We start from the raw sequence: 56,748 nt of genomic DNA, 5'->3' as shown, positions 1-56,748 counted from the left end.
CAGGCTCTTGAAGGAACGACGAAAGATCGACGGCATTGACAGACTCCACAAGACCGGATCGACCGGCCACAACCACTGGAACAGACTACCCGCGGTCGACCCCCTGCGAAAGCTGATTCTGCGTCTGAGGAACGTGCGGCAAGCCCTTAATCCGAAACATGATTTCGTGGCAGAAAATGGGCGCATACCCTCTCAACACCAATTTATCCGCCATCAGGCATAAAATACCGTCAAAATGGCCGCTGTCCCTTCACGCAGTCTTTCGCCCCGTGCTGTCCTGTTCTACATCCGAACGTCTGTCCGCCGTGAAAACGCGGCATGTCCAGTCACGATGCGTTGGAGTTGACCGTGCGTCTGCGAGGTTCTGCCATTACCCTGGGTTCGGCACTTGCCGTATCCCTGCTTCTCTCCGGTTGTGCCCAGCAGCCGATCGTCCAGCGTTCCGTGGCTCCGAATCCCTTCGGCTACCAGCGGACCTCCGCTGTCTGTCACGTCTCCGCCGTCAAGAAGGCTGCGGACGGGACAATGAGTGTCGACATGACGGTCCGCAGTGATGACGGACTGTGCTCCATTGCCATCCAGAAGCCGATGGGTGGCAACTATGCCTCCTTCGGCGTCAGTCCGGCACCAACACACGGCAAGGCCTTCCTCTATAATTACGATGGCAAGACCTACGTGGATTACACGCCGGCTACGGCTTATGCCGGAACGGATTCGTTCACGGCCGAGCTGATCCCCGGTGGGGGTCAGAAGCGTGAACACCTGACGATCCACGCCACGGTGGATGCGACGGGCGTTGTTGTTCCGAAGCCGCCTGCCGTTGTCGCCCCGACACCGACCAAGACGACCGCCAAAAAGGCGACTGTTCGTCACACGGTGCGCCGCAAGAAATAAGCGTCCATCCCGCTGATGGATCCAAAAGGGCGGAGAGGTTTCTCTCCGCCCTTTTTTATTCCCGACAGACATAAAAAAACCGGCAGTCCCCTGTGAGACTGCCGGTTGGCCGGATCGCGAATAGACCGTCTTACTTGAAGTCGATTTCCACCCGGCGGTTCTGGGGCTCGCGGGTGTTGGGGCCGGTAACCACCAGCGGGTGGCTCTCGCCAAAGCCCTGCGTCGTGATCAGCCCTGCGGCTACGCCATCACGCACCAGCTCTTCTTTGACCGTGTTCGCACGGCGCTGCGAGAGCGCCATGTTGTAGGCCTCGCCACGATGTCCCGGATGGGCAGCCGACGTGTCGGTATAGCCGCTGACCTCGATATGCGTGACCTGCACGGACGTGGAATTGCGTGCCGCAGCAGCCACCACAGCCTTGGCGCGGGCGCTCAGCTCAGCCGAATCCCAGTCAAAGAACACCAGATAGGTGCGGGTGGGGGCCGGGGCAGGGATCGGCATGGGAGCTGCAACCGGCTTCGGCGGCGGGGGCGCCGGATTGAACTCGTAGCGCAGCCCCAGCATCAGGGAATGATTGAAGTCCGTGCGCGTATCGCGGTTACCACTGGAAACCCCGAATTCCTTGGTCTTGTCCCAGCCACCATAAATACCGGTCGCCGTAGCATGATGCCCGTTCGGACCCATGAGCGTATAGAAGCGGTATTCCGCCGTGGCCGACAGGCCCACGACCCAGGGAACAGGGAAGGACAGGCCAAAGATGCCCTGATAGGCGAAGTTCCCGGTCGTGCCGCCCACGTGTTGGTCAAAGGCGCCGTTCGGAGCATGAACATAGGTGTTCATCGCCTGCCAGCCATAGCCGATACCCGCACCAAAATACGGGAAGACCCAAGACTTGCCGATATCCATGTCGAACAGGGCATTGGCCATGACGCCATAACCCTGCTGACGGCCACCGACAGATGACGGGAAGGTGCTGGAGCGGAACTGCTGCAGGCGGTTATTGCGATAGTTGCCTTCGACTTCGACCCGGAAACCGTTTCCAAGCCCATAGCCGAGACTGCCAATACCGGTTACGCCGGCCTGGTAGTGGTCACGACCACTCGGAAAGACGGGGGACAGGCGTGCGGTCTGGTCCTGATTGAAGCTCGCACCGCCTTCGCCTGCAACATACAGGCCTTTGACGGGCTGTGCGGTTGCGGCACCCATGACGAGCATCGAAACGCCTGCAGTGAACCCGGCGCGGGTAAGCCAGGTCCTGACAACGGATCGTTGCGTCATGTCCATTTCTCTCCAACCAGCCAAATCTGCCAACCTTATCTGTGTGTGTTCTTGCCGAAAGCTCGGACGATGGCAACGCATCACACAGCACAATGCCGCATCATGCGGTTTTCTTTATGGCAGGTTCGCCATGTGCTGTGTCTTCCCTCCCACAGTTTATGCCTCTTCGTCCAGATCGAGGCGCCGTGATCCGAGCGTTCGCTCCACGGGCTGGGAGACATCCCGCATCTCCAGTTCGATGATCCACAGGTCCGGATCATATTTCTTCTGGCGCTCCAGATAGGCGTCCACGCTGGCCGGATCGTGGGCGTCCACGCGGGCCCAGTCGGAGCCGTCTTCCCGCAGGACACCGAGTCCTCCCGAACGGTCCGTCAGGACGATCAGAACCGCACCGGCGTCTTCGTCACCTTTCTTCAGGACCATGGCAGACGTGCCGTCCGAGGAAATACGGCGCAGGACAGCCCGTACCCACAGTCCCGTTTTCAATCGTGCGCCCATGACTGTTTTCCGTTCATCCTGCAAGGTTAGTGGAGGGGCGCGCTGTTCTCGTCAGGAACAAACTCCAGAGCCGCCCTGTAGGCGGCGGGGGAAGACAGCAGTGCCCTCGCTGCGTCCATGTCGGCGTCCGAACCGATGGCGGCCGGACAGTGCTTCCGGATCTCGAGGATTTTCGAAACCGGAACCGGATAGCGGGCCGCGCGCGCCATCTGCACGGCCTCGGCCTGCAGGGTGTTTCCCTGCTTGAGCGCAGAGATCTGGGCCTGCAGGGAGTCCGTGCCGAGCGATGTGCAGACCTGCGGCATGACGCCCAGTCCCTGGATCGGCCAGCCAAGTGGAGCCTGATTGCGACTCCACGTCACGAACAGTTCGCCCCCGTTCGGCATCTGTCCGATCACCTGCACGAGTCCCTTGCCCAGCGTCTCGCTGCCGATCACGACGGCGCGGCGATGATCGGCCAGGGCGGAGGCCAGGATTTCAGCCGCGCTCGCTGTCCGTCCATCCACGAGAATTGCCACGGGGGTCCCATTGGTCATGTCCCCACCCTGAACGGCCCAGATGTGGTTGGCCAGAGGGTTTCGGCCATGCGTGGTCACGGCAACCCCGTGATCCAGCAGCAGGGCTGCCGTGGTGACGGCCTGCTGGAGAACACCACCACGATCCCCGCGCAGATCGATGATGATCCCCGCAGCCTTTTTTCTGTCTGCGGGTTGTGAAGGCGCATCCGGCGTCGGCTCGTCCACGACCTGATCAATGTACTGGCTGATTTCCTCGGCCGTCTGGGTCGAAAAGGAGGTGACGCGCAGAACTGTGAAGGGTCCGTCCGTCGAGGCAAACACGGTTTCGGGTGGCACCTGCGCGCGCTCCAGCCGAACGGTCGTCGTCCGGTGTCCTTTCGCGGCGATTCCCAGTGTCACGGCCGTATGTTCTTCACCATCCAGCCATGCCTGAACCGTGGCGACATCCTGACCGCGCGTCGTCCGTCCGTTGACGGAGACCAGACGCTCCCCCATGTCCACGCCGGCTTCCCAGGCGGGGCCGTTGGCGTTAACGGCGGTGATCACGATCGTCCGCCCGCTCTGTCCCAGGCTCAGGCCGACCGTTCCCGTATTGCCGGTCCGGCGTGTGCGGTCCGACATGGCGGGCGAGGGGCCAAGATAGCGGGAATAGGGGTCGAGATGATTGAAAAGCTCGTCAAAGAAGCCCTGCAGAAGGGCATCTGATCCGGCGTCGCGCAGGGTGGAGGAATGCTGCCAGGCTGCCTGCATGGCAGCCGTCACCAGATCGGCCCAGGCGCCGTTGCTGTCCGCGGCAGGCATGGCCCGGCTGAATATGACTGTCTGTCCCTGAAGGACGTTCAGCACGGTCGGGGCATGTGCAGACGCGTCAGCAGTTTTTTCCGCTGCCATGGCAGCACCCGGAGTATGTGCCGTTGCTGGCTCCGAAGCTGCAGACTGCGTTTCGGTAACGGACAGCGTCGGGTCAATGGCTGTCAGACCATCCAGTCCCCAGACACAGAAATCCCGCGCGGAATGGGCTTCAAGCGTGCGCGGCTCCAGAAAGCCGAGAGCTGCAACCAGAACTTCCCGGGTGACGGAGACTGAAAATGCGAGTGGGACAGGTGTGGGCGTGGCGGCGAAGGCGGCCTGCCCGGAGGCGCCGCCGGCAGCGGGAGCCGGCTGTGATCTTGCGGATCCTGTCGGGGCCACCAGAAGAAACATGCAGACCACCAGACACAGGGCCGGGTGACATGCCGCCTCGCGGCTGCGCGGCATGAAAAAGGTCATAGGGCGGACGGCATGACGCAAGACGGGGTCCTTGGAGACGGGACGGCAAAAAACGGCTGCTCCCGTAACGTGACCACGCCACAAACTTCAGCCACGGTAAAGACTTGCCAGACCGAATGTGGGGTCGGGAGTGCCATCTGGCAACACTGCCGACCCGATCTGTTCTCAGTCTTCCGACGACGTGTCGGAGACAGTCTTACGCTTCCGCGGCGTTGTGGTTTTCGTCTTTGTGGCGGTTTTGGCCGGACTGCGCTTTGTTGCCTTCTTCGGAGCCGCCTCATCCTCTTCCACAGACGCAACGGCTTTCTTGGCCTTCGCGGCTTTTGGAGCGGCTTTTTTGGTCGAAGATTTTTTTGCGCCACCTTTCAGTGGCTTGCCCTTCTCCGCCAGAAGCGCCACGGCCTCATCCAGCGTGACCTCGTCCATATCCTGCCCCTTCGGCAGGTTGGCGATCAGCTGGCCATGCTGCGCGTACGGACCAAACCGTCCCTTGCGGATCATGACCGGTTCGCCGTCCTTTGGATGCGGCCCCAGATTGCGGATGGAGGCCAGCTTCTTGGCCAGCGCATCCACGGCACGGTTCAGCCCGACGGTCAGGACGTCATCGTCCTTGTCGAGCGTGCCATAGATGGCGCCCATCTTCACATAGGGTCCAAAGCGCCCCAGACCGGCCTCGATCTTCTCGCCCGTTTCGGGGTGAAGTCCGACCAGGCGCGGCAGGGACAGCAGGCCCAGCGCCTGTTCCAGCGTCATGGTGTTGCCGTCGAGACCCTTGGGAATGGTGGTCCGCTTGGGCTTGGCCTTCTTGTCCTCAGGGTTCGGCTCTCCGCGCTGGATATACAGACCGTAAGGACCGCGGCGGATCGTGACGTCCTCGCCGGTCTCCGGGTCCTGCCCCAGAACCTTCGGGCCATCATTCAGCCCTTCGGTATCGCCTTCCTCGGCCACCAGACGGCGGGTGAACTGGCAGGTCGGGTAGTTCGAACAGCCGATGAAGGCGCCGAACTTGCCCAGCCGCAGACCCAGTCGCCCGGTTCCGCATGACGTGCAGACGCGCGGATCGGCGCCATCGGGACGCGGCGGAAAGAAATGCGGCCCAAGATCCTCGTCCAGCGCGTCGATGACGTCCGAGATCTTCAGATCCTTGGTCTGTGCCACGGCCGCCGAGAAATCGTGCCAGAAGGCGGCCATGACATCGTGCCAGTCGGCCCGGCCACCCGAAATGTCATCGAGCTGCTCTTCAAGCGAGGCCGTAAAGCCCGTATCGACATAGCGCTCGAAGAACGATGTCAGGAACGCCGTCACCAGACGGCCGCGATCTTCAGGAACGAAGCGCCGTGCGTCCAGACGCACATAATTGCGGTCCCGCAGCACACCGAGAATGGAGGCATAGGTCGAGGGACGGCCAATGCCGATCTCTTCCATTTTCTTGACGAGCGAGGCTTCCGAATAGCGCGGCGGCGGCTGGGTGAAGTGCTGCTCGGCTTCCACAGCCCCTGTCGTCAGGCGGTCGCCCTCCTTCATGGGCGGCAGGAGCTTGCCATCCTCGTCCTCGGCCTTCGTGTCGTCACGGCCCTCGATATAGAGCTTGAGGAAGCCGTCGAACGCGATGGTCGAACCCGTGGCGCGCAGAAGCGTCTGGCCGCTCGCATCCGCCAGCGTCACTGCCACCTGATCCAGTTCGGCCGACTGCATCTGCGAGGCGACGGAGCGCTTCCAGATCAGTTCATAAAGCTTCTTCTGCTCCGGCGTCAGGGCATGGGCGACCTGCTGTGGTGTGAGGAACACGTCCGTCGGACGGATGGCCTCATGGGCCTCCTGCGCATTCTTGGCTTTGGTCGAATAGCTGCGCGGATAATCCGGAACGTATTCGTCCCCGAACGCCTTGCCGATATGTCCACGAATGGAGCCGATGGCTTCCTTGGCCATCGTCACGCCATCGGTTCGCATATAGGTGATCAAACCGGTGGTCTCGCCACGCAGATCCACACCTTCATAAAGCTGCTGGGCCGTCCGCATCGTGGTCTGCGCGCTCATGCCGAGCTTGCGCGATGCTTCCTGCTGCAGGGTGGACGTCGTGAATGGCGGCGGCGGGTTGCGCTTGGTGCGCTTGCGCTCGACGGAGCGGACCGTGAACTGTCCACCCAGGACGGTATCGCGTGCACCGAAAGCCAGCTGTTCATTGTTCAGGTCGAACTGGTCGAGCTTCTCGCCCTTCAGATGTGTCAGACGTGCCTGGAATGCCGCCTTGCCCGGTGTCGTGAAGCCGCCGGTGACGGTCCAGTATTCCTTGGGGCGGAAGACTTCGATCTCGGCTTCGCGCTCACAGATCAGACGCAGAGCAACGGACTGCACACGGCCCGCACTCCGGCTGCCAGGCAGCTTGCGCCACAGCACGGGGGAAAGCGTGAAGCCCACCAGATAATCCAGCGCGCGCCGGGCCAGATAGGCGTCGATCAGCGGACGGTCCAGCTCACGAGGCGCCGCCATCGCAGCCGTGACGGCCGATTTGGTGATTTCGTTGAAGGTGACGCGATGGACGTCGACGTTCTTCAGAAGCTTCTTTTCTTCCAGAACGCTGCGGACATGCCAGGAAATCGCTTCGCCTTCGCGATCCGGGTCAGTGGCGAGGTAAAGGTTCTTCGCCCCCTTCAGCGCCTTGGTGATGGCGGAAATCTGCTTGGCGCCGCGCTCGTCCGTCTGCCAGCTCATGGCAAAGTTCTCGTCCGGGCGCACGCTGCCGTCCTTGGGCGGCAGATCCCGCACATGGCCGAACGAAGCGAGCACGGTATATCCGCTTCCCAGATACTTGTTGATCGTCTTGGCCTTTGCCGGGCTCTCGACCACCACAACGTCCGTCATCGCCACTCCGGTATTCCGCGTCACTTCAGTTCGGCAGCAACGCCACGCGTCCGCCGGGCACAAACTCCACGACCCCGCCGAGCTCCAGCTCGGCCAGCGTCGCAAGCACTGCCGACACGGAGAACTGGCAGCGGCGCACCACCTCGTCAACTGCTACAGGCGTTACGGACAGAAGCGCACACACTGTTTTCTGGATCACATCCGGATTAATCCAGTCGTCTTCTGGCGCCGCGCCCCATGCGACCGAAGGCTCGGAAAACCCCGTCAGAAGCGGGTTGTGGCCTGGTGCGCGCTGCCAGGGCGCCGGCTCACGTGGGGGAAGTTCCAGCGGCAGGGCCTGAAGAATATCACTGATATTTTCTGTCAGTGTGGCTTGGCTTGTTTTCAGTAATTGGTTTCCACCCCGTGACCGCGGATCAAGCGGCGAACCGGGCACAACCAGAAGTTCACGGTTGTAGGACTGGGCCAGATCTGCGGTGATCAGCGTGCCGGATCCGAGCGTTGCCTCGATGATCAGACAAGCCTGCGACATTCCGGCAATCAGGCGGTTACGCCGCGGAAAATGGCGGGCCTGGGGCGCAGTGCCCAGCAGCGCTTCCGTCACCAGACAGCCCCGCTCGGCAATCTGCTGCTGCAGGGAGACGTTCTCGGGGGGATAGACATGATCCAGCCCGCCCGCGATGGCTGCGACTGTCAGTCCGGGATGAAGAGCCGCGGCATGGGCCGCCGAGTTCGATTCCCCGTGCCAGCCCGGAAATCACGCAAAGTCCGGCATGTGCCATTTCGGCTGAAAGGCTCTCCGCCATACGGATTCCCGCAGCCGAAGCATTGCGCGCGCCCACGACTCCTACGGAGCGGACCGATAGTTTGCGGACATCTCCAAGGGTGAAAAGGACGGGCGGAGCATCGGGGACATGGGACAATAGAAGCGGATAGGCCGGCTCGCCGCGGATCAGCATGTTTCCGCCCAGTTTTTCAAGGCGTTCCAGCTCCTCCGTCATGCGTGAAACGGATGGAATGACAGGCTCTTCCCGGCGCCCTGCCTTGCGCATCCGGGCTGGCAGGGCCGCAAGAGCTGCCCCCGCGCTGCCATACTGCGTCATCAGTCGCGCAAAGTTGATGGGGCCGACACCAGAGGTCCGCGCCAGACGGAGTGCGTCGATTCGGTCTGTTGCGGACATAACGGGGAAGGAAGCCAAGGACGCTGTCATAAGATCTTTTTCTTAAGACAGATTCCTTAACAGCTACTTAAAAATCTAACGCCGGGAAGCCTGATCCACGTTCACACGCGGCTCCCGCCCCGTCAGAAGCCGGGCAATATTGCCCGAATGCCGGGCCCAGATCAGCAGCGAGACAAGAAGCGTCGCCACGGGGATCGGTGAATGCAGCGGATGACCCGACAGCAGAACCATCAGCACGGGAGCCAGCAGGAACGCCGCCAGCGCTCCGGCCGAAGAAATCCGGCTCAGACGCGCGACCAGCAGCCAGACCGCGCAGCAGGCCAGCCCAACCGGCCAGGACAGAACCCAGATCGTGCCCAGTCCCGTGGCCACGCCCTTGCCGCCGCGAAATCCGAGCCAGACCGGAAAGCAGTGCCCGATGACGACGGCCACGGCCGCTACGGCCATGGTCGTCTCATTCGCTTCAGGAAAGAAAAACCGGGCGATCAGGACAGCCACGGCCCCCTTGAGGGCATCAAGAAGGAGCGTGGCCGCTGCCAGTCCACGACGCCCCGTGCGCAGGACATTGGTCGCGCCGATATTGCCCGATCCGATCTTGCGGATGTCGCCGCCTCCGGCCAGCGCCGTCAGAAGCAGACCGAACGGAATGCTGCCGATGACATAGGCCACGAGAGACAGCAGGATCAGTTGTGCCTGAAAGCCGCTCATGCGGCCGCATCCGGCTGGTCATCGGCCGTGAAGACCTCCACGCCGCGCTTGAACGTGCGCAGGACACGGCCTTTCAGATCCCGCCCATCAAAAGGCGTGTTCTGCGCCCGGCCCGGAAGTTCCCCGGCCATGACGGTCCATGATTTGTCCGGATCGAACAGGCAGAGATCGGCATCGCTCCCGACTGCCAGCGTTCCGGCCTCAAGGCCGAGCAGTCTCGCTGGAGCGGACGTCACTAGTCGCAGTGCATCAATCAGCGGCAGCCCGGTCCCAAGCGTGACGCCCAGTAGCGTGACTAGCCCCGTTCCACCGGCCCGCGCCTGTGCAAACGGCAGTCGCTTGTCATCCGCATCCGCCGGGGCATGATCTGACGCTACGGCATCAATCGTCCCATCCGCCAGCGCAGCACAGACGGCCTTGCGGTCCGCTTCGTTGCGCAGGGGAGGTGACAGTTTCGCATAGGTGCGGAAATCGCCGATATCGTCTTCCGTCATGGCGAAATAGGGTGGTGCCGTATCGCAGGTCACACGAATACCGCGGCTTTTGGCCTCGCGGATTAGATCCAGGCCTTCCGCCGTCGAGACATGGGCGAAATGCAGACGCGCCCCCGTCATGTCCGCCAGACGCAGGTCGCGTGCGATCATGATGGCCTCGGCTGCCGCCGGAACCTGAGGCAGCCCCATCCGCACGGCACGCGCGCCAGCCGTGGCACAGGCGCCCTTGGCCAGCGACGGCTCTTCCGGATGCTGAACCACGATGGCGTCCAGAAAACGCGAATAGGACAGCAGATTGCGCATCTGCTTGGCATCAGCAATGGCCCGCGTTCCGTCCGTGAACGCGACTGCTCCGGCGTCCCGCAGCAGCCCGAGCTCAGCCATCTCGCCGCCCTCACAGCCGCGCGTCAGCGCGCCATAGGGATGGATCGAGACCATACCTGTCTCTTCGCCACGGACCCGCAGGAGATGCACGAGGGCCGGGTTGTCGATCGGGGGCGAAGTATTGGGCAGGACCGCCATGGTCGTGATGCCGCCCGCGACAGCTGCCCGCGCGCCAGAGGAGACGCTCTCACGGTATTCCGATCCCGGCTCCCCGAGAGCCACGCGCATATCCACCAGTCCCGGACACAGGACTGCGCCCGCGCCATCGATGACCCGCGCTCCTTCAGGAACCGAACCATCCTCGCAGGTGACGATCCTGCCCTGACGCACCACAAGCCGCCCGGTCTCGTCGCGACCGGTGGCCGGGTCGATCAGGCGGACATTTTCAAAAACGATATCACTCATACCGGCATCCGTGCCCGGGACAGCCGGTCCAGAACCGCCATCCGCACGGCCACGCCCATTTCAACCTGTTCGGAAATCACACTCTGGTCCGAATCCGCCACGTCCGAGGCGATTTCCACCCCGCGGTTCATCGGCCCTGGATGCATGACGAGTGCGCCGGGTTTCGCCAGTGCCAGACGCCGGCGGTCCAGACCGAAGAAGCGGAAATACTCACGGGCACTGGGCACCAGACCGGCGCCCATGCGCTCTTTCTGAAGCCGCAGGGACATGACGACATCCGCGCCTTCGAGCGCCTGGTCCATGTCGGAATACAGTTCGACATTGCCAAGCTCAGCCATGACACCGGGCAGCAGCGTCGGCGGTCCAGCCAGACGCACCCTATTCCCGAATGCCGTCAGCAGATGGATGTTGGAGCGTGCCACGCGGCTGTGTCCGACATCGCCGCAGATCGCCACCGTCAGGCCTTCAAGACGGCCAAAATGACGGCGGATCGTCAGCGCATCAAGCAGCGCCTGTGTCGGATGTTCATGCGTGCCATCGCCCGCATTGACAACACTGGCCTCCACCTTCTGCGAAAGTAGGGCAGGGGCGCCGGATTGTGCATGCCGCACGACTAGCAGATCGCAACGCATGGCGTTCAGCGTTGCTGCCGTATCCAGCAGCGTCTCGCCCTTGTTCACCGAACTCGTGGCGACGGACATGTTAATGACGTCCGCGCCCAGCCGCTTGCCCGCGAGTTCGAAACTCGTGCGGGTGCGGGTGCTGTCTTCGTAGAACAGGTTGATGACCGTCCGTCCCCGCAGCGCATCACGCGGCGCGGAACGCGAACGGCTCAGAAGCGCGTAGCTTTCCGCCAGATCGAGGAACGGCACGAGCTGTTCAGCCGACAGCCCCTCGATTCCCAGCAGATGCCGGGGGACGGAAGGCCGCTCAGGCATCGACGGACCCGGAAGCGAGAACGGCTGGCAATACGGGCCAGAACCTCGTCCCGTCCCAGCGCCGACAGCGTCAGGTCAATACCCGGAGATGTCGTGGAGCCCGTCATGGCAGCACGCAGCGGCTGGGCCACGGAGCCGAGTTTGATTTCGTGCTTCTCGGCATAGGCGCGCAGCGTGGCGTCGATGGCTTCGGGCGTGAAGTCCGGCAGCGCAGCCAGTTCCTTGCCGACGCCTTCAAGAACCTTACGTCCGTCCTCTCCGAGCAGCTTCTCGGCCTTGGGCGTGAAGGTCAGCGGCAGGGCGAAGCCTGCAAAAGCCGCATTATCCGCCAGTTCGACCAGCGTCTTGGCGCGTTCCTTGAGGCCCGGCATCATCGCAAGAATGCGCGCGCGGGTTTTGTCATCCGTCACCACGCTCTCGCGGCCCTGAAGGCGCTCCATGACGTCATTGGTCAGGCGCGCGTCATCAGCCTGACGCATCCAGATTCCGTTCAGATGCGCCAGCTTGACGTAATCCATGCGCGACGGGGAGCGACCTACGCCGTCCAGATCGAACAGCTTGATCTGCTCTTCGCGGGAGAGGACTTCGGCATCGCCATGACCCCAGCCCAGACGCAGCAGGTAGTTGCACAGGGCTTCCGGAAGATAGCCTTCCTCGCGAAAATCCACGACCGACTGTGCGCCGTGACGCTTGGACAGCTTGGCGCCATCCGGTCCGTGGATCAGCGGCAGATGTGCGAAATGCGGCAGATCCCAGCCCATGGCGCGATAGATCATGGCCTGACGGAAGGTGTTCGTCAGATGATCGTCACCGCGCATGACATGGGTGATCTCCATGTCATGATCGTCAACAACCACGGCATGCAGATAGGTCGGCGTGCCATCGGAGCGCAGCAGGATCAGATCGTCCATTTCCGCATTCGCCACGCGGACTTCGCCCTGCACCAGATCCTTGATGACGGTCTCACCCTCACGCGGTGCCTTCAGACGCACCACATAAGGCGCGCCTTCAGGGGCCTCGGACGGATCGCGGTCACGCCAGGTGCCGTCGTAACGGGGCGGGCGCTTCTCGGCCATGGCTTTCTCGCGCATGGCGGTCAGCTCTTCCGGCGTGCAGAAGCACTTATAGGCCTGCCCCTTTGCCAGAAGCTCCAGCGCGACTTCCGTATGGCGATCCTGACGGGCGGACTGGAAAACCGGCTCCGCATCTGCCTCGATCCCCATCCAGGCCAGACCGTCAAAGATCACGTCCACGGCCTTCTGGGTGGAGCGTTCCTTGTCGGTGTCCTCGATCCTCAGAAGGAATTCGCCGCCGTGATGGCGTGCAAAGAGGAAATTGAACAGGGCGGCGCGGGCATTGCCGACATGCAGCAGACCCGTCGGGGAGGGGGCAAATCGCGTACGGATGGTCATGTCGCCGTCATATCACGCTCTGCCCCGCGCTTCCATCCGCCAGCGCAGGGTCCTGTTTGCGGCTCCCCGGTCTGGCGATCGCCGGATTGTTCGGGAAAACCGTCAAAACGCCGTGTCTTACAAAAAGCTAAGCCTCTTCAAGCGCGTGTGATTTCCTGTCCTTTCCCGAACCTGCCTATCCTGTACCTCAATAGTCCGGATGGTGCCTTTTCGATGAACCGACGCGATTTCAACGCCCTGCTGGCAGGGCTGGGACTGACCTTCGGAGAGGGCAGGATCCATCATGCGAGTGCCACGACATCGCACGTGGACGTCTTTACGCTGCGTGCCAATGACTGGGTGCCGAACAATCCGGATCTTCCCGTCATCGTCTATCGCAATGCGCTGGAAGCGGGGCCGGACCGTGAATCGGTCTATGAGGACCTGTTCGCCCATAACGGCTGGCCACCGCAGTGGCGGAACGGCGTCTATCCGTTTCACCACTATCACAGTCTCGGGCATGAAGTTCTGGGCTTTTCCAACGGGTCTGCCCGTCTCATGCTCGGGGGGCCGAAGGCCCGGACGGTCGAGGTGCGTGGTGGCGATATCGCCCTGCTTCCGGCGGGGACGGGGCATTGCAACCTTGGCTCGGACGAAGATTTTACCGTCATCGGCGCTTATCCGCCCAACCAGTCCTTCGACATTCTCCGTGCTGCGCCCACAGCAGAACAGAGCGCCCGCATCCATGACCTGCCGTTCCCGAAAACCGATCCGGTTCAGGGCGGAGCAGGCGTCCTTGCACGGGAATGGCACCCCTCATGACAGCCTTTCCGCTTAGACGACGTCCCTTCCTCGCAGCGCTCGCGGGTCTGGCCACGGTCAGCAGCGCCAGTGCGGTTGAGAGCACAGGCCAGAAAACCCGGATCGGCATCATCGGCACAGGCCATGTCGGTACGACCCTGGCGGAACTCTGGGTCCATGCGGGCTATCACGTCATGGTCTCGGCCCGTTCCCTGACCGAGGCGCAGTCGCTCGCCACATCGCTTGGTCCGCTCGCCACCGCCGGAACCCCGGCCCAGGCGGCGGCTTACGGAGATATCGTGGTCCTCGCCGTGCCCTATGGCGCCATTCCGCAGCTTGGCCCGCAGCTCAGCCGGACGCTGCTGGATAAGGTCGTGCTTGATCCGTCCAATCCCTATCCCTGGCGGGACGGGGCGATTGCGGATACGGCGCAGAAGGATGGGGCGGGTGTGACGACCCAGCGTTATTTTCCGTCCGCGCATGTGGTCCGGGCGTTCAATTCCATCGACATGACCATGCTCCGTTCTGAAGCGCATCGTGCGGCGCCCCTTCTGGCCGTGCCGGTTGCGGGAGATGATGCGCAGGCCGTGTCGCAGGTGGTGGCGCTGGTGAGGGCGGCCGGATTCGAGCCTGTCGTGACCGGAAATCTCGCGACCGCAAAGCTGTTCCAGCCGGGCAGCACCGGATTCGAGCTGGAACAGGATGCTGCTGGTCTGAAGCAGGCGCTTCACCTGCCGCAGTAAGGGAGGTCTGTTCGGGATGCGTCGGCCTCGAGTGAGGAGGCGCGTCCTGCGGAAAAATCCGTTACGGTCCTGTCCGTGAAGACAGAGCCCCTTTCCGTTCCGGACCTCGATACGGACGAACTTCTGGCCAGTGCAGAGTCCCCTGACGCTGCACTGACGCCACCGTCCGCCATCATCCAGGCCTTTCTGGATCAGGGGCGGCAGATGATCTGCTGGCTTCCGGTCGCGGTTGGGCTCGGGGCCATGCTGTATCTGGTTCTGCCGTTCGAGCCTTCTATCCTGTGTATTGTGTTTGTCACGGTTCTGCCGATCCTGATGGGGGTTGCCTGTTTCTGGTGGGGCTGGCAGCGGCTGTTTCCGCGTCTGCTGGGATTTGTGATGCTCTCTTCGGCGATCGGGTTTGGCGATCTGGCGTTTCAGGCCCGGATGCAGCCGCCGATGCCGGCCCTGCCGACCCATGCCACTGTTGTGACCGGGCGCGTCCAGTCGCTGGAAATCCTGCCGCCACGTAATGATGACGAGGATGACGGCCATCGCGTGACTTTGGCGGATGCCGTGTTCGAGACGCCTGTCGATGCCGGGATGGCGCCGTTACGCCGGACGCTGCATATCCGTCTGCGCGATGATGACGACCTGCTTCCCGAGTCCGGAAGCACAATCCGCCTGCGCACCATGCTGCGCGCACCGCCGCCGCCTTCCTGGCCCGGCGGGCGGGATCTTCAGCGGGAAGCCTGGTTCTCGGGGCTGGCCGGAAGCGGCTATGCGCTAGGGCTGGCCAGCCTTTCAGGCGCGCCCTCCCGCCAGTCCTGGATTGAATCCCTGCGCGAAACCGTGGCTCTGCGCGCCAATGCTGCGCTGTCTGACCAGACCGCTGCCATTGCCGCCACGCTTCTGGCGGGAGAGGCGGGGAGCATCGACCAGCATACGCGCGAGACGTTTTCCGCTTCGGGGCTGGCGCATCTTCTTGCTGTGGCCGGGCTGCATCTGGGGCTGGTGATGGCGGCTGTCATTGTGACGCTGCGTTGTGGTCTGGCCGGCATCGAATATATCGCCCTGCGCTGGCCATGCCGACAGATTGCCGCCGTTGCCGGCCTGCTGGCCGGGGCGGGTTATGTGATGCTGACAGGCGCGCATCTTCCCAGCCTTCGCGCGCTGGGCATGGCCAGTATCGTGACGCTGGCCATCGTGACCGGACGGCGCGTCCTCTCCATGCGCTCGCTGTCCATCGTGGCGCTCCTGATCCTGCTGGTTTCGCCGGTTTCGGTCGTCGATGTGTCCTTCCAGATGTCCTTTGCCGCCGTGATGGGGCTGATCGCGGGCTATGGTGCCTTGCGTGAGCCACTTATGCGCCTGCGGGGTGAGGGGGAGTGGTATCGCGTTGTCGCGTCCCATTGTGCTGCGCTTGTCCTGACCAGCCTTCTGGCAGGGCTGGCGACCCTGCCGGTCAGCATGGCGCATTTTGGCGCGCTTCAGCCCTGGTTTGTGCTGGCCAATCTTGTGGCTGTTCCGCTGGCGGCGGTCTGGATCATGCCAGTGGGGCTTCTGGCCCTCGTGGCGATGCCGTTCCATGCCGAAGCCCCGTTCCTGAAGCTCATGGGCGTAGGAATCCGGATCGTGCAGGCGTTGGCGGAGCGTGTGGCGGCGTTTCCGATGGCGCACCAGCCTGTTCCCGCCATGCCGGGCTGGGGCCTGCTTCTGGTGATGCTCGGACTGTGTTTCCTGTGCCTGTGGAAGGGCAGGGTGTGCCTTACTGGTCTGCTGCCAATCGCGGTCGGGCTGGCCTCGATCTGGCTGGCGCCGAAGCCGGATATTCTCGTTTCCCCGGATGCGGGACTGATGGCCGTGCGTCGTCAGGGTGTGCTTCTGGTCGGATCTCATTCCAGTCTTCAACGCCGCACACTGGAAGACTGGCAGCAGGCCCTTGCCCTTCCCACGGCGCCGCTGCCGCCAGACTGTCTGTCGGGACCGTGCCGGATGTCTTTTGGCGCGCAGACTATCCTGCTGCGTGTACGTGATGCTTCGGATGGCAATACGCTGCCGAGTGCGAAGCAGTGCGAGGGCGTGAGCCTGTTCATCAGTGCCTCACCTGCGCGGAAAGGCTGCCCGGATGTGCCGTCCATCGACCGTTTTTCGGTCTGGCGGGATGGGGCTTACAGCGTGTTTGCGGGGCGCGGTCTTACGGTCGTGTCGGATCGGAGCTGGCGGGGCAACCGGCTCTGGGTGCCGCCCGTGGGCTGGCATGGCATGCCCAACCTGCCTCTGGCCCAGTCTGAGTGAGCATCTCTCAACCTTTTGGAAAGCAATCGCCCTGTAGGATCGCCGTACAAGGAGGTCCGCTATCGTGGCTTACAAACCCGCAACGGGCGTTCTGCTCGCGCTTGCACTGACGGCTGCCGTCCCGGCACAGGCCGCTCCCGCCGTGATCTGGGAAGGGCTGGCTCTGGGCATGAGCGTTCCGGAAGCAAAGCTCAGCCATCCGGAAATGATGGCGCTTCCCACGCCGGTGCCGCGGGCGGGTTTCGCGCGCTATGTGATGCAGGGGCCCTCGATCGGGTCGTGCCTGTCGAATGTGGATGTGAATTTTCTAGGTGGGCGTCTGGCTTCGGTGGAGGTCCATGCCCTGATGGATACGGATTCTGGCGATGTTCGCATCTGCGCCGAGGAATGGGGGCGCGCCGTCCGGCAGAAATATGGTCAGCCGCTGTTCGACGTGCGGACGCCCATGACGGAAAAGATTACCTGGAACGCCAATGGCTTTTCGGTGACGACGCATATGCGCGTGGTCAACACGATTGTGGTCTATTCCGTGTCCTATCAGGCGTCTCGCCGGACAGCAGCCCAGATCCTTTAGGTCGCAGCGGCTTTTCGTGCTGGCGGGGCCTGCATCCGCTTGTTGGGATAGAGGCACCATTTCGTTGCCGGGCAACGCCAGCATTCCGGTGCGCGTGCCTTGCAGACATAGCGTCCGTGCAGGATCAGCCAGTGATGTGCCGGGCGCAGCATGTCTTTCGGAATCCGCGCGACCAGCCCGTCCTCAACCTGTCGTACGGTTTTGCCCGGTGCCAGGCCGGTCCGGTTGCCGATGCGGAAGATATGCGTGTCCACCGCCATCGTATCCGCCCCGAAGGCGACATTCATCACGACATTCGCCGTCTTGCGTCCCACACCGGCCAGCGCTTCGAGCGAGGCGCGGTCGGATGGAACCTGTCCTCCGTGCCGTTCCAGCAACTGTTCGCATAGCAGCGCCACGTTATGCGCTTTTGCGCGCCACAGCCCGATGGTGCGGATATGCCGGGCAATGCCGTCCTCGCCGAGGGCGGCCATGGACGCCGGATCGGGCGCTTCCTCGAACAGGCCCTTCGTCGTCTTGTTGACGGATTTATCCGTGGCCTGGGCCGAAAGCACGACGCTCACCAGAAGTTCGAACGGATTGCGGAACACCAGTTCGCTCTCCGCGTTGGGGTTGGCCTCGGCCAGTGCGGTGATGAAGGCTTTCGCGGCTGCCTTGCTCATGGCCCGGCTTGCTGTTGCGGGGACATCGGTCATGACAGGCACTCCACTGGGATGTGTTACCGGGGTGTATTGCGGGGCTGTTGCGTCCGGTTGGGACAGACAGCAAGATACGGCAAAGTTCTGAAAATTCCATGCCATCACACCGTGGCCTGCCCTGCATCACACCGCAGGCAGACAGACGGCGGAGCGTTTTGTGTCCGATACCACTCTTCCCATGACCACCCAGCAGCAGGAGGGCCGCAAGCAGGACGTCTCCTTTACCGAGGTCCTGTCTTTCGTCTCCAGCCGCTGGCGGGATCATCCCCTTCTGCTGTCAAAGACCCTGGGTGGCGTCGGTCTTGCCACGCTGGCCGATGTCTGCACGCCCATTCTCGCGGGCCGTCTGGTGGACGATATTTCCCGCCATGCTGCCGGTCCTGCCGTTGCGCAGACGGCCGAGCTTCTGCATCTGCGGGACGACGCATTCCTCATGGTTGGGGGGCTGATTGTTCTGGGGCTGGTCGGACTGTTCGGGCGGCGTTCGTCCTTCATCGGGATTTCGCATCTCACGCTCGCCATCATGCACCGGATTGCCAATCAGGCTTTTGATCGGGTGCAGCGTTTTTCGACGGACTGGCATGCCAACAACTTTGCCGGCTCCACCGTTCGCAAGCTGACACGTGGCATCTGGGCGATCGATACGCTCGACGACACGCTGCTGCTTCTGATCGCGCCGGAAGTGCTGGTTCTGGGCGGCACGACGGCCGTTCTGATGTTCCGCTCGCCACTTATGGGTTCGGTGCTGGCCGTCTCGGTCGTGCTGTTTGCCTGGCTTTCCATCACCCTGACCCTGCGTTACGTCGCGCCCACCGCCCGTGCCTCCAATGAGTGGGATACGAAAATGGGTGCTGCGATGGCGGATGCCGTAACCTGCAACCCCGTCGTCAAGGCGTTCGGTGCGGAAGACCGCGAAGACGAGCGGCTCGACAGCATCATCCATGGCTGGCGTCAGCGCACCCTGAAAACCTGGATCCGCGGCACCAACAGCGCCAATCTTCAGGCTCTATCGTCGCTCGCCATGCGGATGCTGCTGATCGGTCTCGCCGTCTGGCTGTGGTGGGACGGTAAGGCGGGACCAGGTGACGTGGCTTATGTGTTGACGATGATGTTCCTCGTGCAGGGCTATCTGCGCGATCTGGGCCAGCAGGTCAGCCAGGTGCAGCGTTCGGTCAACGAAATGGAAGAGCTGGTGGCGATTTTCCGCCGTGAGCCTGCCATCCGGGATGCTCCTGATGCCGCGGAGGCTCACTTCTCGCAGGGGGCCATCCACTTCGAGCATGTGGACTTCCAGTATCCCGGACAGGACAAGCCGCTTTACCACGATCTGACGATCGACATCGCGCCGGGCTCCCGCGTGGCGCTTGTCGGGCCGAGCGGATCGGGCAAGACGACCCTGACCAAGCTGCTTCAGCGCCTTTATGACGTGAATGGCGGGCGGATCGTGGTGGACGGGCAGGACATTGCCCATGTGACGCAGGACTCCCTGCGCTCGCACATCGCCATCGTTCCGCAGGAGCCGGTCCTGTTCCATCGGACGCTTGCGGAAAACATCGCCTATGCGCGCCCTGATGCCAGCCGTGCCGAGATCGAAGAAGCCGCCCGCTTTGCCAATGCGGCGCCGTTCATCGAGCGTCTGCCGGAAGGTTACGAAACCATGGTCGGTGAGCGGGGCGTGAAGCTCTCGGGTGGTGAGCGACAGCGTGTTGCCATCGCCCGCGCTTTTCTGGCCGATGCGCCGATCCTGATCTTCGACGAAGCGACGTCCAGCCTTGATTCCGAATTTGAAGCTCTCGTGCAGGACGCCATGCGCCGTCTCATGCAGGACCGGACCGTGATCGTCGTGGCCCATCGTCTTTCGACCGTCATGGAGTTGGACCGCATCCTTGTCTTCAACCGGGGCGAGCTGAAGGAAGACGGAACCCATGCCGAACTGATCGAGCGGGAGAGGGGCATTTATCGCCGGCTGTTCGAACTTCAGTCGCTGGACGTCTGAACGGGGAGGGAAAGGGTGCGTTTTTGCATCCTTTCAGGTCTGGCTGCGTTTCTCCGTTCATGGACCCTTCCGCCCGGACCACAGGATGCCCGACGGGAGCCACACAGGAGACCGCTGCATGACCATCCGTTCCGCCTTCGCCGCCCTGCTGCTTGCAACGCCTGCCGCCCTGTATGTCGGGAGTGCAATGGCTGAACCGGTGGCGTTCGAACATGCGCGGCTGATCGACGGGACGGGCGCCCTGGCCCAGCCGGATGCCACAGTGGTCGTTGATAACGGTACCATCATCTCCGTGGGGATCCCCGCACCGGCCGATGCCCGTCATGTGGACCTGACGGGCAAGACGCTCATGCCCGCCCTTATCAGCGATCACAGCCATGTCGGGCTTGTGAAGGGTACGGGAGCCAGCCGCGATAACTACACCCGCGCCAACATTCTTGCGGCCCTGAAGCAGTATTCCGATTACGGCGTTCTGACCGTCACGGCGCTGGGTCTGAACCGCTCCCCGCTTTTTGACACGCTGCGTCAGGAACAGCATGACGGTCGCAATCCGGGTGCGGATCTGTACGGTGTGGACCAGGGGATTGGCGCGCCTGACGGTGTGCCTCCGGCCGCCATGGTCAATGGCATTGGTCCCGATCAGGTCTTCCGTCCCACTTCGCCCGAAGAGGCCCGCAAGGACGTGGACCAGATGATCGCAGAGCATACGGATCTGGTGAAGCTCTGGGTGGATGATTTCCGCAACGACGTGCCCGACGGCAAGACCTATCCGATGCTACCACCGGCCATCTATCAGGCTGCCATCGACGAGGCGCACCAGCATGGCACGCGGGTTGCCGTGCATATTCATGATCTGGCCGTTGCCAAGGCCATCGTGGCCTCAAAGGCCGATATTCTCGCTCATGGCGTCCGGGACCAGCCGGTCGATCATGATCTGATCGCTGCGATGCTCCGTCAGGGCACATGGTACATTGCGACACTGGATCTGGACGAGGCGAACTATCTTTATGCCGAACAGCCCGAACTGCTTTCCAACCCATTCGTGCTGGCGGGGATGGATCCGGCCCTGCGCCGTCAGTTTACGGACCCGAAATGGCGCGCCGAGACGATGGCCAAGCCTCTGAGCAAGGCCTCGCATTACGCGCTGTCCGTTAATCAGAAGAACCTTGCTGTCCTGTATCGTGCCGGTGTGAAGGTCGGTTTTGGTACCGATTCCGGAGCTGCTCCGACACGCATCCCCGGCTTTGCCGAGCATCGTGAGCTTTACCTGACGGTGCAGGCGGGACTGTCGCCTGTGCAGGCGATCAGTCTGGCGACGGGCAATGCCGCGGCTCTGCTAGACCTGTCCGATCGTGGTGTGATCGCGCCGGGTCGCCGGGCTGATCTTCTGGTTGTGAACGGCAATGCCGATGAAAATATTGGTGCCGTGGATCAGATCGATCAGGTCTGGCAGCGGGGTGCGCTTGTCAGCCACGGCCCCGTGCGTTCGAAGAACTGAGGAAGGGTTATCCGGCGATCTGGGGACGGGAACGCCCTGACACCAGCCGGAACATCGGGCCTGTCAGGGTCGTGGAAATCACGGCCAGAACCATGAGGGATGCGAAGGCGAATTCCGAAATCATGCCATGGGCATGCAGGATGGTTGCTGCCACGATTTCCATTAGCCCCTTGCATTGCAACAGCGAGCCGATCCCCAGAGCCTGCCGGTGCGTCAGGCCCGGCGCAGGCGGGAAGATCCAGACGGCCAGGATCTTCGTGACAATGGCGATCACGACCAGCAGGAGCGAGGCGATGACCGACGGCCAGGTCAGCGCATCGCCGTCAATCCGAAGGCCGCTATGGCCGAAGAACATGGGGGCCAGCCAGATCAGCGAGAACGTACCCACGGTTTCGACCGGCAGGCGGCGCACCCAGCGTGGCGGCATGAGCGCGCCCGCGAAGTAGGCCCCAATTAGCTCATGCAGTCCCAGTTCATGGCTCGCCCAGGACCCGGCGGCGAGATAGGCCGGGACGGCCGCCCAGATCACCCAGATCGGCGGGTTTTTCAGGTTCCGCGTGGCCCAGCTGCTGAGAAAGGCCATACCGATCAGCAGCAGGACGGCCAGCCCCTCAAAGCCGGTCCAGCCATGCAGGGCGTCAGGTCCGCGTGCCGCAAACTGCAGGATGGCCAGCCCGATCCAGAGCGCGGCATCGTCCACAACCGCGAGCTTCAAGGCGAGCTGTCCGACGGGGCGATAGACAGGCTCCAGTTCGCGCACGATCCCGATCAGAACTGGCAGGGCACTGACGGAAATGCACAGCCCGATCGACATGGCGCCGATCCAGCCATTGCCATGGGGCGCCTGCCAGCCATGCAGCGGCAGGAAGAACAGCTTGACCAGAATGGTGCCGATGACGAATGGAATCCCCAGCGCCACCAGTACGCCGCATAGAAGGCGGCCCAGCGTCGGGGAGGGCAGGTTTGCGGCTTCGGGAGAATGGGTCGGGTTCTGCCACATTTCCAGTCCGGCGGTGAAGGCCAGCACCAGAACAGCCAGCCAACCGATATAATCGCCGTAAAGCGAGGGAATGCCGATGGTCGAGGCGGGAAAATGCAGGACCGCAAGAAGAATGCCGACCAGAATGGACAGGATGGCAATCGGAATGGAGCGTCTGAGCAGCTGCCACAGTCCCCATGGGATAAGGACAAATATAAATGCATCCGCCAACAGTGCTGTCACATTCCCCATGATGATCCCTTTTTTGTTTCTGGTCCGATCAGGGTAACATGAATCACAGAATTTGCGGTGATTTTTTGTTACTACGTATTTTATAAATCTATGTTTGTGATTTTTTGATCCAGAAATTCCAGAAAAAATAAACCCGGATTTTCCTCTTTGAAAAACCGGGTCTGTTCCATTCAGGCTTCAATAAAGTCCTTCAGAAACTGCTCCAGCGCCCGTCCGCGATGACTGACGGCATTTTTCTCCGCTTCCGATATTTCCGCGAACGTCCGGCTTTCGCCTTCGGGCACAAACATCGGGTCATAACCATGTCCATGATCGCCCCGTGGCGGCCAGACGACCGTGCCGTGACATTCGCCCTGAACGGTCTGGGTCTCGCCATCCGGCCAGGCCAGACACAGCGCTGCGACGAAGAACGCCCGGTGATCCGGGTTATCGCCCATCTCCCGGTGCACGCGCTCCATTGCAACCTGCATGTCTTTTGTCGGCCCACCCCAGCGCGCGGAATAAACGCCCGGACGGTTGTCCAGCGCTGAAACGCAGAACCCGGAATCATCGGACAGCGCGGGCAGTCCGGAGGCCCGGGCTGCGGCCAGAGCCTTGATGGCGGCATTGCCGGTAAAGGTCTCTTCCGTTTCTTCCGGCTCGGCCAGATCCAGTTCTGCGGCCGAGAGCACGATGATGCCGCTCCTGGCCAGCAGGGTGGAGAATTCGCGAAGCTTGCCGGCATTGTGGCTGGCAAGCACGATCTTTGAACCGGGGAAAGTTTACGCATCATGCAGTCTCCAGCGCCTTGTTCTGGGCTTCGAACAGCCGTGCCGTGCCGAGCTTCGCCAGCCGCAGGAGTTCGAAGAATTCGCTTTCCTGAAACGGCTTGTCCTCGGCCGTCCCTTGGATTTCGATGATGCCACCATCTGCCGTCAGAACGAAATTCGTATCGGCCTGTGCGCTGCTGTCCTCGATGTAATCCAGATCCAGCACGGCACCGGCATCCGTCAGCCCGCAGGAGACAGCCGCGACCTGCGCTGTCAGAGCCTGCGACCGCTTGGCTTTTTTGAGCGCCAGAGAGAGCGCGACCCAAGCGCCTGTAATAGAGGCGCAGCGCGTGCCGCCATCCGCATTCAGCACGTCGCAATTGAGCGTGATGGTCCGCTCACCGATTTTTTTCAGATCCACGCAGGCCCGCAGCGAACGCGCGATCAGGCGCTGGATTTCCTGTGTGCGACCGGACTGTTTGCCCTTGGCGGCCTCGCGCTGGCCCCGGCTGTGCGTGGCGCGCGGGAGCATCCCGTATTCCGCCGTGATCCAGCCCTGTCCCTTGTTGCGCAGGAAGGGCGGCACGCGGTCTTCGATCGTGGCCGTGCACAGGACTTCCGTCCCGCCGACGCGGATGAGGGCCGAACCTTCGGCATGGCGGGCAAAACCCGTCTCGATGGAAACAATGCGGTTTTCGTCCGGCGTACGTCCTGAAGGACGCTTGCCTGCGGTGTCAGTCATGTAAAAAAGATCCTGTGGTCGAATATGTCCCGCCTCTACCGCGTTTGACGCGAAGGCATCCAGCCCCGACAGTTGGTTTACCATGATGCGACCACAGCCTCCCCTGTTCCGCCCCTCCATCCCGATGCCCCACGGTCTGGGAGATCGTGAAGCTGCGATCCTGCGGGAAATCGTCGAGGAATATGTTGAAACCGGCGAACCCATCGGCAGCCAGACCCTGGCCCAGCGCCTGCAGCCCAGCCTGTCCCCGGCCACCATCCGCAATGTCATGGCGGAACTGGCCCGCGCCGGACTGCTGTTCAGTCCGCATGTTTCGGCCGGACGGCTGCCAACTGAAAAGGGCGTGCGCCTGTTTGTGGACGGGTTGCTCCAGTTCAGTTCCCTGACCGAGGAGGATCGTGCCAGCATCGACAGCCGTCTCGATATCCATGGACGGTCCTATCAGGACATTCTTTCCGAAGCGTCCTCCCTGCTGTCGGGGCTGTCTTCGGCCGCCGGATTGGTGCTCGCGCCGAAATCGGATGCGACCCTCAAGCATATCGAGTTCGTGGCGCTGGGTCCGGGGCGGGTGCTGGTTATTCTCGTGGGTTCGGACGGGCAGGTGGAGAACCGCATCATCGAAACGCCGCCCGGTGTTCCGCCCTCGGCGCTGGTCGAAGCCGGGAACTACCTCAATTCCCGTCTCGGGGAGCTGACGCTGGGCAATCTGCGCGAACGGGTGCGGACGGAGATGGATGCCAGCCGTCATGAGCTGGACGCCCTGACTGCCAGCGTCATTGAAAGCGGCCTTGCGACATGGGATGCGGATGGGGGGACGCTGTTCGTGAAAGGGCAGGGGAAGCTGCTGGCCGACATTACCGAGATCGAACGCCTGACCACCATCCGGATGCTGTTCGACCATCTGGAGACGCAGGAGACCATGCTCCAGCTTCTGCAACTGGCCGATGCGTCCGAGGGTGTGCGGATCTATATCGGGCGCGAAAGCGGCATGTTCGGCATGTCGGGCGTGTCCATGATCGTGGCCCCGGCCCGCAACGAGGCCCAGAAGATCGTAGGCGCCATCGGCGTGATCGGCCCGACCCGCCTGAATTACGGGCGGATCGTGCCGGTTGTGGACTACACCGCGCGGATGGTCGGGCGCCTGCTGGGCTGAAGTTTTCGGCAACCCTGACCCGCCCGGACTGTTGAACAGGGACCACGGAACATAGGAACCTGCTCATGTCTGGACCCGACGCCCGCAAATCCGGCACTTTTCTGATCGGTGGAGACCTCAAGGTCCACCGCCTCGGTTTTGGAGCCATGCGCATCACCGGCAAAGGGATCTGGGGTGAGCCGCCCGATCATGAGCAGGCTGTCCGAACGCTGGAAAGTCTGGAAAAATTCGGTATCGACTTTGTTGATACGGCGGATTCCTACGGGCCGTTCGTCTCGGAAAACCTGATCCGCGAAGTGCTGTACCCCTATAAGGGCATGGTTATCGCTACCAAGGGCGGGCTGACGCGCCATGGTCCCGATATCTGGAAGCCGGTCGGCAATCCCGACTATCTGCGCCAGTGCGTCCTGATGTCCATGCGGCGTCTGGGTGTGGACCGGATTGATCTGTGGCAGCTTCACCGCATCGGCCCTGACTGTCCGGCCGAAAAGCAGTTCGAAGCCATCGCGAAGTTCCGCGAGGAGGGCCTGATCCGGCATGTCGGCCTGTCGCAAGTGACCGTAGCCGAGATCGAAAAGGCCAGAAAGTATTTCCCGGTCTCGACCGTGCAGAACCGGTTCAACCTCGTGGACCGCTCCTCCGAGGACGTGCTGGATTACTGCACGAAGGAAAATATCGGCTTCATGCCCTGGGCGCCTCTTGCCGCCGGGGATCTTGCCAAACCCGGCACCTCGATGGACCGGATCGCCCATCACCACCATGCCGATGCCGGACAGATTGCACTGGCCTGGCTGTTGAAACGTTCGCCGGTCATGCTCCCCATTCCGGGCACCGGAAGCCCCGAACATCTGGCCTCCAACGTGCGTGCAGCGTCCCTGCATCTCAACGATGAAGAATTTGCCGAACTTGACCGTCAGGGCCATGATACATGGAAAGCGTCGCAGCGCTGAATATGAGGTTTCAAGGTGGCGTCTTTGCCACGAAATGACCCTTTCAGACGGGGGCGACGGCGGATACGGAACAATGCTATGCAGGCCGCATGACGCGACGTTCCTTCCGTTCCCGTAATCCTCAGGGCTCTGGCAATCCACAGGGCCCGGGCGCCACGCCTCCACGTCCTCCGCGCTTCCGCCGCTATCGGCAGTCGCTGGCGATCATTGCCGGCGTGGGGCTGGTGGGGGTCGCCGGGGCTGGCATTCTGAGCTGGACGACCTATACCAAGCTCGTGGCGGATCTGCCGAGCGTGGACAGTCTGCGCGCCTATAAGCCGCCGACCGTCAGCCGCATCTATGCTTCCGACGACCGGCTGATGGCCGAACTGGCAAACGAGCGCCGGATTTTCGTGCCGATCAATGCGATCCCCGAGCGAGTGAAGAACGCCTTCATTGCCACGGAAGACCATAATTTCTACACGCATGGCGGTGTGGATTTCATGGCGATTGGCCGTGCGGGGCTGACGGATATCTTTGCGCGTCATGGTCGTCGTCCGCTGGGAGCCTCGACCATTACCCAGCAGGTCGCGAAGGTCATGCTGCTCAACAGCAATGTCCTGAGCTTCGACCGCAAGATCAAGGAAGCCCTGCTCGCCCTGAAAATGGAGCAGGTGCTGTCCAAGGACAAGATTCTCGAAATCTACCTGAATGGCATCTATCTCGGGAACGGCGCCTATGGTGTCGCCGCGGCCGCCCAGAGCTATTTCAACAAGCCGCTCGATCAGCTTGATGATGCCGAGGCTGCCTCACTGGCTGCGCTTCCCAAGTCGCCCACGAACTACAATCCGTTCCTGCATCCGCAGGCCGCGATGGCGCGCCGTAACCTTGTGCTTGATCTGATGGTCGAGACCGGCGTGCTGACACGCGAGCAGGCCGATCAGGAAAAGCAGGAGCCATTGGTCCCGCAGCAGAAGCAGCGTTTCGGGCCTCTGCCGGATTCCGAGTGGTTCGGCGAGGAAGTCCGCCGCCAGCTCATCGCACAGTACGGGCAGGAGCGGGCGGCGCAGGGCGGACTGGAAGTCCATACCAGTCTCGACCAGAGTCTTCAGGTCACCGAGACGCGCCTTCTGCATGAAGGTCTGATGAATTACGACCGGGTCCATAGCGGCTGGCGGGGGCCATTGCGCAACCTGCCGGATATTCAGGATGACGGCTGGGAAAGCGCTCTCGATCATATCACGCCGCCCGGCGGTATGCTGCGTGAGTGGCGTCTGGCGGTCGTGCTGCCTGGCGGTACGTATGTGGGCTGGATCGAGGAAGGGACGGCCCGAAAGGGTACGCTTCTTGCGACGGATATTGCCTGGGCGCGTCGGATGCATCCGCTCCGGGCCGGTGACGTCATCATGATCGAACCGCAGGAAAGCGGCTCCGCAGCCCTGCGCCAGATCCCGCAGGTTGAAGGCGCTGCTGTCACGCTGGACGTCCATACGGGCCGTGTTCTGGCGATGGTGGGCGGCTGGTCGTTCCATGAAAGCCAGTTCAACCGTGTGACGCAGGCGCTGCGTCAGCCGGGGTCGTCCTTCAAGCCGTTCGTCTATCTGGCCGCGATGGAACAGGGCATTTCCCCCTCCGAACGGTTCGATGATTCGCCCGTCTCCTATGGCGATTGGCACCCCCAAAACTACGAGCACGACAACTGGGGCCCCACGACGCTGCACGATGCGCTGCGTGAAAGCCGCAACCTTGTGACGATCCGCGTCGCCGCCCATCTCGGCATGAAAGCCGTGGCCGATACAGCGATCCGTGCCGGACTGGTCGCCCAGATGCCGCATGTGTTGCCTGCGGCCCTTGGTGCGGTCGAGACGACTGTCATGCGCGAGGCTGCGGCCTATGCCACGATCGCCAATGGCGGGCATATCGTCACACCGACCCTTGTGGATGACATTCAGGACCGCTCCGGCAGTGTTCTGTGGCAGGCAGGCGGACTGAAACTTGGCACCATCATGCAAGCACCACCCAGCGAACAGCCTGCTGTGGATGATGGCACGACTCCTCCGGCTCCTGAAGCACCGCCGCCTGCCGCACCTGCTGCTCCAGCCACTCCCGTGCCCGGCAGCGTGTCCGTCCCGGCTCTGACAGACATACGTCCGACCCTTGCAAGCGAGCAGAGCACGTTCCAGATCGTCAAGATGATGCAGGACGTGATTGCCCGCGGTACCGGTCGTATGGCCGGGGTGGGGATTGACCGTCCTGTCGCGGGCAAGACCGGTACCAGCCAGGATTTCCATGACGCGTGGTTTGCCGGCTTCTCGCCTGATATCGTCACGGTCGTCTGGGTCGGTTTCGACACGCCTCAGACACTGGGTCGCAATTCGGATGGTGGCCGCGTTGCCGGACCGATCTGGAACAAGATCATGAAGGTCGCGCTCGCCAGCCGTCCGAAGCTGGATTTCCGGGTTCCGGACGGCATCACGCTGGCCAGCTACAACACAGGTCGCATTTCCGCGGTCGATGGGTTCAAGACCGATCAGGTCCCGGGTGCCTCCGTGGCGCTGCATGGCTTCGGTGCAGGTACGGAAGCCCTGACCGCTGCCGATACCGGAGCCGATGCCGTAATTTCGGACTCCGAAAGCGACATGGCCCAGACACCTGGCCAGTCCGGAAGCGCTTCGGGCAACAGCGGTCCTGCAACGCCGGGACAGGCCCAGAAACCTGCTCCGTCCGATGGTGACATCGGCGTGGGCGGCCTATACTAAGACGCACCAGAACAGACCGAATGGGGCGGTGTGAAACCGCCCTTTCAGTGGAGGACATTATGTCGGCCGAAACCGAGGCCCTTTCAGAACAGATCAAGCAGTCGGTGGCACTGCTGAGGAGGCATCTTTGACTGGGATGTCGCAACAACACGCCTCGCGGAACTGAACCACCGCGTTGAAGATCCCGATCTGTGGAATGATGCGGATGCCGCCCAGAAGCTGATGCGCGAGCGGACAACGCTGGCCAACCAGATCGAAGGCGTCCAGCAGATCGAAGCCGAGGTCGAAAGCACGCTCGAACTCGTCGAACTGGCGGAAATGGAAGGAGACGACAGTCTCGTCCAGGATGCCGTCCAAACCCTGCGGGGGATCGCCGAAGACGTCCACAAGCGTGAAATCGAAAGCCTGCTCTCGGGCGAAGCGGACAGCAATGACTGTTACGTCGAGGTGAATGCGGGTGCGGGTGGTACGGAAGCCCAGGACTGGGCCGAGATGCTCCTGCGCATGTACACGCGCTGGGCCGAGCAGCATGGCTACAAGGTCACCTTCATCGAAGGCAGCGAAGGCGAACAGGCCGGCATCAAATCCGCCACCATCCAGGTGAGCGGCCCCAATGCCTATGGCTGGCTCAAGACCGAGGCCGGCGTTCATCGTCTCGTCCGGATCTCGCCGTTTGATGCGGCAGCCCGTCGCCAGACATCGTTCGCGTCTGTGTGGGTCTATCCGGTCGTGGATGATTCGATCGAGATCGACATCAACGATTCGGATCTGCGTGTGGATACGTTCCGGGCGTCCGGTGCAGGTGGTCAGCACGTCAACAAGACGGATTCGGCCATTCGTATCACCCATGTTCCCACAGGGATCGTGGTGGCCTGTCAGACGGATCGTTCGCAGCACCGCAACCGTGCCAAAGCCATGGAAATGCTGCGTGCGCGGATGTACGAGGCCGAGCTCCAGAAGCGCGAGGCCGCGGCGGCACAGACCGAGGCCTCCAAGACCGATATCGGCTGGGGACACCAGATCCGCTCCTACGTCCTGGCGCCGTATCAGCTGGTCAAGGATCTGCGGACCGGTGTGGAAAAGGGGAACCCGGGGACCGTGCTCGATGGCGCTCTGGACGACTTCATGTCGGCTTCTCTGGCGCAAAGCGTGGGTGCCACCCGTTCGGAGGCCAGCGCTACGGCCCAGTAAGGACAGTCATCGCACTGCTCCCGATGATGTGCGGGAGCAGGTTGCATCCTGACCGAAACGGATTCGCTAGGGCGCCGGAACAGTTCTCTGTTCCGGCGCCTTTTTCTTAAATCTGTCACGGTACCATATCGTGAAATTGCGCTATGGTGATTTCCAGCGACATTTTCGTTTGGATGAAGTCATCCAGAACCAAAGATTATGTCGTCAATATGAAAAAATCGTTTCGATAAAGGCAATAACCGGCTTGACAGCATGGCGGTTAGACTGCCCAATCAGCATATCGGGTATGTCCTTACGGCATATGAAGGATTTCATGTGTTCGCAGTGAGGGGCCCCGATGGAAACACAGAAATCGGGGGCACCGCACCCGGCAGATGTGGATCAACGCCGGTGTCAGTGAGGGGTAAGAAGGTTTCGACATGAAGAGCTACGCCGCACAGCAGCGCAAGCCGACAGACTACATTGTCGCGATCGTCGTGGCCGTGCTGGCTATGGGCGCCGTGATCTATGCGCTCATGAGCGGTGCTGTGAGCAAGCTGGTCCAGGAAAAGCCGCCTATCAAGACGGAAGTCATCAAGGAACAGCCCAAGCCACCGCCGCCACCACCGCCGCCGCCGCCGCCGCAGATGGAACAGCCGCCACCGCCGTACATTCCGCCGCCGAAGATCAGCGTTCCGCCGCCGCCGAAAGCGGTCCAGCGGGTTACGCACACCAAGCCGCCGCATCCGGTGCCGCCCAGCCCGACCCCGTCGCCAGAGCCCGTTCCGGCTCCGCCGCAGGGACCGCCAGCTAACGCAGTTCCAGATCATTCGGCTGGTGCACGACCGATCAACGGTGCGCAGCCGCAATATCCGGATGAAGCCATGGAAGAAAACCGCGAAGGTCACGTGACCGCATCGTGTGACATTCTTCCGAGCGGCAAGACGGCAAACTGTACCATTGTGAGTTCAAGCGGTGGTCACGAGTTCGTGGAAAGTGCACTCGACTTCCTTCGTCGAGCCCGTTACCAGCCTGCCGTCGTGAACGGTGCCCCGGTAACAGAGCCTCACCACGTGCTGCACATCGACTTCACGATGGGTGACGACTGATCTTTCGACTACCGTCAAATAGAATTGTCCTGTCAGGGTCTCCAAACCTGGCAGGGCTCAGAAAAGGGCCGGTCTCCATATGGCCGACAACCCAGCAAGCTCCGAAAACGGGCATCTCTAACGAGGATATGGAGTTCATGACCAGACTGTTCCGCCTTCCTGCCCTTGCCGTTCCGACGAAGGCGCGTGCCGTCCGGGCCAGCGCACTGGCTCTGACGCTGGCCCTGGCTTCCGGTGCCGTTGCACCGGCTGTCGCTTTCGCCCAGCCGGCTCCGGCTGACCAGAGCGCTCCTGCAGCGGCTCCGGTGGATCCTTCTTCCAGCCCGGCTACCCCGACGACCTCCGCCGATCCGGCCGGCGCCCCGGCTGCTTCCGCTCCGAATGACGCTGGCGCACCTGCCGGCGCTCCGGCCGACAGTGCTGCTCCTGCCGATCAGTCTCCCGCCGCAGCCGCAACGCCGGGCGAGAGCGCAACCGCAACGCCGGAAGCACCTGCTCCGCAGGGCAACCCGTACGGCCTCGGCGCCCTGTGGGCCAATGGTGATGCGATTGCTCGTGGCGTTCTGATCATCATGGTGATCATGTCCGCTGGTACCTGGATCATCATGGTCATGAAGTTCCTGGAACAGGGCCGCGTCTTCGCAGCGTCCAAGGAAGCTGCTCGTGAGTTCTGGACCAAGCCGTCCGTTCACGATGGTGCTGCTGCGCTGAAGCCGTCTTCGCCGTTCCGTTACATCGCCGAGACGGGCATCGTGGCTGCCGAGCACCACGAAGGCTCCATGCGTGACTCGATCGACCTGCCGTCCTGGACCGAAATGTCCATCTCGCGCTCGGTCGACACCATCAACACCCGTATGCAGGGCGGTCTCGCCTTCCTCGGTACGGTGGGTTCCACGTCGCCGTTCGTCGGTCTGTTCGGTACGGTCTGGGGTATCTATCACGCCCTGACGGCCATCGGTATTTCCGGTCAGGCCTCCATCGACAAGGTCGCTGGTCCGGTTGGTGAGTCCCTCATCATGACGGCCATCGGTCTCGCCACCGCTGTTCCGGCCGTGCTGGGTTACAACCTGCTCGTCCGCCGTAACAAGGGTGCCATGGATCGCGTCCGCAACTTCGCTGCCGACATCCAGTCCGTCCTGATCGGCGGTTTCCGTCACGGTGTTGCTCCGGCCGAGGGCGGCATGGCTGTCCCGACCACCATCACCACCAGCGAGCGGATCTGATACCATGGGAATGAACGTCGGAGGAGGCGGCGGTGACGACGAGGTGGTGTCGGCAATCAACACCACCCCCCTCGTCGACGTCATGCTGGTGCTGCTGATCATCTTTCTGATCACCATCCCCGTCGCCACACATACGGTGAAGGTCAAGCTGCCGGTTGATGCCAATCAGCCGACACAGACCAAGCCGGGCAACGTTGTCCTGGCCGTGAATGCAAACGGTCAGGTGTTCTGGGACACGACACTTGTCCCGAACCACACCGAACTGCTGAACCGCCTCGTCGAGGCGGCCAAGCAGAAGCCGCAGCCGCAGATCCAGATCCGCGGTGACCAGGCTGCCAAGTATCTGGCAGTCGGCCAGGTGGTTGCAACCTGCCAGGAAGCAGGGATCGCCCACGTGGACTTCATTACCGAGCAGCCTCACTCGAACTGAGGTCGTGTCGGGCCGTTTTGAACGAAGCGGCCCGTTCCTGCTTTCACGTCACCCTTTTGGAGAACCGCCGTCATGGGCATGAGCGTCGGATCTGACAGCACGCACGAAGACGAAGGCATTGTCGATATCAACACCACGCCGTTGATCGACGTGATGCTGGTGCTGCTGATCATGCTGATCATCACCATCCCGCTTCAGACACACTCGGTGGCGATCGATCTGCCTCAGGGCAATCCTCCCCCATCGACCGAACAACCCAAGCTTGTGACCGTCAGCATCGGCTACGACAACAGCATTTCCTGGAACAACGAGCCGATCACGTCCGAGGCCTCTCTTCAGGCCCATTTCGAAGCTGCCGCAGCAATGCCGGACCAGCCTGAAATGCATATCCATCCCGATCGTCTTGCCGACTACAAGACGGTGGCCCATGTTATGGCGGATGCACAGCGTCTCGGCATGACCAAGCTTGGAATTGTCGGTCTGGATCAGTTCATGGAAGGACAGTAATTCGTGTCTTTGTCCCTTTACCGCCGTCTGAGCGCCCGTAACCTTCTGCTGGCCGGTGTCTTCGGTATCGCCGCGCTTGCCGGCTCCGCCCATGCTGACGATGTCCTCGGCCAGGCCGTTGGCAAGGATCTGCAGCAGGCCCAGAGCGCCCTGGCATCCAAGAACTATGCCAAGGCAATGGAAGCCGTCGACGCCGCAGACGCGGTCAAGGGCAAGACCGATTACGAAGCCTACACCACGGCCCAGATGCGCGCGGCCATCGCCGCGCAGTCCGGCAACACGGATGCTGCGATCAAGGCCTATGATGTCCTGATCAACAGCTCCCGTACGCCGAAGGCTGCCAAGGGCCAGATGCTGATGGCGCAGGCCACGATGGCCTATAGCGCCAAGCAGTACGCCCGCGCCATTCCGGCGACCGAGCGTTATCTGAAGGAATACGGCGCCGACCCGCGCATGCAGACGATGCTGATCCAGTGCTACTATCTGCAGCAGGACTGGAAAGGTACGGCCAAGGCCGCGCAGGAACAGGTCGATGCCACGATCAAGGCTGGCAAGGTTCCGGCTGAAAACCAGCTTCAGATGTTGGCCACGGCCTATACAAACCTGAAGGACGCGGATGCCAAGACGCATGCCTATGTCCTGCTGGCCAAGTATTATTCCAAGCCTGATTACTGGTCGATGCTGATCCACGATCTGGTGGCAAACCCGAACCTTTCGCCGCCGCTCGTTTTTTACGTCGAGCGTCTGCGTCTGGCGACCGGTGTGCTCAAGGATCCGTCCGACTATCAGGATATGGGTGAGCGCGCCGTCCAGATGGGTCTGCCTCAGTTGGCGCTTAATCTGCTGAACCAGGGCTATGCCAATCACTCGCTCGGCAATGGTCCGACCGCAGCGGCTGACGCGAAGTTCCATGCCTTTGTGGCCCAGCAGGCTGCAACGAACCGGAGCCAGCTTGCCTCTGCCGTGACGCAGGCGGCGTCTGCTCCGAATGCGGGTCCGGCTCTGACCGCTGGTTACAATCAGGTGCTGAACGGGCAGGTTGATGCCGGTCTGGCTCTGATGAAGACGGGCCTGGGCAAGAACCCGCGTTACCCGGATCTGGCGCAGGTCGAGTACGGCATGGCGCAGATGGATGGTGGCCAGAAGGCCGAAGCCATCAAGACGTTCTCTTCCGTGCAGGGCAATGGCCCGGCCAAGGATGTTGCCGAACTCTGGTCGCTGCTGCTGTCGCGTCCAGCGAAATAAGGCATTCGTCTTAAAGAAGCGTGGAAAAGCCGGGGTTCTGCCCCGGCTTTTTTGTGTTCAGAATGGCAGGATCGCGTCCATGACCTGCTGGCCATAGCGGGGGGTCTGAAGCTGCGTGAGCGTTCCACGGCCGCCATAGGAAATCCGGGCTTCCGCCATGCGGTCATGCGTCACGGTATTGTCCGCCGTGATGTCCTGTGGACGCACGATGCCGCTGACGCCCAGTTCCCGCAATTCACTGTTCACCCGCACTTCCTGTTTGCCCATCACGACAAAATTGCCGTTCGGCAGAACCTGGGTGATGGTTCCTGCCAGACGCAGGGTTACGGTTTCGTTGCGGGTGATCTTGCCGGTCGCACCGGAATCACTGCTGCTGGCCGTGTTCAGACTGTCCGCGCCTGTGATCGAACTGATGACCTTGCCCTTGATGCCAAACAGATTGGGAATGCCGAATTTCTCGTCCGCGGTCCGGTCAGCAGTCGTGCCGTTGTTGAAGGCGGCGTTATCCGTGATGTCCACGATGATCGTGACGAGGTCACCAACCTGCGATGCGCGTTGATCCTTGAAGAAAGCCTTGCTGCCGGAGCGCCAGAGACTTGCGGCCTCGTCAGGAGGAGCCTGCAGGGGCGGCATCGGCATGGTGACGGGGCGATAGGAGTTCGCCCGCGTCGGGTCCGTGATCGATGTCATGCGGGGTGGCCGGCCGATCTCGGACATCTGCGCGAGGGAATTGCAGGCTGACAGGACCGGCAGAAGGCCGAGCAGCCCCAGAGTGCGAGCAGAATGTCGAAAAGCGTGCCGCATGGGAAAGGTGAAATCCGTCTGTTCCGTGTGATCCCAAGCAAACACGAGAGCGGTAAAAAACCTGTTAAGACGCCGCCGGTACAGTGCATTGGCAAGACTCGGACGAGTTCCTGTTGTCGGTGGCAGGCCCCTCGTCTGAGCGGCCCGGTTCCTGCTGCGCCCTTGCCCTGTCGGGAGATGTGGCCGAAAACAGCATGGCGTGGGCTGACATTTCGGCCAGCCCGGGCCCATCCTGCCGGGAGACTGCCCCATGCCAACCGTTTCTGCCTCTTCCACTGCGGACAGGTTTTCCGCTTCCCGGTCCTGAGATGGGACTCCGGATTCTGCTGACAGGCGGGCAGGGGTTTGTCGGCCAGCACCTCAAGGCCCGGCTTCAGGACCGTATTCCCGGGCATGTCCTGCTGGAAGACCCGATGGACATCCGCGACCGGGCTGCGGTCGAGCGTTTCGTGCGGAATGAAAAGCCGGATACCTGCCTGCATCTGGCTGCTGTTTCCTCGGTCGCGCGTGCAAAGACGGAAAGCGCTGATGCCTGGACAGTAAATCTGGACGGGACGCTCATCCTGGCCGAGACCTTCGAGACCCATGTGCCTCAGGCGAGCTTCGTCTTCGTCTCAACGGCTGAAATCTACGGGGCCAGCTTTTCTTCCGGCCAGCCCCTCGACGAATCTGCTGTAATCGCACCGGTCAATGCCTATGCCTCCAGCAAAGCGGCGGCCGATCTGGCGATCGGTAATCTGAGCCGGGAAGGGCTGCATGGCCTGCGCCTGCGCTCCTTTACCCAGGCGGGAACGGGGCAGGATGAAGACGCTATTTTGCCGTTCCTTGCCGCTCAGGTCGCCCGGATCGAAGCCGGACAGCAGGCGCCGACTATCAGAGTGGGCCATCCCGACGCGGGCTTCGATGTTACCGATGTGCGCGACGCCTGTGACGCCTATATCAATGCGCTAGCTCTTCCCCAGCCCCTGCCGAACGGAACCGCTCTGAACATCTGTTCCGGCGTGACCCGGACGGTCCGTTCCATGGCCATTGATCTTCTGGACGTGGCTGGCGTTTCGGCGACCATTGAGGTTGATGCAAACATTCCCTGTCCGTCCGGCCTGCCTTCCATGCGGGGTAATCCGGCCGCCGCCCGGCAGGCGCTGGACTGGCGTCCGCAGATCCCCTGGCATGAGACGCTGGTGAGTGTGCTCAATGACTGGCGTTACCGGATCAAACCCTGAAAATACCGGTCCGCCATCGTCTGATGCTGGACAGTCCGCGAGCAGGCCGTCATTTTCTTTGTGGCCTCCTGTGAATGTCATCGCACCGGCGGACGGGACAGGATTATGGTCAGCAAGGCAGAACCGGAAACCGGAGTTCGTATGACGACAGACCCCCATGACAGCGAAATTACGGTACTCGCCGCTGCGAACGGCCTGACCATTCCGTCCGAATTCCATGCCGGGGTGCGGAGCAATCTTGAACTCCTGCGCAGCTATGGCGCGCTGATCGAAGGGCTGGAACTGCCCGACCGTCTCGAACCTGCTTTCCGGTACGAACCATGAGTGGCCTTGAACAGCGCACGGTTGCGCTTGCCGCCAGCGTCCGCAAGGGCGAGCGCTCCGCACGCGATCTGGCCGTGAAGGCTCTGGCCGATATCGAAAGCCGGGACGGGAGCTATCACTGTGTCACGCGCCTGCTAATGCAGCGTGCCCTTGAAGCTGCCGAGAGGGTGGACCGTCTCGTGCTTCAGGGCCGCGATCCCGGACCGCTTGCGGGTGTGCCGTTTGGCATCAAGGATCTGTTCGATGTCCGCGGCGAAGTCACGACCGCTGGCTCTAAAGTCCTCGCCAACGATCCGCCTGCCACGCAGGATGCCGTTGTGGTTGCGCACATGATCGCGGCCGGAGCCATTCCCATCGCCCTGACGAACATGGACGAATTCGCTTACGGATTCGCCACGATCAACGCCCATTACGGCAACACCCGCAATCCGCATGCTCCCGAGCGTCTGGCCGGTGGATCGTCAGGCGGTTCGGCGGCGGGCGTAGCTGCTCGGATGTTTTCCCTCGGTCTTGGCTCCGACACGAATGGTTCCATCCGCGTGCCGGCATCGCTCTGTGGTGTGTGGGGTCTGCGGGCGACGCAGGGTCGGTTGTCCGTCGAGGGCAGCTACCCGTTCGTGCCGAGCCTCGATACGGTCGGCCCTTTCGCCGATAGTGCGGGCGGACTGAAAGTCTGTTTTGAAGCGCTCTGTGCCAGACCGCTGGCGGAAGTCGATGTCAGCAGCCTGCGCATTGCCCGGCTTGGCGGCTGGTTCGGCGAGAACATGTCGGCGCCGATGCAGACCGCGATCGATACGCTGTCCATGGCGCTGGGAGCCACGGATGTTGTGGAGATCCCCGAAGTGGCGCGTGCGCGGGCTGCGGCGTTTGTCATCAGCGCGTCCGAAGGGGCGGGGCAGCATCTCGGACGTCTGCGCACTCAGGCTGGCGAATATGATCCTGCTGTCCGGGACCGTCTGCTGGCCGGGGCTCTTCTGCCGTCCACACTGATCTTTCAGGCCCATCGCCTGCGGCACTGGTTCCGTGACCGGATGCATGAGGCATTTGCGAAGACGGACATTCTGCTGGCCCCTGCACTGGTCGGCGAAGCGCCGCGTTTTGATCAGCCGGAAATCGAAATCGGCGGCAAGATGGTCTCTGCCCGCGCCAATCTGGGTCTTTACACGCAGCCGCTGACGCTGGCGGGCTTTCCGGTCCTGACCGTGCCGATGAAGGTTCCGGGACTGCCGCTCGGTGCGCAGCTGATTGCGCGTCCGGGGCGTGAAGACCAGCTTTTTGCTTTGGCTGAAAAGCTGGAAACGGATGGACTGGCGGAAGCCCGTCTGATCTGACTTAGGACCGCTCCAGCGCCTCGGCCATTTTTGTGTGGTCGAGGCGCTTTTCCCAGGCTGCAATCAGAACCGGGGCCACGCAGTTGCCTGCGAAATTGCCTACCGCCCGCGCGATCCCCGCGAACCAGTCCACGGCTAGAAGCATCACCAGACTTGCGGGCGGAATGGACGGCACGCTCGCCAGCGTTGCCGCCAGAATGACGATCGCAAAGCCCGGAATTCCGTGCGCCCCCTTGGACGTGATCAGTGCCGTTACGAGCAAGGTTGCGATCTGCCAGACTGTCAGATGCGTTCCGGTAGCGTTGGCCAGAAAGATGACCGCCAGTCCCAGATAGATCGACAGCGCGTCCAGATTGAGTGAATACCCGGCCGGGACTACGATCCCCACGACCTGACGTTCCACCCCGAGTTCCTCAAGCTTGGTCATCAGGCTGGGCAGAACCGCGTCCGATGCCGTGGTTGTGGCGACGATCAGCAGTTCTTCACGGAAATAACGCGCAAACCGCAAAGGACTGACGCCGGCAAGCCGCAGGCCCCCGCCCAACGCAACAATGATAAAGAGGCCCACCAGCAGGAAATACAGCGCCGTAAATCCGGCCAGATGCCCGATGGTCTCCAGTCCGTAACGCGCCGTTGTCGTCACCATCGCGCCGAACACGCCCAGAGGGGCGACACGGATAATGATGCCCATCATGCGCGAAAACAGTTCGGAGATGCTTTCGATCAGCCGGACCAGAGGTGCGCCGCGCTCTCCCATGCCGCTCAGGCAGCATCCGGCAAAAATCGCGAAGACCAGGATTTGGAGGACGTTCCCCTGTGCGAAGGCTTCCGCAGGGGTGCGCGGCACGAGCGAAAGCAGAAATCCGCTGATGCCCCCGGCCCGCAGGTTCTGTGCATGGTCGCCATAGGACGCGATCATTCGCATATCTTCGGCACTCGGTACGAACCCGACGCCTCGACCGATGCCAAGCCCCATCGCCACCAGAACTGCCACGCCGAGCGCGAGCGTCGTCATGATCTCGAAATAGAGCAGGGCCTGTCCACCCAGTCGCCCGACCGTTTTCAGCGATCCGGCCCCGAGGATTCCGAGCGTTACGATACAGAACAGCAGCGGGCCGACCGCCATGATGATGAGGCGCATGAACAGCGCCGTCATCCATCCCACATCATCCGCAAGGGCCGGGAAGAACAGTCCGGCGCCAAGTCCGAGAACCGTCGCCAGAACGACCTGCGCGAACAGGTTTCCGGCCAGAGCTCTCACCATGCGGCAACGGCTCCGTCACTGCGCGGATCAGTGGCACCTTCGAGCCTTCCGTTTTCATGGCGGATCAGCGCGCCGGAGTGACCCATGATGATGGATTGCGTGGGCAAAGCCTCGACCGTATGCCCGGCTGCTTCAAGCTGCGACATGACGCCCGGACTGAAGCCCGGTTCCACCTTGAGCGACAGGCTCTCATCCCCCCAGGTCCGCCCGAGTAGCCAGCGCGGGCGGCAGATGGCTTCCTGAAGCGGTACCCCATAGCGGACGTGACGGCTGAAGATCGCAGCCTGTGTCTGGGGCTGACCTTCGCCGCCCATGGTGCCATAGACCATTGTGCGCCCGTCCCGCAGTCGGGCCGCAGCGGGATTAAGTATATGAAACGGTTTGGCCCCCGGTCGCAGGATGTTCCAGCCCGAATGGGCCAGACGGAAGGATGATCCGCGATTCTGCCAGAACAGCCCGCTCTGCGGCAGCATCACGCCGGAGCCGAACTCGAAATACAGGCTCTGGATCATGCTGACCGCCACGCCGTTGCGGTCGATCGCCCCCATCCATGTCGTGTCGCCCCATTGGGTCTGCTCCGTCCAGGGCAGGGCATGGGTCATGGAAATGCGGGACGCCATCGCCTCCAGCCGTGCCGGATCGGCCAGCAGGGCCCGGGCCCGGGATTCCGAATGTTCGCTGCCATCCGTATAACGGTTGCGGTAGAGGAACGCCTGCTTGGTCGCTTCGACCAGACCATGCACATGCGCAAAACTTTCCGGCCCGTCCGCACGGCTCAGATGGTCCGACAGGGCCAGGATCAGAAGCGAGGCCACGCCCTGCGTGGGAGGGGCGGTATTATAAAGGAAACCGTCGCTGGTCTGGACATGCAACGGTTCCTTGACTTCCGCCCGATGCGCCAGAAGATCCAGAGACCGGACCGGACTGCCTGCCGCGGCAAGATCGGCGGCCAGACTACGCGCCAGCGGCCCGTTATAGAAACTGCGTAGTCCGTCCCGGTTCAGCATTCTCAGCGTCTGGGCCAGTTCGGGCGATTTGCGGATACTGCCCGCTGTCCAGGGTTTGCCTTCTGGGAAACAGATGCGCGCCAGCGTCGGATCCGACATGAGTTCCGGCTGTTTCTGCGCCAGAAGGGCCGCCTCGCTCTCTGATACGACGCGCCCGTGTTCTGCATAAAAGATGGCGTCCCGCAGAAGCCGGTCCAACGGGAGGGGATCGCGGATGTCGCTGCTCAGTTCCAGCGCCTTCTCCCAGCCCGAGACCGTCCCGGCCACCGTATTGGCCGCAAGTCCGCCACGCCAAGGAATGACGTTATGCCCAGCCTCGGCATACACCGCATGATCCGCGCCCATCGCCAACGCGCCGCAGGCGTCAATGGCCACAGTCCGTCCGTCAGGATAGCAGATCAGCCAGAACGCATCGCCGCCCAGCCCCGTCATGTGCGGATAGACGACTGCCAGCGTGGAGGCCGTGGCCACGATCGCCTCGATCGCCGTGCCACCCTCGCGCAGGACGTCCAGACCTGCCTGACTGGCCAGATGATGCGGAGACGTTACCATTCCGCCAAGAGCATTGGGTGTCAGCATGGCGGCGTCCTCAGAGGGGCATGAGATCGGGTTGCAGGCGCGGAATATGGGCGCAGAGCGTCCGGATCAGCAGTTCTTCCGGCCCCTGTGCTACCTGATGGCGGGTGGACGCAATGAACTCGACCTGCGGCATTTCCGGCAGTAGGCCTGCTGTGCAATGAGAGAGGTGCTCCACGTTGCGCAGGAATGCCGGCTGCGGGGTTACGCCATATCCGGCGCGCACAGCCGCCAGAAGCGCGCCGAGACTGCCGCTGGTAAAGGCCAGATGCCAGGCACGCCCGGCCTTGTTGAGCGTTTCGATTGCCAGACGTCGCGTGACGCTGCCATCGGGAAACGTCACGAGCGGAATGGACTGCTCCGCCGGAAACTCCGTCCCTGCGGGCGCATACCAGCGCATGTCCTCAGTCCATAGCTTCTGTCCGCGTGTCTCCGTCGTGCGCCGCATCCCGCACCAGACGTCCAGCTCTCCCTGTTCCAGAAGCTGCGCAAGATAGGCCGACAGACCGACTGTCATGGTGATCTGAAGCGAGGGGTGAGACGCGCGGAATGTCCCCAGGATTTCGGGAAATCGCGTCAGAAGCAGGTCTTCCGTTACGCCCAGACGGATCGTCCCCCGGGGAGCCTCCTGCCGGAAACGGGACAGGATGCTGTCCTCACACTGAAGAAGCTGCCGTGCCAGACCGATCAGTGCCATGCCGTCCTCGGTCAGGCGCACACTCTTGGTGCTCCGGGCCAGAAGGCGCGTTCCAAGCTGTTCCTCCAGCCGGCTGACATGCTGGCTGATCGTGGACTGGCTTACCCCCTGGCTCTGCGCGGCCGACGTGAAATGCAGCGTTTCCGCGACTGCGAGAAAGGATTGCAGATGGAACGGGTCGAGATGCATCTGATCTTTCATCCCGATATGTGGGACCATATTTATTGGCAGGTCAACTTGATCTGACTCCGTTATGAGAGCACAGTTCCACCCGTCTTGACACATCATCCCGGACAGGAGCCCCCATGACAGCCCACGGAGCCCGCGCCGTTGAGCGGTGCCGTATTCTCGCGGATGTCCCTTTCAGCGAGACACCGGGCAGTCTGTTCCGCTTCTGGCTTGGGCCTGCCTATCAACGCACGCTCACGCAGGTTGCGCAGTGGATGGAAGAGGCCGGTCTGACCACCCGTCTGGATGCGGCCGGGAGCCTGATCGGGCGCTATGAAGGCCTGACGCCCGGCGCCCCGGCACTGATGATCGGCTCCCATCTTGATACGGTCCGCAATGGCGGTGCCTTTGACGGAAATCTTGGGGTCATGCTGGGGATCGAGCTGGTCTCCGCCCTTAATGAAGAGGGCACGCGCCTGCCATTTGCCATCGAGGTCATGGGCTTCGGGGATGAGGAAGGCTCGCGCTTTGCTGCTCCCATGATCTGCTCCCGCGCCATGGCCGGGCTGATCGAGTCCGTGCCTGAAAACATGACGGATGCGTCCGGGATAACCATGGCCGATGCCATGATCCGTTACGGCCTCGATCCCGCCTGTCTGAGCGAAGCCGCCCGCCGCCCGGATGAGCTGCTCGCCTATATCGAACCCCATATCGAGCAGGGCCCGGCCATTGAAAGCGCGGATGGTGAGATCGGCGTCGTCACCGCCATCGCCGCCCAGACCCGTCAGCGTGTGACCGTCACTGGCCAGTCCGACCATGCGGGCACAACTCCCATGACCATGCGTCAGGATGCCCTGACGGCGGCTGCTGAAATGATTCTTGCGGTCGAACGCAATGGTGCGTCAGGGGGTGCCACGCAGGTCGCCACGGTGGGCCAGATCGACGTGACGCCGAACACGTCGAACGTTATCCCCGGTGAAGTCCGCTTCTCGCTCGACATGCGGGCCGAAACCAATGAGGCCCGTGATGCCATGGCAGAGGCGATCCGCACCGATCTGCGTGCCATCGCTGATCGTCGCGGTCTGGGCATTGCGTTCGATACTTCGCAATACCTGCCTGCCGCCGCCTGCGCGCCTGAACTGGTGGAAGGTCTGGCGCGGGCTGTCACAAGCGTCACCGGTCGCCCGGCCCAGCGCCTTCTGAGCGGTGCGGGGCATGACGCCATGGCCATGGTCGATCTGTGCCCAATGGGGATGCTGTTCATCCGCAGTCCCGGCGGCCTGAGCCACCATCCCGATGAAACCGTCCGCGTGGGAGACGTCGATCTCGCCCATCGCGCCCTGCTTGCCTTCGTCAAGGAGTTCCAGTCATGAGCCACCCCGCGACTTTTGCCCAGCTTGATCCGCCGTCCCGTCTGCTGATGGGCGCCGGGCCAACCAACGTCCACCCGCGTATCCTTCGCGCCATGTCCTATGACGTGATCGGCCAGATGGACCCGGAAATGACCGCCTATATGGATGAGGTCATGGCCCTGTACCGTGAGGTTTTCCGCACGAAGAACCACTGGACGCTGCTGGTGAACGGCTCGGCCCGTTCGGCCATTGAGGCTGCGCTGGTGTCGCTGGTCTCGCCGGGTATGAAGGTCGTCATTCCGCGCTTTGGCCGCTTCGGCCTGCTGCTGACGGAAATCGTCCATCGCTGCGGCGGCGTTCCCTGCACGGTGGACGTTGAATGGGGGCAGGTTGTCGATCCGGCCGCCATTGAAGCTGCCATCATCGAGCACAAGCCCGGTCTGGTCGCCTGTGTTCATGGTGACACCTCCACCACGACGGCCCAGCCGCTCGAAGAGATCGGCCGCATCTGCCGCAAGCATGACGTGCTGTTCTATGTGGATGCCACCGCCACGCTCGGCGGCATGACGTTCGAAACCGATGCCTGGAACATCGATGTCGCCACGGCCGGTCTGCAGAAATGCCTGAATGGCCCTCCGGGCTCGGCACCCATCACGCTGTCCGAGCGTGCCGTTGCCGCTATTCTCAAGCGTCGTGATGACGAAGCTGGCATTGCTACCGGCCAGCCGCAGGGCGATGGCCCGGTCATTCAGTCGAACTATTTCGATCTCGCGATGCTGATGAACTACTGGTCCCCGGCGCGGATGAACCATCATACCGAGGCCACGTCCATGCTCTACGCCGCCCGCGAAACGGCACGTCTGGTTGTGGAAGAAGGCGTGGAGGCCCGGGTTGCCCGTCATGTGCGGGCAGGGCGTGCCATGGTTGCTGGGCTGCGCGCCATGGGCCTGAAGGTTTACGGTGACGATGCAACGCGCATGAGCAATGTCACGGGCGTCTGGGTGCCGGAAGGTGTGGACAATGCCCGCATCCGCCAGCTCATGCGCGACGATTTCGGCATTGAGATCGTCTCGTCCTTCGGTCCGCTGACCGGCAAGATCTGGCGCATCGGGGCAATGGGCATCAATGCCCGCAAGGACAAAGTCCTGCTGACGCTCGCAGCCTTCGATTCCGTGCTGGCTGGTGAGGGTGTAAAACTCAACCGCGGCGCAGGCGTGGATGCTGCCCGCGCCGCTTGGGACGCGGCCTGATCAGACCTGCAGGGCCGGAAGCCTATTTCGAGGAATGGTTTTTCCGGCCCGATCCGCTCTTTTTCCCGCCGCCGTCTTCCTTGTTGACGGTAGCCCAGGCCCGGCGCTCGGTTTCCTTGTCGGAAACGCCACGCTTTTCGTAGCCTTCCTCGATATGCTCGGCCTGACGCTTCTGCTTGTCCGTATAGGCTGACTTGTCTCCACGAGGCATGATCCTGCCCTCCTGTATGAGATCCAGCCCCCTCTACGTCCGAACCCGGCGTGCGTTCCCGACAGTCGGCCATACACAAACAGGTGTGCGGGGTTGATCCGAACTCCCCGTGGCGCGAGCATCCCCGCACATCTTTCCGGCTGGAGAACACGCAGAATGTCGATCGTCTTCCATCATACGCCCGAACGCGCAAAGATCTGGAGCGAGAAATTCGCGAAGGCCCGTCCGGACATCCCGTTCCATATCTGGCCGGAAACCGGCCCGAAAGAGGATGTCCGCTATCTCGCGGCCTGGAAGACGCCGGACGATCTCGGCACGCTTTTTCCTAATCTCGAAGTCCTGTTCTCGCTGGGCGCGGGGATCGATCAGCTCAATCTCGCCAATGTGCCACCGGGCGTGAAGATCATCCGGATGGTGGAGAGCAGTCTGGTGGAGGGCATGATCGAATATGTCCTTTGGGCAGTTCTGTCCTTTCACCGGGACATGTTCCGCTATGGCCGCCAGCAGCGCGAACATGTCTGGGATGGCTCACATAACCGTCCGGCGAAACTCTATCGCGTCGGCCTCATGGGGATGGGAGAGCTAGGGAGCCCGGTTCTGGAGAAGCTCGTCTCCTTTGGCTACGAGTGCCGGGGCTGGAGCCGCAGTCGTCGCGAGGTTCCGGGTGTGAAGTCCTTTGCCGGGGCAGGGGAGCTGGATGCCTTTCTGGCGGAAACCGACATTCTGGTGTGCCTCGTTCCGCTGACGGACGCTACGCGCGGCATCCTCAATCGCAGCCTCTTTGGAAAACTGCCAAAAGGGGCCTGCCTCATTAACTGTGGCCGCGGCGGTCATCTGGTGCAGGACGATCTGATTCCCGCCCTCGACAGCGGCCAGCTTTCACAGGCCGTCCTCGACGTCGCCACACCCGAACCGCTGCCGCCCGAACATCCGTTCTGGGATCATCCGCGCATTTTCCTGACCCCGCATATCGCCAGCGCTGCTCAGTCGGACACGGCAGCCGAGGCCGTTCTAGCCAATCTGCGGCGCTATGAAGCCGGTGAGCCCATGACCGGTGTGATTGATACCGGACGCGGCTATTGAGGTATCGAAGCGGTTTTTGCATTTTCCGGCTTGCCAACCCCCAAGGGCTCGGTTAGAACGCGCCCACCTTGATGGGTGCGCCGGTGTAGCTCAGCTGGTAGAGCACGTCATTCGTAATGATGGGGTCGGGAGTTCGAATCTCTTCACCGGCACCATCAAGGTCTTCCGAAAATCCGGATCTGTCACCGCTGTGTCCACTATATCGGACACAGATAACGGTGTTTTCCTTCTAGGGTCCGGATCTTCACAATTTTTCAAAATATTGCGGATACAACCGGCTTCCTCTGGGCAATCCGCCTGTGATGGGACTACGATGGATGTCGATATCCCGATGCAGAGGGCTGCCCGACAAGGGCGGACTGTCAAAAGACGGCTCCCTGCGTTAGGTTAGGAGCCCGATGTCTGACCGTTTCCATAAACGACTGTGGCGCAACGCCGTCAGCTTTTCCCGCAGTCAGGAGCCCCATGCTTCCATCCACGCGGTGGAAGGCCTGCGTGAATGCCCGACCTGCGGCCTTTTCCAGCACGTCCCGCGCCTGAAACCCGGACATCTTGCCGAATGCCTGCGCTGCGGCTGCCAGCTGGCCCGCCGCCGCAGGACGTCCCTGATCGGCGCTCCGGCCGCTTTCTGCATTACGTCCGCCGCGCTTTACGCGACGCTCCTCATCAGTTCCCTCATGACGCTGAACGTCTATGGGCGGGAGAATACCGTCTCGCTGATGAGCGGTCCGATCGAGCTTGGCCATCAGGGCTATGGTATGATCGGTGTTCTCGTCGCACTGGTGACGATCCTTATGCCGGGCGTCATTATCGGTCTGATGGGCGCCATTCTCTACGGCACGTCACGGCCCCAGATGCCCGACTGGACCCCACGGCTGCTCACTTGGTACGACCGCCTGCGCGGCTGGTCGATGGTGGAAGTCTATGTCCTTGGCGTGCTTGTAGCCTACACCAAGCTCGTGGACCTTGCCCTCGTCATCCTGCAGCCCGGCGTCTATCTTCTGGGTGGTCTGATGCTGAGCATGGCCGCCGTGGACTCGACCTTTGATGCCGAGCGGATCTGGCGCAGCCGCGACATCAGCCCCACCCTGGACGATCACCAGGGCCATCTGCTGGATGTCGCCCATCTTGATGCCCGGAACGGTGTCATCCCGCCTGTGGAGCACATGCTCTCCTGCCATGCCTGCAATCTGGTGCTGGCTTTCGACCATGCTGTGCCGCAGGAAGAAGACATGGGTGACTGTCCTCGCTGTGGCCAGATCCTGCGCCGGCGCAAACCCCAGAGCCTGTCTTCGGCCACCTGCCTTCTGGTGGCCGGCGTCGTGTTTTACCTGCCGGCCAATCTTCTGCCGGTCATGACCTACACCAAGGTCGGACATGGCGCGCCCAGCACCATTACCAGTGGCGTCATCGAACTGTGGCAGGCCGGGATGATCCCGCTGTCCCTGCTGGTGCTCTTTGCCAGTATCACCGTGCCTGTCCTCAAGATCATCGCCCTGACGATCATGATCATCTCTACCCGGCTCAGATCTAGCTGGCAGCTGCGGCATCTGGCGAAGCTCTATCGCCTTGTCGTCATCATCGGTCGCTGGTCCATGATCGATGTTTTCATGATTTCCATCCTCGTTGCCGTCGTGCATTTCGGCTTTCTGGCCAATGTCACGGCCGATCCGGGGATGGTCTGCTTTGCGCTGGTGGTGATTTTGACCATTTTCGCCGCAGAGCTGTTTGATCCCCGCGGAATGTGGGATGCCGCCGGCCTGAATGGTGCGGTCGCCAGTCCCGCGACGGGCAACAGGGAGCCGGAGACCCCGTCTCCAGATGCCCCTGTCCCCCATCTGCCTTCTTCTGACCCTACTGACATGGAGCCTGGACGCGCGTGAGCGATTCCCGAAACAACCGGGGGAGCCAACGGTCTCGCCGAAGGAAGCCCCGGTGCGCCGCACCCGCTTCTCCCTCATTCTGCTGATTCCGGTGGTGGCCATTCTCATCGCCGGATGGCTGGCGTGGGAGCATTTCGCAACGCGTGGTCCCGTCATCACCATCACGTTCGAGACCGCAGACGGCCTCACTCCCGGTCAGACGCAGGTCAAGAACAAGGCCGTGACCCTGGGTACCGTGCAGGACATCACCCTGAGCGACGACATGAAACATGTCGACGTGACGGTCCAGATGAACGCCAACAGTTCCCATATCCTGACCGATCACACCCGGTTCTGGGTCGTGCGTCCGCGGATCAACGGCGCCAGCATTACCGGTCTCGATACGCTGTTCTCAGGCGCCTATATCGCTCTGGATCCCGGCACGGATGACGGCCACTACCAGAAAGCCTTCAAGGGCCTGGAATCGCCTCCCGGTGTCCGCTCGGACCAGCCGGGTGAGACATTCTGGCTGGTCTCTCCGTCGCTGGGCTCGCTCGGTCCGGGATCGCCGGTGTTCTTCCGCGACCTACAGGTGGGTGAGGTGCTCGGCTATACGATGCCGCAGGGCGGCAAGGGCCCCATCGTCATCCAGGCTTTCGTCAAGGAGCCGTATGACCATTACCTGCGCACGGACAGCCGTTTCTGGAACGTCTCCGGCGTTCAGGTGGGTCTCGGGGCCGGTGGTCTGAAAGTGCAGCTCAAATCGCTTCAGGCGCTGTTTTCGGGCGGTATTGCTTTCGGCCTGCCGGAGCGTCGCCGCAATATCGACCTGCCGGACGCGCCGGCCAATTCGGTTTTCAAGCTTTATGCCAGCGAGGCTGATGCCGATAACGCCCGCTACCACAAGCGCCTGCGTGTCGTGACCTACATCAACTCGTCCGTCAAAGGCCTTACGAGCGGCAGCCAGGTCACCATGTTCGGTCTGCAGATCGGCACGGTCAACGATGTTCGCCTCCTTCTTGAAGGCCCGACAAAGCTTCCCCGTGTCCGTGTGGATATAGAACTCGAACCCGAGCGTATGCTGTCCAACTGGGATGACCGGATCGAGAACAGCAAGGAGCCGCCCGTCGAGAAGTATCTTCAGGCCTTTGTTGCTGACGGAATGCGCGCCTCGGTCCAGAGCGCCAGTTTCCTGACCGGCGAATCCATGATCGCCCTGCAGTTCGTCAAGAATGCGCCTGCCACTACCCTGACCTATGAAGGTGACGTCGCAGTGCTGCCGAGCCAGGCCGGCGGAGTGGATGGCATTATGGAGTCTGTCTCCACCATCACCGACAAGATCGCAGCCATGCCGCTGACCGAAATCGGTGGTCATGTGAACGATCTTCTGGCGCATGCGGATGGCCGTCTGAACAGTCCTGAAGTCACGCAGTCCCTCGCGGCGCTACGCGATTCGCTTCAGAACCTGAGTAAACTGACGAAGAATGCTAACCAGAACCTGCCGGCGCTGATGAAGGGCCTGCAGGGCACGCTGATCAATGCCCAGTCGGTTCTGGGAGCTTATGGCGGCGATACGGATTTCCATCGCAGCCTTCAGAACATGATCACCCAGTTGACCCAGATGTCCCGCTCTTTGCGATTCCTCACGGATTATCTGGATCACCATCCTTCCGCTCTCATCACCGGCCGCAGGAACTGAGCCATGACACAGTCTTTGACGTCCCGCCTTCGTGTCCTGTCCCTGATGGGGGCTCTGGGTCTGACGGGCTTTCTTTCGGCCTGCAGCAGTGATCCGACGCTCTACACACTGGCGCCTCTGCCGGGCGTCTCCCAGGCGGGAGGGCCGGTCGTGGTCGAGGTTCGTACGCCCGTTGTCAGCGCCCGACTGGATCGCGATACGATCGTGAAGGCCAGTGAGGATTACCAGACGAAGCTGGCCTCTGGCAGCAGCTGGAGTGAAGCGCTGCCTGACATGCTCGGCCATACGCTGATGACCGATCTGGCCCAGCGTCTGCCGGGTACGACCGTATTTGCTCAGGGCGATGCGGTCACGACGACACCCACGGCCTATGTCGAACTGACCATTCGCAATTTCGAAGCCGATTCGGCAGGTCATGCCCTTGTGACCGGTATGCTGTCCGTCCATCCGGCTGGAAAGATGATCGGGCCCGTGGTGACCTCGTCCGTAGTCTGGCAGTCGGCGGATCCGGTGGCCTCCAGCACGTCAAAGCTGACCGCAGCGCTCAGTCAGGGTGTCGCGGCCATTGCCGATCAGGCGGCTGCAAAACTGCGCGTCCTGCCGCCTCCTGTGACGGACTGAAAGGCGCAGGCATACAAATAAAAAAGGCTCCCGAAGAGGGAGCCTTTTTTGTGGGTAATTCAGCGGTTGAAAAGCGTCAGAGCTTTTCGACCTGCGTGAAGTCCAGATCGACAGGTGTGGAGCGTCCGAAGATGGAGACGCTAACCTTGAGGCGCTGACGCTCGTCGTCGACGTCTTCGATCATGCCGGTGAAAGATGTGAACGGACCATCGGCCACGCGGACCTGCTCGCCGATCTCGAAGGACAGGCTGGAACGGGGGCGCTCAACGCCTTCCTGGGCCTGCTTCATGATCCGGTCGGCTTCGGCGGCCGTGATGGGGGTCGGACGGTTGCGGGTTCCGAGGAAGCCCGTGACCTTGGGGGTGTCCTTGACGAGATGCCAGGCTTCGTCCGTCAGTTCCATTTTGACGAGAACATAGCCCGGGAAGAACTTGCGCTCTGCATTGACCTTACGGCCGCGGCGCATTTCCGTCACATCTTCGGAAGGAACAAGAATCTGCTCGAAATGATCGGAAAGGCCTTTCTGTGCTGCCTGCTCCTGAATGTGACTCGCGATCTTTTTCTCGAATCCGGAATAGACATGCACAACGTACCAACGCTTCGCCATGGTGCGAACCTAGCCTCCAACGCCAAATAGTTCGCGGACGCCGAGGCCGATCACCTGGTCCACGATGAAGAAGAAGATGCAGGTCACGGTAACCATGACGAGCACGGCACCTGACGTGATCAGGGTGTTACGACGAGTTGGCCACGTGACGCGCTTGGCTTCGGCGCGGACATCACGAACGTATGCGACCAGGTTGAAGCCGGATCCGTTCTTTTGAGGCGCCGTTTTCCGCAACTCGTCTTTCGGGGTACTGACCGACACCATCGTCCTCGAATCAAGTGAAAAACCCGCTCCCGGTGTCGGGAAGGACATCCGGCGAGAAGGAGTGGCAGGGGTGGAGGGTCTCGAACTCTCAACCTCCGGTTTTGGAGACCGGCGCTCTAGCCAATTGAGCTACACCCCTATCATCGGACAGGACGTTTTTCAGGACGTCATGCCAGCGACAGTGGCCGCAAAAGAGAATGTTCGGGGACAAAAGTCAAGTGCCCCGAACATCTTTGTTGTGGAATTTCCATTTTGGCTTTTCCCCTCTTGCGGGCGCCAAAAAAAATGGAGTAAGGACTGCCTCACCTGAGCGGGCGTAGCATAGTGGTAATGCAGTAGCCTTCCAAGCTTCTGAGGAGGGTTCGATTCCCTTCGCCCGCTCCAGGCTTTCCTGAAAAAAATCTGATGCCCAGCCTTTATTGCCACTGACAGGGCACATGCGATGGCGTGGCTTCTCCAAACTGGAGAATCTGTAGTGCGACTGCGGCATCGCCAACATTGCCTGACAGATGGCCCTTCGGATCCGATCCGTGAGACGCGGGTGCCACATCTTCACTAAGCAGAATGTCGCCCGGATTCAGTTCCACGCTGGTCCCGTCCATCGCCTTGACGAAATAGATGCCGGAAAGCGGCACGATCCACTGAACCTGATGGTTTACATTCCATCCGCCTTTCCAGTGAGGCGGCTGAACGCGCATCGTCACGGTTGCCGGTCCGTCATGCGGATTGCTGAGCATGATCTTGTCACCGTCCGGCGCGATTGAGTCCTCATGGAATGTCGACATCTTGCATTTCGTCAGATGTGTGACGCCCTGAAGGTCGGTCCAGTTGTCCCAATAGGAAATGGTCGGGAAGGACGGCTTGTCCTCAACAGGGATGGCGCGGGCTGTTGTGAACAGGGCAGGGACGGACAGGGCGCCCAGCAGGAAAAAGAGGCGCGTCTGGATGGACATCGGGTCTCCATGGTTGGTTGCGGGGTTATCTGCGCATAGCATCGTAAGGATGTGATTAACGGGACAAAATCTCCCGAAAAATCACTGCAGAACCCCTGTCATGCCAGCCCGGGCGGGCAAAACGCAAACCCACGTCATGATCCCGGAGGGCTGAGCGGGCAATTTGCGTATCGTCTCGGTTGCGCAGGAACCGGACAGCGTGCTAGAGGCGGCGCCAAGTGGAGGACCGGGTTTCAGACGAATCCTGCGCAGGAACGTGTATGCCCGGTCCGGACAGTTTTGATGCAAGGAACCGGATAAGCCGGTTCCGGCCGCACTCTGCGGCGGATTTAGTGAGACGGAACACGCGTGTGACGGTGACACAGGTGCCGCAGGTTGGACATACAGGGGGCTTGGCCCAGCGCTATGCCCGTGCGCTTTATGACCTCGCTTCGGAGCAGGGAAATCTTTCCGACGTTCTGGGTGAAGTAAAGGCGCTGCGTGCCGCCATTGCCGAAAGCGACGATCTGCGGAAGTTCCTGGCTGATGCCCGGATGGACATCCGTCAGGGCCGGACGGTTTCGAACGTCCTGATGTCGAAGCTCGGTTTCGGCGATGTCCTGCGTCGTTTTGTCGGCGTCATTGCCGATAATCGCCGCCTGCCTGATCTTGCATCCATTCTGGACGGTGTCCTGGCGCTTGATTCCGCCCTGCGTGGTGAAGTCGTTGCCGAGGTCCGCTCCGCACAGCCTCTGACCGACACGCAGCGCAGCCAGCTTCAGGCCCGTCTGGCCGAAGCCGGTTACAGCCGCGTGTCCATGACCGAACGTACGGACGCCGCCCTGCTTGGCGGCATGACCGTGCGGATCGGTTCCACACTGTTTGATACTTCGATCGCCGGGCGCCTGACCCGCCTGCAGAACGCCATGAAGGGAGCCGCGTGATGGATATCCGTCCCGCTGAGATTTCGGACATCCTCAAGCAGCAGATCGCGTCGTTCGACCAGGTCGAGACCGTTTCCGAGACGGGCACGGTCCTGTCCATCGGCGACGGCATCGCCCGCGTCTACGGCCTGACGAACGTCATGGCCGGTGAAATGGTCGAGTTCGAAGGCACGGGCCTCAAGGGCATGGCGCTGAACCTCGAAGCCGACAATGTCGGTGTGGTTCTGTTCGGCGACGGCGACAGCATCCGCGAGGGCGATACCGTCCTGCGGACGAAGTCCGTGGTTGAAGTGCCGGTCGGCAAAGGCCTGCTGGGACGCGTTGTCGATGGTCTCGGCAACCCGATCGACGGCCGCGGCCCGCTGACGGATGTCGAATACCGTCGTGCCGAAGTAAAGGCTCCGGGCATCATGCCGCGCCAGTCGGTCAGCGAGCCGATGCAGACGGGCATCAAGGCCATCGATGCGCTCGTTCCCATCGGACGTGGCCAGCGCGAGCTGATCATCGGTGACCGTCAGACGGGCAAGACCGCCATCCTGATCGACACTATCGTCGCCCAGAAGCCGGTCAATGCCGCAGGCGATCCGAAGAAGTCCCTGTACTGCATCTATGTTGCCATCGGCCAGAAGCGGTCCACGGTCGCAAACCTGGTCCGTACACTGACCGAGCAGGGTGCGATGGAATACTCCATCGTTGTCGCCGCTACGGCGTCCGATGCGGCTCCGATGCAGTATCTTGCACCGTACACGGCCTGCGCCATGGGTGAGTATTTCCGCGACAACGGCATGCACGCTCTCGTCTGCTACGACGACCTGTCCAAGCAGGCTGTGGCCTACCGTCAGATGTCGCTGCTGCTGCGTCGTCCGCCGGCACGTGAAGCCTTCCCGGGTGACGTGTTCTACCTGCACTCCCGTCTGCTGGAGCGTGCGGCCAAGATGTCCGACGCCCATGGCGGCGGCTCCCTGACGGCCCTGCCGGTCATCGAGACGCAGGCTGGCGATACGGCAGCCTACATCCCGACCAACGTGATCTCCATCACCGACGGCCAGATCTTCCTTGAGACGGATCTGTTCTACAAGGGCATCCGCCCTGCCGTGAACGTCGGTGGTTCGGTATCCCGCGTGGGGTCCGCAGCCCAGATCAAGGCGATGAAGCAGGTTGCCGGCAAGATCAAGCTGGAGTTGGCCCAGTATCGTGAAATGGCTGCGTTCTCACAGTTCGCTTCCGATCTGGACGCAGCCACCCGCAAGCAGCTGGATCGTGGTGCCCGTCTGGTCGAGCTGCTCAAGCAGCCCGAGACGTCCCCGCTGCCGGTCGAAGAACAGGTTGTTGTTCTGTACGCCGGTACGCGCGGTTACGTTGATCCGATCGCCGTGGACAAGGTTGTGGCCTACGAAGCCGCTCTTTTGTCCGAGATGCGCGGTGCGGGCTCTGACATCCTGACGGCCATCCGCAATGACCGCCAGATCAAGCCGGAGACGGAAGGTAAGCTCAAGGAGCTGCTCGAAGCATTCGGCAAGCGCTTTTCGGCCTGAGGATAGCCCATGGCTTCGCTGAAGGAACTGCGGGGACGGATCACGGGCGTCAAATCGACGCGCAAGATCACGAACGCAATGAAAATGGTCGCAGCGTCCAAGCTGCGGCGCGCCCAGATGCAGGCCGAAGCGGCCCGTCCCTATGCCGACGCCATGCGTCGCATGATGGCGGAGCTGGCGACGGCGACCCGTGGTGAGGACGCAGCCAGTCTGCCGCGTCTTCTGGCGGGAACGGGCAAGGACCAGACCCATCTCGTGGTGGTGTTGACCTCCGACCGTGGCCTTGCCGGCGGCTTCAACGCCAATATCGTCCGCAGTGCCCGTCAGCTGGTCGACACGCTTGTCTCTGAAGGCAAGACGGTCCGCATCCTGCCGGTTGGCCGCAAGGGAGCAGACATCCTCGTGCGTCACTATCCGGAGATGATCACCGATCGTCTGGCTGGCAGTGATGGCAAGGATGTGGGTTTCGACAAGGCGACCGATATCGGAAGCCGGATTGCCACCATGCTGGAAGCGGGCGAGATCGACCGCTGCACGCTGGTCTATAACCGCTTCCTCAACGCCATGACGCAGGTTCCGGTCCAGGCGCCTCTGGTTCCGCTTTCGGTTCCCGAGAATGACAATGCCGCACCTGATGCCGATACGGCGCAGTACGAATTCGAGCCCGACGAGGCCACACTCCTGACGCAGCTTCTGCCGCGCAACCTGCAGGTCCAGATTTTCTCGGCCATGCTGGAAAGCGCTGCGGGCGAGCAGGGCGCGCGGATGACCGCGATGGACAATGCCAGCCGCAATGCGAGCAAGGCCATCGATCGTCTGTCGCAGAAGTACAACCGCACGCGTCAGGCCAACATCACCAACGATCTGATCGAAATCATCTCCGGCGCAGAAGCCGTTTGAGATCACGCAGGAGACGAATCCGATGTCCGAAACTCTTACCCCTTCTGCCGGAGCTGCCAACAACGTGGTCGGCCGTGTCACCCAGGTGCGTGGTCCGGTCGTGGACGTGCAGTTCGAAGGCGATCTTCCCTTCATCCTGAACGCCCTGCACGTCCAGAACGGCGATCACACGCTGGTTCTGGAAGTGGCTCAGGAAATCGGCGAGCGTCAGGTCCGCTGCATTGCCATGGACACGACCGACGGTCTGGTTCGCGGTACCGAAGTCCGTGATACGGGCAAGCAAATCATGGTGCCGGTTGGCCCGGCAACGCTTGGTCGTATCCTGAACGTCGTTGGCGAGCCCATCGATGAGCGTGGTCCGATCAGCAGCGAACTGCGCTTCCCGATCCATCGTCCGGCTCCGTCTTTCGAAGAGCAGGCTGCTGCCTCCGAGATCCTCGTGACCGGCATCAAGGTCGTCGATCTTCTCTGTCCATACCTCAAGGGCGGTAAGATCGGCCTGTTCGGCGGTGCTGGCGTCGGCAAGACGGTTATCATTCAGGAGCTCATCAACAACATCGCGAAGGCCCACGGTGGTGTGTCCGTTTTTGCAGGTGTCGGTGAGCGTACCCGTGAAGGTAACGACCTGTATTTCGAAATGCAGGACGCAGGCGTCATCAAGATTGCCGAAGACGGTTCGACCGAGGGTTCCAAGGTTGCGCTGGTCTACGGTCAGATGAACGAGCCGCCGGGAGCCCGTTCGCGCGTGGCTCTGACGGGTCTGTCGCTGGCGGAATACTTCCGTGACGAAGAAGGTCAGGACGTCCTGTTCTTCGTGGACAACATCTTCCGCTTCACGCAGGCTGGTTCCGAAGTCTCCGCACTTCTGGGTCGTATCCCCTCCGCAGTGGGCTACCAGCCGACGCTGGCCACCGAGATGGGTGCCCTGCAGGAGCGTATTACCTCCACGAAGAAGGGTTCGATCACGTCCGTTCAGGCCGTGTATGTCCCTGCTGACGATCTGACCGATCCGGCTCCGGCAGCAACCTTCGCGCATCTTGATGCCACGACGGTTCTGAACCGTTCGATCGCTGAAATGGGCATCTATCCGGCTGTTGATCCGCTGGATTCCACGTCCCGTTCGCTCGACCCGAAGATCGTTGGTGAAGAGCACTATCAGGTTGCCCGTCAGGTCCAGCAGACGCTCCAGACCTACAAGGGCCTGCAGGACATCATCGCGATTCTCGGCATGGACGAACTGTCCGAAGACGACAAGAAGATCGTTGGTCGCGCCCGCCGCATCCAGCGCTTCCTGTCCCAGCCGTTCCATGTGGCGGAAGTCTTCACGGGCGCCCCGGGCAAGCTGGTGTCGCTGGAAGATACGATCCGTTCCTTCAAGGCTGTGGTGGCTGGCGAGTACGATCACCTGCCGGAAGGCGCCTTCTACATGGTTGGTGATA

49 protein-coding genes, 3 tRNA genes and 2 pseudogenes (2 of these 54 only partly in view) are annotated in these 56,748 nt (G+C 62.0%); 31 read left to right on the top strand and 23 right to left on the bottom strand.

The genetic code is table 11. The annotated features are described in order from the left end of the window. A protein-coding gene (locus ACJ2A4_RS06940; RefSeq protein ID WP_062507642.1) for a hypothetical protein crosses the window boundary here: on the bottom strand, positions 1–36 show its start. The gene continues 525 nt to the left of window position 1, outside the view; only the first 36 of its 561 coding nucleotides appear in the window; it begins with the start codon at positions 34–36; its stop codon lies off the left edge, out of view. 312 nt (positions 37–348) lie between these two features. Between ACJ2A4_RS06940 and ACJ2A4_RS06935 the strand changes: the two genes are divergently transcribed. Beyond that, positions 349–894: a hypothetical protein gene (locus ACJ2A4_RS06935; RefSeq protein WP_408874120.1), complete on the top strand. Its 546-nt coding sequence runs from the start codon at positions 349–351 to the stop codon at positions 892–894. A gap of 130 nt (positions 895–1,024) precedes the next feature. Here ACJ2A4_RS06935 and ACJ2A4_RS06930 read toward each other — a convergent pair whose 3' ends face one another. The 9 genes and pseudogenes from ACJ2A4_RS06930 to gltX all read right to left on the bottom strand — a co-directional run. Next, a complete protein-coding gene (locus ACJ2A4_RS06930) occupies positions 1,025–2,173 on the bottom strand; it encodes an OmpA family protein (RefSeq protein WP_062507644.1) in 1,149 nt (382 codons plus the stop codon). 156 nt (positions 2,174–2,329) lie between these two features. Beyond that, positions 2,330–2,671, bottom strand: a complete 342-nt coding sequence (locus ACJ2A4_RS06925) for a DUF1491 family protein (RefSeq protein WP_062507646.1) — start codon at positions 2,669–2,671, stop codon at positions 2,330–2,332. A gap of 26 nt (positions 2,672–2,697) precedes the next feature. Then, a complete protein-coding gene (locus tag ACJ2A4_RS06920; protein WP_408872260.1) occupies positions 2,698–4,446 on the bottom strand; it encodes a S41 family peptidase in 1,749 nt (582 codons plus the stop codon). 177 nt (positions 4,447–4,623) lie between these two features. After that, positions 4,624–7,320, bottom strand: coding sequence for a type I DNA topoisomerase (gene topA / locus ACJ2A4_RS06915; protein ID WP_408872259.1), 2,697 nt, complete (start codon positions 7,318–7,320; stop codon positions 4,624–4,626). A 25-nt stretch (positions 7,321–7,345) separates the two neighbouring features. Continuing rightward, positions 7,346–8,531 (bottom strand): annotated as a pseudogene (gene dprA / locus ACJ2A4_RS06910) (DNA-processing protein DprA). 45 nt (positions 8,532–8,576) lie between these two features. After that, positions 8,577–9,209 carry a glycerol-3-phosphate 1-O-acyltransferase PlsY gene (gene plsY / locus ACJ2A4_RS06905; protein ID WP_408872258.1) on the bottom strand — a complete coding sequence of 211 codons (633 nt, stop codon included), beginning with the start codon at positions 9,207–9,209 and terminating at the stop codon, positions 8,577–8,579. Next, on the bottom strand, positions 9,206–10,492 hold the full coding sequence (locus ACJ2A4_RS06900; RefSeq protein WP_408872257.1) for a dihydroorotase: 1,287 nt from the start codon (positions 10,490–10,492) through the stop codon (positions 9,206–9,208). Before ACJ2A4_RS06900 ends, plsY begins: the two co-directional genes overlap by 4 nt. Then, positions 10,489–11,430 carry an aspartate carbamoyltransferase catalytic subunit gene (locus tag ACJ2A4_RS06895; protein ID WP_408872256.1) on the bottom strand — a complete coding sequence of 314 codons (942 nt, stop codon included), beginning with the start codon at positions 11,428–11,430 and terminating at the stop codon, positions 10,489–10,491. Before ACJ2A4_RS06895 ends, ACJ2A4_RS06900 begins: the two co-directional genes overlap by 4 nt. A gap of 23 nt (positions 11,431–11,453) precedes the next feature. Next, a pseudogene (gltX, locus tag ACJ2A4_RS06890) lies at positions 11,454–12,842 on the bottom strand (glutamate--tRNA ligase); the annotation flags it as partial. A gap of 213 nt (positions 12,843–13,055) precedes the next feature. On the opposite strand from gltX, the gene ACJ2A4_RS06885 reads away from it, so the two are divergent. The 4 genes from ACJ2A4_RS06885 to ACJ2A4_RS06870 all read left to right on the top strand — a co-directional run bounded on the left by ACJ2A4_RS06885 (position 13,056) and on the right by ACJ2A4_RS06870 (position 17,216). Continuing rightward, on the top strand, positions 13,056–13,643 hold the full coding sequence (locus ACJ2A4_RS06885) for a cupin (protein WP_408872255.1): 588 nt from the start codon (positions 13,056–13,058) through the stop codon (positions 13,641–13,643). Further along, complete coding sequence (locus tag ACJ2A4_RS06880) at positions 13,640–14,365, top strand: NADPH-dependent F420 reductase (protein WP_081105817.1); 726 nt, start codon at positions 13,640–13,642, stop codon at positions 14,363–14,365. Before ACJ2A4_RS06885 ends, ACJ2A4_RS06880 begins: the two co-directional genes overlap by 4 nt. A 75-nt stretch (positions 14,366–14,440) precedes the next feature. Beyond that, the gene (locus ACJ2A4_RS06875) at positions 14,441–16,642 is read left to right on the top strand and encodes a ComEC/Rec2 family competence protein (RefSeq protein ID WP_408872254.1); all 2,202 of its coding nucleotides are present in this window, start codon (positions 14,441–14,443) and stop codon (positions 16,640–16,642) included. Positions 16,643–16,706: 64 nt separating this feature from the next. Further along, complete coding sequence (locus ACJ2A4_RS06870; protein WP_408872253.1) at positions 16,707–17,216, top strand: hypothetical protein; 510 nt, start codon at positions 16,707–16,709, stop codon at positions 17,214–17,216. Here the strand turns inward: ACJ2A4_RS06870 and nth are convergent. Beyond that, a complete protein-coding gene (gene nth, locus ACJ2A4_RS06865; protein WP_408872252.1) occupies positions 17,213–17,911 on the bottom strand; it encodes an endonuclease III in 699 nt (232 codons plus the stop codon). The genes ACJ2A4_RS06870 and nth overlap by 4 nt on opposite strands. 181 nt (positions 17,912–18,092) lie before the next feature. On the opposite strand from nth, the gene ACJ2A4_RS06860 reads away from it, so the two are divergent. Then, the gene (locus ACJ2A4_RS06860; RefSeq protein WP_408874119.1) at positions 18,093–19,910 is read left to right on the top strand and encodes an ABC transporter ATP-binding protein; all 1,818 of its coding nucleotides are present in this window, start codon (positions 18,093–18,095) and stop codon (positions 19,908–19,910) included. A gap of 118 nt (positions 19,911–20,028) precedes the next feature. After that, complete coding sequence (locus tag ACJ2A4_RS06855; protein WP_408872251.1) at positions 20,029–21,408, top strand: amidohydrolase family protein; 1,380 nt, start codon at positions 20,029–20,031, stop codon at positions 21,406–21,408. A gap of 7 nt (positions 21,409–21,415) precedes the next feature. Here the strand turns inward: ACJ2A4_RS06855 and ACJ2A4_RS06850 are convergent, their stop codons facing one another. The 3 genes from ACJ2A4_RS06850 to rph form a co-directional block, all read right to left on the bottom strand. Then, complete coding sequence (locus ACJ2A4_RS06850; protein WP_408872250.1) at positions 21,416–22,639, bottom strand: cation:proton antiporter; 1,224 nt, start codon at positions 22,637–22,639, stop codon at positions 21,416–21,418. A 170-nt stretch (positions 22,640–22,809) separates the two neighbouring features. Next, positions 22,810–23,379 carry an RdgB/HAM1 family non-canonical purine NTP pyrophosphatase gene (rdgB, locus tag ACJ2A4_RS06845; protein WP_408872249.1) on the bottom strand — a complete coding sequence of 190 codons (570 nt, stop codon included), beginning with the start codon at positions 23,377–23,379 and terminating at the stop codon, positions 22,810–22,812. A gap of 28 nt (positions 23,380–23,407) precedes the next feature. After that, a complete protein-coding gene (rph, locus tag ACJ2A4_RS06840) occupies positions 23,408–24,130 on the bottom strand; it encodes a ribonuclease PH (RefSeq protein WP_408872248.1) in 723 nt (240 codons plus the stop codon). An 82-nt stretch (positions 24,131–24,212) separates the two neighbouring features. Here rph and hrcA point away from each other — a divergent pair, with 82 nt between their 5' ends. The 9 genes from hrcA (at position 24,213) to ACJ2A4_RS06795 (ending at position 34,655) form a co-directional block, all read left to right on the top strand. Further along, on the top strand, positions 24,213–25,283 hold the full coding sequence (gene hrcA, locus ACJ2A4_RS06835) for a heat-inducible transcriptional repressor HrcA (protein WP_408872247.1): 1,071 nt from the start codon (positions 24,213–24,215) through the stop codon (positions 25,281–25,283). Positions 25,284–25,348: 65 nt separating this feature from the next. Further along, a complete protein-coding gene (locus ACJ2A4_RS06830) occupies positions 25,349–26,233 on the top strand; it encodes an aldo/keto reductase (protein WP_408872246.1) in 885 nt (294 codons plus the stop codon). Positions 26,234–26,322: 89 nt separating this feature from the next. Beyond that, positions 26,323–28,971: a penicillin-binding protein 1A gene (locus ACJ2A4_RS06825; RefSeq protein ID WP_408872245.1), complete on the top strand. Its 2,649-nt coding sequence runs from the start codon at positions 26,323–26,325 to the stop codon at positions 28,969–28,971. A 59-nt stretch (positions 28,972–29,030) separates the two neighbouring features. Then, a protein-coding gene (gene prfB / locus ACJ2A4_RS06820) for a peptide chain release factor 2 (protein WP_408872244.1) occupies positions 29,031–30,162 on the top strand; the annotation gives its coding sequence in 2 pieces (ribosomal slippage) (positions 29,031–29,099 and positions 29,101–30,162; 1,131 coding nt in all). 419 nt (positions 30,163–30,581) lie between these two features. Further along, a complete protein-coding gene (locus ACJ2A4_RS06815; protein ID WP_408872243.1) occupies positions 30,582–31,250 on the top strand; it encodes an energy transducer TonB in 669 nt (222 codons plus the stop codon). 137 nt (positions 31,251–31,387) lie between these two features. Then, positions 31,388–32,473: a MotA/TolQ/ExbB proton channel family protein gene (locus tag ACJ2A4_RS06810; RefSeq protein ID WP_408872242.1), complete on the top strand. Its 1,086-nt coding sequence runs from the start codon at positions 31,388–31,390 to the stop codon at positions 32,471–32,473. A 4-nt stretch (positions 32,474–32,477) separates the two neighbouring features. Beyond that, positions 32,478–32,903, top strand: a complete 426-nt coding sequence (locus ACJ2A4_RS06805) for a biopolymer transporter ExbD (RefSeq protein WP_062446513.1) — start codon at positions 32,478–32,480, stop codon at positions 32,901–32,903. A 72-nt stretch (positions 32,904–32,975) separates the two neighbouring features. Continuing rightward, entirely contained in the window at positions 32,976–33,410 is a 435-nt protein-coding gene (locus tag ACJ2A4_RS06800; protein WP_062500935.1) for a biopolymer transporter ExbD, read from the top strand. A 3-nt stretch (positions 33,411–33,413) separates the two neighbouring features. Next, a complete protein-coding gene (locus tag ACJ2A4_RS06795; RefSeq protein ID WP_253440161.1) occupies positions 33,414–34,655 on the top strand; it encodes a tetratricopeptide repeat protein in 1,242 nt (413 codons plus the stop codon). 57 nt (positions 34,656–34,712) lie between these two features. Here the strand turns inward: ACJ2A4_RS06795 and flgH are convergent, their stop codons facing one another. Continuing rightward, positions 34,713–35,459 carry a flagellar basal body L-ring protein FlgH gene (flgH, locus tag ACJ2A4_RS06790; RefSeq protein WP_062507684.1) on the bottom strand — a complete coding sequence of 249 codons (747 nt, stop codon included), beginning with the start codon at positions 35,457–35,459 and terminating at the stop codon, positions 34,713–34,715. 308 nt (positions 35,460–35,767) lie between these two features. Between flgH and ACJ2A4_RS06785 the strand changes: the two genes are divergently transcribed. The 3 genes from ACJ2A4_RS06785 to ACJ2A4_RS06775 all read left to right on the top strand — a co-directional run bounded on the left by ACJ2A4_RS06785 (position 35,768) and on the right by ACJ2A4_RS06775 (position 38,337). Further along, positions 35,768–36,682 (top strand): NAD-dependent epimerase/dehydratase family protein, encoded by a 915-nt coding sequence (locus ACJ2A4_RS06785; RefSeq protein WP_408872241.1) that lies wholly within the window; start codon positions 35,768–35,770, stop codon positions 36,680–36,682. Positions 36,683–36,823: 141 nt separating this feature from the next. Beyond that, complete coding sequence (locus ACJ2A4_RS06780; RefSeq protein ID WP_062500951.1) at positions 36,824–37,006, top strand: DUF4089 domain-containing protein; 183 nt, start codon at positions 36,824–36,826, stop codon at positions 37,004–37,006. Further along, on the top strand, positions 37,003–38,337 hold the full coding sequence (locus ACJ2A4_RS06775; protein WP_408872240.1) for an AtzE family amidohydrolase: 1,335 nt from the start codon (positions 37,003–37,005) through the stop codon (positions 38,335–38,337). The genes ACJ2A4_RS06780 and ACJ2A4_RS06775 overlap by 4 nt, the downstream gene beginning before the upstream one ends. A gap of 1 nt (position 38,338) precedes the next feature. Here ACJ2A4_RS06775 and ACJ2A4_RS06770 read toward each other — a convergent pair whose 3' ends face one another. Genes ACJ2A4_RS06770 through ACJ2A4_RS06760 form a run of 3 tightly spaced genes read right to left on the bottom strand, consistent with a single transcriptional unit; the run spans position 38,339 to position 42,070 of the window. After that, the gene (locus ACJ2A4_RS06770) at positions 38,339–39,601 is read right to left on the bottom strand and encodes a cation:dicarboxylate symporter family transporter (protein WP_408872239.1); all 1,263 of its coding nucleotides are present in this window, start codon (positions 39,599–39,601) and stop codon (positions 38,339–38,341) included. Then, positions 39,595–41,187: a gamma-glutamyltransferase family protein gene (locus tag ACJ2A4_RS06765; protein ID WP_408872238.1), complete on the bottom strand. Its 1,593-nt coding sequence runs from the start codon at positions 41,185–41,187 to the stop codon at positions 39,595–39,597. The genes ACJ2A4_RS06770 and ACJ2A4_RS06765 overlap by 7 nt, the downstream gene beginning before the upstream one ends. A 10-nt stretch (positions 41,188–41,197) precedes the next feature. Next, the gene (locus ACJ2A4_RS06760; RefSeq protein ID WP_231490081.1) at positions 41,198–42,070 is read right to left on the bottom strand and encodes a LysR family transcriptional regulator; all 873 of its coding nucleotides are present in this window, start codon (positions 42,068–42,070) and stop codon (positions 41,198–41,200) included. 116 nt (positions 42,071–42,186) lie between these two features. Between ACJ2A4_RS06760 and ACJ2A4_RS06755 the strand changes: the two genes are divergently transcribed. Together ACJ2A4_RS06755 and ACJ2A4_RS06750 are read left to right on the top strand one after the other, a co-directional pair. Then, entirely contained in the window at positions 42,187–43,422 is a 1,236-nt protein-coding gene (locus ACJ2A4_RS06755) for an allantoate amidohydrolase (protein ID WP_408872237.1), read from the top strand. Further along, on the top strand, positions 43,419–44,651 hold the full coding sequence (locus ACJ2A4_RS06750; protein ID WP_408872236.1) for a pyridoxal-phosphate-dependent aminotransferase family protein: 1,233 nt from the start codon (positions 43,419–43,421) through the stop codon (positions 44,649–44,651). Before ACJ2A4_RS06755 ends, ACJ2A4_RS06750 begins: the two co-directional genes overlap by 4 nt. Positions 44,652–44,673: 22 nt before the next feature. Here ACJ2A4_RS06750 and ACJ2A4_RS06745 read toward each other — a convergent pair whose 3' ends face one another. Continuing rightward, positions 44,674–44,862, bottom strand: coding sequence for a hypothetical protein (locus ACJ2A4_RS06745; protein ID WP_408874172.1), 189 nt, complete (start codon positions 44,860–44,862; stop codon positions 44,674–44,676). Between the two features lie 156 nt (positions 44,863–45,018). On the opposite strand from ACJ2A4_RS06745, the gene ACJ2A4_RS06740 reads away from it, so the two are divergent. The 5 genes from ACJ2A4_RS06740 (at position 45,019) to ACJ2A4_RS06720 (ending at position 50,127) form a co-directional block, all read left to right on the top strand. After that, positions 45,019–45,945 (top strand): 2-hydroxyacid dehydrogenase, encoded by a 927-nt coding sequence (locus ACJ2A4_RS06740; RefSeq protein ID WP_408872235.1) that lies wholly within the window; start codon positions 45,019–45,021, stop codon positions 45,943–45,945. A gap of 79 nt (positions 45,946–46,024) precedes the next feature. Further along, positions 46,025–46,100: transfer RNA gene (locus ACJ2A4_RS06735), tRNA-Thr, on the top strand. A gap of 243 nt (positions 46,101–46,343) precedes the next feature. Beyond that, positions 46,344–47,828: a paraquat-inducible protein A gene (locus tag ACJ2A4_RS06730; protein ID WP_408872234.1), complete on the top strand. Its 1,485-nt coding sequence runs from the start codon at positions 46,344–46,346 to the stop codon at positions 47,826–47,828. Further along, the gene (locus ACJ2A4_RS06725) at positions 47,767–49,506 is read left to right on the top strand and encodes an intermembrane transport protein PqiB (protein WP_408872233.1); all 1,740 of its coding nucleotides are present in this window, start codon (positions 47,767–47,769) and stop codon (positions 49,504–49,506) included. Before ACJ2A4_RS06730 ends, ACJ2A4_RS06725 begins: the two co-directional genes overlap by 62 nt. Before the next feature lie 3 nt (positions 49,507–49,509). Continuing rightward, positions 49,510–50,127 (top strand): membrane integrity-associated transporter subunit PqiC, encoded by a 618-nt coding sequence (locus ACJ2A4_RS06720; protein WP_408872232.1) that lies wholly within the window; start codon positions 49,510–49,512, stop codon positions 50,125–50,127. A gap of 76 nt (positions 50,128–50,203) precedes the next feature. On the opposite strand, the gene nusG is transcribed toward ACJ2A4_RS06720, so the two are convergent. The 3 genes from nusG to ACJ2A4_RS06705 form a co-directional block, all read right to left on the bottom strand. Next, the gene (gene nusG / locus ACJ2A4_RS06715) at positions 50,204–50,734 is read right to left on the bottom strand and encodes a transcription termination/antitermination protein NusG (RefSeq protein ID WP_011252857.1); all 531 of its coding nucleotides are present in this window, start codon (positions 50,732–50,734) and stop codon (positions 50,204–50,206) included. A gap of 9 nt (positions 50,735–50,743) precedes the next feature. After that, the gene (gene secE / locus ACJ2A4_RS06710; protein ID WP_408872231.1) at positions 50,744–50,998 is read right to left on the bottom strand and encodes a preprotein translocase subunit SecE; all 255 of its coding nucleotides are present in this window, start codon (positions 50,996–50,998) and stop codon (positions 50,744–50,746) included. Between the two features lie 62 nt (positions 50,999–51,060). Next, positions 51,061–51,137, bottom strand: a tRNA-Trp gene (locus tag ACJ2A4_RS06705). 171 nt (positions 51,138–51,308) lie between these two features. On the opposite strand from ACJ2A4_RS06705, the gene ACJ2A4_RS06700 reads away from it, so the two are divergent. Further along, positions 51,309–51,382, top strand: a tRNA-Gly gene (locus ACJ2A4_RS06700). Between the two features lie 32 nt (positions 51,383–51,414). Here the strand turns inward: ACJ2A4_RS06700 and ACJ2A4_RS06695 are convergent. Next, positions 51,415–51,951: a hypothetical protein gene (locus tag ACJ2A4_RS06695; RefSeq protein ID WP_408872230.1), complete on the bottom strand. Its 537-nt coding sequence runs from the start codon at positions 51,949–51,951 to the stop codon at positions 51,415–51,417. Between the two features lie 350 nt (positions 51,952–52,301). On the opposite strand from ACJ2A4_RS06695, the gene atpH reads away from it, so the two are divergent. The 4 genes in view from atpH to atpD are tightly spaced (at most 22 nt apart) and all read left to right on the top strand, a layout consistent with a single transcriptional unit that may run on beyond the window. Beyond that, positions 52,302–52,874, top strand: coding sequence for an ATP synthase F1 subunit delta (gene atpH / locus ACJ2A4_RS06690; RefSeq protein ID WP_024717049.1), 573 nt, complete (start codon positions 52,302–52,304; stop codon positions 52,872–52,874). Beyond that, on the top strand, positions 52,874–54,409 hold the full coding sequence (gene atpA, locus ACJ2A4_RS06685) for a F0F1 ATP synthase subunit alpha (protein WP_194259926.1): 1,536 nt from the start codon (positions 52,874–52,876) through the stop codon (positions 54,407–54,409). The genes atpH and atpA overlap by 1 nt, the downstream gene beginning before the upstream one ends. Positions 54,410–54,418: 9 nt before the next feature. Next, a complete protein-coding gene (locus ACJ2A4_RS06680; RefSeq protein WP_408872229.1) occupies positions 54,419–55,309 on the top strand; it encodes a F0F1 ATP synthase subunit gamma in 891 nt (296 codons plus the stop codon). A 22-nt stretch (positions 55,310–55,331) separates the two neighbouring features. Then, positions 55,332–56,748 carry the 5' portion of a F0F1 ATP synthase subunit beta gene (atpD, locus tag ACJ2A4_RS06675; protein WP_062446300.1) on the top strand. The gene runs 47 nt beyond the window's last position, so 1,417 of the gene's 1,464 nt are visible here — the first part of the coding sequence; its start codon is at positions 55,332–55,334; its stop codon lies beyond the right edge, outside the window.

Origin of the sequence: Gluconobacter roseus (assembly GCF_046058915.1) — a bacterium.
Classification (GTDB): domain Bacteria; phylum Pseudomonadota; class Alphaproteobacteria; order Acetobacterales; family Acetobacteraceae; genus Gluconobacter; species Gluconobacter roseus_A.
Note: the sequence above shows the minus strand (reverse complement) of the source record. Positions and strands in the feature narration are given on the sequence as shown.

Excerpts from the sequence above, each read along its gene's own strand:
- ACJ2A4_RS06925 (WP_062507646.1), bottom strand. The coding sequence starts at position 2,671 with ATGGGCGCACGATTGAAAACGGGACTGTGGGTACGGGCTGTCCTGCGC.
- ACJ2A4_RS06805 (WP_062446513.1), top strand. The coding sequence starts at position 32,478 with ATGGGAATGAACGTCGGAGGAGGCGGCGGTGACGACGAGGTGGTGTCG.
- atpA (WP_194259926.1), top strand. The coding sequence starts at position 52,874 with ATGGATATCCGTCCCGCTGAGATTTCGGACATCCTCAAGCAGCAGATC.
- ACJ2A4_RS06830 (WP_408872246.1), top strand. The coding sequence starts at position 25,349 with ATGTCTGGACCCGACGCCCGCAAATCCGGCACTTTTCTGATCGGTGGA.
- ACJ2A4_RS06855 (WP_408872251.1), top strand. The coding sequence starts at position 20,029 with ATGACCATCCGTTCCGCCTTCGCCGCCCTGCTGCTTGCAACGCCTGCC.
- ACJ2A4_RS06740 (WP_408872235.1), top strand. The coding sequence starts at position 45,019 with ATGTCGATCGTCTTCCATCATACGCCCGAACGCGCAAAGATCTGGAGC.
- plsY (WP_408872258.1), bottom strand. The coding sequence starts at position 9,209 with ATGAGCGGCTTTCAGGCACAACTGATCCTGCTGTCTCTCGTGGCCTAT.
- nth (WP_408872252.1), bottom strand. The coding sequence starts at position 17,911 with ATGACCGATGTCCCCGCAACAGCAAGCCGGGCCATGAGCAAGGCAGCC.
- ACJ2A4_RS06920 (WP_408872260.1), bottom strand. The coding sequence starts at position 4,446 with ATGCCGCGCAGCCGCGAGGCGGCATGTCACCCGGCCCTGTGTCTGGTG.
- flgH (WP_062507684.1), bottom strand. The coding sequence starts at position 35,459 with ATGCGGCACGCTTTTCGACATTCTGCTCGCACTCTGGGGCTGCTCGGC.
- ACJ2A4_RS06810 (WP_408872242.1), top strand. The coding sequence starts at position 31,388 with ATGACCAGACTGTTCCGCCTTCCTGCCCTTGCCGTTCCGACGAAGGCG.
- ACJ2A4_RS06765 (WP_408872238.1), bottom strand. The coding sequence starts at position 41,187 with ATGCTGACACCCAATGCTCTTGGCGGAATGGTAACGTCTCCGCATCAT.
- ACJ2A4_RS06785 (WP_408872241.1), top strand. The coding sequence starts at position 35,768 with ATGGGACTCCGGATTCTGCTGACAGGCGGGCAGGGGTTTGTCGGCCAG.
- ACJ2A4_RS06850 (WP_408872250.1), bottom strand. The coding sequence starts at position 22,639 with ATGGGGAATGTGACAGCACTGTTGGCGGATGCATTTATATTTGTCCTT.
- ACJ2A4_RS06745 (WP_408874172.1), bottom strand. The coding sequence starts at position 44,862 with ATGCCTCGTGGAGACAAGTCAGCCTATACGGACAAGCAGAAGCGTCAG.
- ACJ2A4_RS06760 (WP_231490081.1), bottom strand. The coding sequence starts at position 42,070 with ATGCATCTCGACCCGTTCCATCTGCAATCCTTTCTCGCAGTCGCGGAA.
- nusG (WP_011252857.1), bottom strand. The coding sequence starts at position 50,734 with ATGGCGAAGCGTTGGTACGTTGTGCATGTCTATTCCGGATTCGAGAAA.
- ACJ2A4_RS06720 (WP_408872232.1), top strand. The coding sequence starts at position 49,510 with ATGACACAGTCTTTGACGTCCCGCCTTCGTGTCCTGTCCCTGATGGGG.
- secE (WP_408872231.1), bottom strand. The coding sequence starts at position 50,998 with ATGGTGTCGGTCAGTACCCCGAAAGACGAGTTGCGGAAAACGGCGCCT.
- rph (WP_408872248.1), bottom strand. The coding sequence starts at position 24,130 with ATGACTGACACCGCAGGCAAGCGTCCTTCAGGACGTACGCCGGACGAA.
- ACJ2A4_RS06680 (WP_408872229.1), top strand. The coding sequence starts at position 54,419 with ATGGCTTCGCTGAAGGAACTGCGGGGACGGATCACGGGCGTCAAATCG.
- ACJ2A4_RS06730 (WP_408872234.1), top strand. The coding sequence starts at position 46,344 with ATGTCTGACCGTTTCCATAAACGACTGTGGCGCAACGCCGTCAGCTTT.
- ACJ2A4_RS06825 (WP_408872245.1), top strand. The coding sequence starts at position 26,323 with ATGACGCGACGTTCCTTCCGTTCCCGTAATCCTCAGGGCTCTGGCAAT.
- ACJ2A4_RS06930 (WP_062507644.1), bottom strand. The coding sequence starts at position 2,173 with ATGACGCAACGATCCGTTGTCAGGACCTGGCTTACCCGCGCCGGGTTC.
- ACJ2A4_RS06800 (WP_062500935.1), top strand. The coding sequence starts at position 32,976 with ATGGGCATGAGCGTCGGATCTGACAGCACGCACGAAGACGAAGGCATT.
- ACJ2A4_RS06885 (WP_408872255.1), top strand. The coding sequence starts at position 13,056 with ATGAACCGACGCGATTTCAACGCCCTGCTGGCAGGGCTGGGACTGACC.
- ACJ2A4_RS06695 (WP_408872230.1), bottom strand. The coding sequence starts at position 51,951 with ATGTCCATCCAGACGCGCCTCTTTTTCCTGCTGGGCGCCCTGTCCGTC.
- ACJ2A4_RS06860 (WP_408874119.1), top strand. The coding sequence starts at position 18,093 with ATGACCACCCAGCAGCAGGAGGGCCGCAAGCAGGACGTCTCCTTTACC.
- ACJ2A4_RS06770 (WP_408872239.1), bottom strand. The coding sequence starts at position 39,601 with ATGGTGAGAGCTCTGGCCGGAAACCTGTTCGCGCAGGTCGTTCTGGCG.
- ACJ2A4_RS06815 (WP_408872243.1), top strand. The coding sequence starts at position 30,582 with ATGAAGAGCTACGCCGCACAGCAGCGCAAGCCGACAGACTACATTGTC.
- ACJ2A4_RS06755 (WP_408872237.1), top strand. The coding sequence starts at position 42,187 with ATGACAGCCCACGGAGCCCGCGCCGTTGAGCGGTGCCGTATTCTCGCG.
- hrcA (WP_408872247.1), top strand. The coding sequence starts at position 24,213 with ATGATGCGACCACAGCCTCCCCTGTTCCGCCCCTCCATCCCGATGCCC.
- ACJ2A4_RS06725 (WP_408872233.1), top strand. The coding sequence starts at position 47,767 with ATGCCCCTGTCCCCCATCTGCCTTCTTCTGACCCTACTGACATGGAGC.
- ACJ2A4_RS06880 (WP_081105817.1), top strand. The coding sequence starts at position 13,640 with ATGACAGCCTTTCCGCTTAGACGACGTCCCTTCCTCGCAGCGCTCGCG.
- ACJ2A4_RS06750 (WP_408872236.1), top strand. The coding sequence starts at position 43,419 with ATGAGCCACCCCGCGACTTTTGCCCAGCTTGATCCGCCGTCCCGTCTG.
- ACJ2A4_RS06780 (WP_062500951.1), top strand. The coding sequence starts at position 36,824 with ATGACGACAGACCCCCATGACAGCGAAATTACGGTACTCGCCGCTGCG.
- topA (WP_408872259.1), bottom strand. The coding sequence starts at position 7,320 with ATGACGGACGTTGTGGTGGTCGAGAGCCCGGCAAAGGCCAAGACGATC.
- ACJ2A4_RS06900 (WP_408872257.1), bottom strand. The coding sequence starts at position 10,492 with ATGAGTGATATCGTTTTTGAAAATGTCCGCCTGATCGACCCGGCCACC.
- ACJ2A4_RS06895 (WP_408872256.1), bottom strand. The coding sequence starts at position 11,430 with ATGCCTGAGCGGCCTTCCGTCCCCCGGCATCTGCTGGGAATCGAGGGG.
- ACJ2A4_RS06775 (WP_408872240.1), top strand. The coding sequence starts at position 37,003 with ATGAGTGGCCTTGAACAGCGCACGGTTGCGCTTGCCGCCAGCGTCCGC.